This is a genomic window from Actinacidiphila epipremni (assembly GCF_012034175.1).
Classification (GTDB): Bacteria; Actinomycetota; Actinomycetes; order Streptomycetales; family Streptomycetaceae; genus Actinacidiphila; species Actinacidiphila epipremni.
On the sequence record NZ_JAATEJ010000029.1, the window covers coordinates 56,214 to 113,884 of the forward strand.

The window sequence follows — 57,671 nt, forward strand, 5'->3', positions numbered from 1 at the left end:
GCAACTTATGGCCTGACCCCCGGCCGGTCAACACTTCGGACACCATCGGATACCGGGACTTTCCGCGGCCCGCCCCGCCGTCCCGGCTACCGCCCCGCCCACCGGATCGCCCGCGAGGTCATCCCTCCAGGCCGCGGGCCTGCCGGAAGCGCGCCAGACCGTCGGACAGTTCGATCAGCCGGTCCGGGTACTTCTTCCGGTCGGCTTCCGGAAGCTTCCAGGGCTCATGCACCGCCGCCCCCTCCACCCCGGCGAGCTCCGGCACCCAGCGCCGCACATATGCGCCGTCCGGGTCGTGCCGGCGGCCCTGCGCCACCGGGTTGAGCACCCGGTTGGGCCGGGTGTCGGTCCCGGTGCCGGCCACCCACTGCCAGTTCAGCTGGTTGTTGGCGACATCGCCGTCCACCAGCAGCTCCAGGAAGTGCGCGGCCCCCACCCGCCAGTCGACGTACAGCGTCTTGGTGAGGAAGCTCGCCACCAGCAGCCGCGCGCGGTTGTGCATCCAGCCCTCCTCGCGCAGCTGCCGCATCCCGGCGTCGACCACCGGATACCCGGTCCGCCCCTCGCGCCACGCCGCCGCGTCGGCCTGCGCGGCCCTGCCGGTACGCCACCGGTCCTGCCGGGTGCGGTAGTCCGCGCCCGACACCCGCGGGCGCGCCGCGAGCAGCTGCCGGTTGAAGTCCCGCCAGCACAGCTGCCGTACGAACGCCTCCGCGCCCGCGCCGCCCACCGCCCGCGCCCGGTGCACCGTCTCCACCGGCGAGAGCGTCCCGAAGTGCAGATGCGCCGAGAGCCGCGAGGTGCGGTCGCCCGCCAGGTCGTCCTGCCCGCGGTCGTACGAGGCCAGGCCGCCGCGCAGCCACCCCGTCAGCCGGCGCCGCGCCTCGCTCTCACCGCCGGGGACCGGCCCCGGCGCGGCCTTGGGCAGCGGGGCCGAGCGCACGCCGTCCGGGACCCGTACCGTGCGCGGCGCCGGCAGGGTGTCCCGCAGCCGGTAGCCCGACCAGTGCCGGAAGTAGGGCGTGAAGACGGCGAAGTGGTCCGAGCCCTGCGGGGTCAGCGCGCCCGGCGGCACCGCGGTGACCACCGTGTCGTGCACGTGCAGCCGGCGCCCGGCCGCGGTCAGCTCCCGCCGCAGCCGGTCCTCGCGGGCCTGCGCGAAACCGCTGTCGGCCGCGGCCACATGCACCTCGTCCGCGTCCGCCTCGGCGGCCACCCCGCACACCTGCTCGGCCGGGTCGCCCTCGCGCAGCACCAGCCGCCCGCCCCGCTCCCGCAGCGACGCGTCGAGGTCGGCCAGGCAGTCGGCGAGGAAGGCCAGCCGGTTCGGCGCCGCGAACCCGGCCCGCGCCACCGCCGGGTCCCGTACGAACAGCGGCACCACCTCGTCGGCCGCCGCCAGCGCCGCCCGCAGCGGCGGATGGTCGTGCAGCCGCAGGTCGCCGGTGAAGAGCACCACCGCCCGCCGCACCCCGGCACCGCCCGCCCGGCTCATCCGCCCGCCTCCCGCGCCTTGCCCGCTTCCCGTGCCTCGCCCGCCTCCCGCCGCGCCGCACCCGCGGCGGCCGAACGCGCCGCCGCCCGCGCGATGTTGCGGGCCATGCCGCCGAAGACGAGCGCGTGGAACGGCACGATCGACCACCAGTAGGCGTGCCCCAGCAGCCCGCGCGGATGGAAGACCGCCCGCTGCCGGTAGCGGGTGCGGCCCTGCGCGTCGCGGTCCACGCACATCTCCAGCCAGGCCAGGCCCGGCAGCCGCATCTCCGCGCGCAGCCGCAGCAGCCGGCCGCGCTCGATCTCCTCCACCCGCCAGAAGTCCAGCGAGTCCCCGACCCGCAGCCGGTCGGCGTCCCGCCGCCCCCGGCGCAGCCCCACCCCGCCCCACAGCCGGTCCAGCAGCCCGCGCACCGCCCAGGCGATGCCCAGCGAATACCAGCCGTGCTCGCCGCCGATGCCCTCGATCACCCGCCACAGGTCCTGCGGACCGGCGTCCACCACGGTCTGCCGGCGGTCGGTGTAGAGGCTGCCGCCCGCCCAGTCCGGGTCGGTCGGCAGCGGGTCGCTGGGCGCGCCCGGCACCGCCGCCGACGACCAGCGCGTGCTGACCTGCGCCTCCCGCACCCGGCGCAGCGCCAGCTCCAGCGCCCGGTCCACGCCCAGCGGGCCGCCGGGCGGGTCGGGCAGGTAGCCGGCGATGTCGTGCTCGTGGCAGACCACCTCGTGCCGCAGCGACTGCGCGAGCGGCCGGGCGACCGCGGCCGGCACCGGGGTGACCAGGCCGATCCACAGGCTCGACAGCCGCGGGGTGAGCACCGGGACCGGCAGGATCACCCGCCGCGGCAGCCCGGCGACGGCCGCGTAACGCCGCATCAGGTCGCGGTAGGTCAGCACGTCAGGGCCGCCGATGTCGAAGCCGCGGCTGACGCCGGGCGGCAGCGCGGCGCAGCCGACCAGCAGCCGCAGCACGTCCCGTACCGCGATGGGCTGCAGCCGGGTGCGCACCCAGCTGGGGGTGACCATCAGCGGCAGGCGCTCGGTCAGGTAGCGCAGCATCTCGAAGGACGCCGAGCCGGAGCCGATGATGACCGCCGCCCGCAGCACGGCGGTGGGCACGCCCGAGGCCAGCAGGATCCGGCCGACGTCGGCGCGCGAGCGCAGGTGCGGCGACAGCTCGTCCTCGCGCACCCCGCGCGGGGTGAGCCCGCCGAGGTAGACGATCCGCCGCACGCCCGCCGCCCGGGCCTGCTCGCCGAAGAGCCGGGCCGCGTCGCGGTCGGTGCGCTCGAAGTCCTTGCCGCTGCCGAGCGAGTGCACCAGGTAGTACGCGACGTCCACGCCCGCCATCGCGGCCCGCAGCGACGCCTGGTCGGTCACGTCGCCCCGCGCCGCCTCGGCCCGGCCGGCCCACGGCTGGTCGCGCAGCTTGACGGGGGTGCGGGCCAGGCAGCGCACCCGGTAGCCGGCGTCCAGCAGCTCGGGCACCAGCCGCCCGCCGATGTAGCCGGTCGCTCCCGTCACCAGGCAGCGCGGCCCCGCCTGCTGCTCCGCCGGCGCGCTGCTCACCTCGGCACCTCTGCTGTCTCGGTCGGGGTCGGGCTGTCCCGGGCTGTTCCGGGCCGGGCGGGGCCGTCCCGGGCCGCCGTCGCGCGGGGCGCCGCGCCCGGCCCTGACGCACCGCCGGCTCCAGCACACCACGGCCGGCCCGCGCCCGGCGACCGCCCCGGCGGCACATCACCCGAAGTGCGCAATCCACCCGTGGCCGGGGGCGGGTGCGCCGGACCGGGGGCGTCCCCGGCCCCGCCCGCCCCCGGCCGCCGCTCAGACCTCCAGGCCGTTCTCGATCGCCTTGAGCTGGTGGCGGGCCATCGCCAGGTTCGCCCGGCCGCGGTCCAGCGCCAGATAGAGGAACAGGCCCGATGTGCCGCGCCCGCGCAGCAGCCGGATGAGGTGGTACTGGCCGCCCAGCGTGATGAGGATGTCCTCGATCTCGTCCTTGAGCCCCAGCATCTCCATCGTGCGGGCCTTCGCGCGCACCACGTCGGTGTTGCCCGCGGCGGCGACCGTGAGGTCCAGGTCCTTGCCCCCGCCGAGGGTGCCCAGCGCCATGCCGCTGGTGTAGTCGACGAGCGCCACGCCTATGGCGCCCTCGATCGAGGTCATCGCGTCCTTGAGGGCGGTCTCGGTGTCGGCCATGATCTTCCTGCTTTCGTCGGACGGTCCGCCGGACGGCCCTCTCGCCGCCCGGTCGCTCGTGTCATCGGTCGCCGGTACGGACCCGGGACCGGGTACGGATCCGGGTCCGGTTTCTGTCTTGGTCACGGCCGCCGGTCCGGACGGGGTACGGGCCCGGGCCCGGGCGCCGCGCGGCCGGGGCGGCTGCCGGGCGGTCATGGCGTGCCGCCGCCGCCCGCGCCGCCGCCGCCCGCGCCGCCCACGTCCGCGCCGCCACCCTCGCCGTCGATCAGCGCGGCGATCCGCGCGCAGCTGCGCCGCGACTCCAGGTGCAGCCGCCCCACGTTGGTGCGCGGCCCGGCCAGCACCGCGAGCATCGCCTCGCGCCCGGCCGGGTAGAGCGCGACGCAGCCGGTCTCGCTGCGGATCAGCAGCTCGCGGAAGGACTGCTGGCCGGCCGCCTCGGTCAGCCGCAGCCCCACCCCCAGCGCGGCGGCGGTCATCGCGGCGAAGCCCTCGGCGGGCAGCCCGGGCGCGTCGTCGGCAAGGACCAGCCCGTCGGGGGTGGCCGCGACGGCGCCGGTGACCTCCGGCAGCCGGGCCCGCAGGCCCTCCAGCTCGGTACGTATCGCGGCTTCGTGTGCCATCGACCTCCTCCTCCCGGCGCGTAGGGCGCGCCTTGCCGGCGACCGCTTCACCCCCGCACCCCCTCGTCCCCGCGCCGCCTCCCGCGGCCGGCGCCCCGCCCGGTCCGTACGCCGCTCACAGCCGCTCCAGCGCGACCAGCAGCCGCCGCAGCAGCGCCGCGTCCGGGGTGTCGCCGATGCTCTGCAGCCACGCCGGCGCCCGCGCCGGCTGCTCCTGGCCGGGGGTGTGCCGCGGGGTCTCGACGAGGCCCAGCGCGGCGAGCCGCCGTACGTGCACCAGGGCGTGGAAGGCGGGCCGCCCCAGCAGCGCGGCGATCGCGGACGGCGTCCGTGCCCCGTCCGCCAGCGCCAGCACCGCCGCCTGCCCGCGCGGCAGGTGCGCCGGCCCGGCGGACGCGGCGCCCGCCCGTAACGGCGTCACCGGCGCGGTGTCCAGCGCCGGGTGCGGCCACAGCGTCTCCAGCAGCCGGCGCCGCCGCAGCGCCTCGCCCTCCACCGCGGGCACCGCGACGGCGCCCAGCGAGCCGAACCAGTGGCGTACCCCGTGCCGGAACCGGGTCGGCCCGGCGGCCGGCGCCAGGACGAAGTAGGCGGCGTCGTGCAGCGCGCCGAGCCGGCTGATCTCCAGCTCGCCGGCGGCGATCCGGCGGTGCTCGACGAGCCAGCGCCCGGTCGCGCAGTCCGCGCCCGCCGCATCCACCGCCTCCCGCCACTGCCGCGGGGTGAGCCGGCCGCCGGCGGTGAGCAGCACCTCGATCCCGGGCGCCGCCGGGCTCTCGGCGTGCACCACCGCGCCGCCGTCGAGGTAGAGCGCGCCGGTGTCCCGTAACAGCACACCGGTGGCGCGCTGTTCGGCGAGCCGGGCGAGCATGGGGGAGTGCGCGGGCGGGGCGCTCATACCAGGACCAGCCCCTCGGCGAGCTCGCGCAGCCGGATCAGGGCCATGCCCAGGTTCGCCTGCGCCCGGTCCAGCCACAGGTAGAGGAACACCCCGCCCTCGTACGGGGCTTCGACGAACCGCAGCAGGTGGTAGCCGTCGCCGGTGACGACCACGGCCTCCTCGGCGGCCGGTCCCGGGCCGGTGTGCCCGGCGGTGAAGACCGGGTGCTCGGCGGTGGCGCGGGCGTAGGCGGCGGTCTCGGCGGCGACCGTCTCGTGGTCGCCGGCCGCGGCCTCGCCGATCACCCCGAGCGCGAGGCCGCTGACCCACTCCACCAGCGCCGCCCCGCGCGCCCCGGGTACCGTCATCGCCCGCAGCAGGCACTCGTCGATCCCGGACACACCGCTCCCCTCGGCTCCACGCGGCTGCGCGTCCGCCTGTCGGGCGGTGACGAAGAGGTTACGCACAGTGCCGCACATTCAGGGGAGTTCTGGCATTTTCCTGCGGTACATGCGGGAGCCTGGCCTAGGATGCCCGGCGTGCTGTGCCCGCGTCAGGGGCGCGAGCCGATGACCGCCACGCCCAGGTCGAACAGGCCGTCCAGGACGAGGTCCACGCCGACCGCCGCGAGCAGCAGCCCGATCAGCCGCGCCAGCAGCTCCACCACCGCGTGGTGGGCCCGGTGCAGCAGCGGCCCGAGCAGCAGCACGCACGCCAGGTCCACCGCGATGACGGAGACGAACGCGGCGACCACGGTGCCGCGCCAGCCCCAGTCGTTGCGCTCGGCGGCCTCGATCAGCACCGCCGTCATCGCCAGCGGGCTGACCACGTACGGCATCAGCAGCTCCCGCAGCCCGCTGTTCACGTCCGGCCCGTCCTGGCCGGGGGTGTCGGGGCCGGTGCGCACGCCCAGCACGAGACCGATCGCGTACAGGAAGAAGATGAGCCCGCCGGCCAGTTCCAGCGCGGGCGTGGAGATGTGGAAGAACTCCAGCAGCCACGGCGAGGAGAAGCCGGTCGCCACCCCGATGAGCACCGCGCCCGCCGACGACACCAGGGCGATGGTGCGCAGGTCGTGCCGCGGGTGGTGCTGCGCGAGGCCGGCGAAGGCCAGCAGCACCTTGGGCGGGCCGATCACGGAGAAGAACGTGATGAAGGCGGCGGAGTAGGTCAGGGTGATCATACCGGGCATCATGCGCAGGCCGGGGCGGCGGAGCGGGGATTGACGCCGGCCGGCCGCCGTGCCGCCACCGGCCGGCCGCCGCCCCGGGCCGGCCGGCCGCCGTCCTGCGACCGTCCTGCTTGGCCGCCGCGGGCCATCCGGCAGTATCGTTGCTCAGGGCAAGCATGGATCCCGAGAGAGAGTCCCTATGAGCGCCCAAGCAGACGCCGTCCAGACCGGCACCGCCGCACCCCCGACGGGCTACACGCACCGGCAGATCATGATCATCTTGTCGGGCCTGCTGCTGGGGATGTTCCTCGCCGCACTCGACCAGACCGTGGTCTCCACCGCCATCTACAAGATCGGCGAGAGCCTCAACGGCCTGACCGCGCAGGCCTGGGTGACCACCGCCTTCCTCATCACCTCGACGATCGCGACCCCGCTGTACGGCAAGCTGTCCGACCAGTACGGCCGCAAGCCGTTCTTCCTGTTCGCGATATCCGTCTTCGTCGTCGGCTCCGCCCTGTGCATGCTGGCGACGTCGATGTACATGCTCGCGGCCTTCCGCGCCTTCCAGGGCATCGGCGCCGGCGGCCTGTTCTCGCTCGCCTTCGCGATCATCGGCGACATCATCCCGCCGCGCGAACGCGCGAAGTACCAGGGCTACTTCATGGCGGTCTTCGGCACCTCCAGCGTGCTCGGCCCGGTCATCGGCGGCGCGCTCGCCGGCCAGGACTCGCTGCTCGGCATCGACGGCTGGCGCTGGATCTTCCTGGTCAACGTGCCGATCGGGATCGCCGCCCTGGTCGTCGTCGGCAAGGTGCTGCACGTCAAGCAGGACAAGCGCCCGCACCGCGTGGACTCCCTCGGCGCCGCCGCGCTGATCATGGCGCTCGTCCCGCTGCTGATCGTCGCCGAGCAGGGCCGCGAATGGGGCTGGGGCAGCGGGCGCGCCCTGGTCTGCTACGTCGTCGGCGCGGTCGGCATCGTCTGCTTCCTGCTCGCCGAGCGCCGGGCCGGCGACGAGGCACTGCTGCCGCTGCGGCTGTTCCGCAACAGCGTCTTCGCGGTCGGCTCCGCGCAGTCCGCGATCATCGGCATCGGGATGTTCGGCGGCATCACCCTCATCCCGCTCTACCTCCAGCTGGTCAAGGGCAACTCGCCCACCAAGGCGGGCCTGCTCACCCTGCCGCTGGTGCTGGGCATCATGGTGCTGTCGACCATCTCCGGCACCATCACCTCCAAGACCGGCCGCTACAAGATCTTCCCGGTCATCGGCTGCGTGCTGCTGGTCGGCGGCATGCTGATGCTGTGGCAGATGGACGCCGACAGCAGCCTGGTCTACGCCGACGTCGCGATGTTCGTCGTGGGCGCCGGGCTCGGCCTGAACTTCCAGACCATCGTGCTCGCGATGCAGAACGCCGTCCCGCCGCAGGACATCGGCGTGGCGACCTCCTCCACGACGTTCTTCCGGCAGATGGGCGGCACGCTCGGCGTCGCGGTGTTCCTGTCCATCGTCTACTCCGTCGTCGGCGACCGGATCAACTCCGCCTTCGCCGACGCCCGCGGCCAGGCCGCCTTCAAGCAGGCCGCCGCCGCGCACCCCGACCAGCTCAAGCAGCTCACCGGCGGCGGCTCCGCCAAGCTCAACGACACCTCCTTCCTCAACCACATCGACCCGGTGCTCGGCCACCCGTTCAAGGTCGGCTTCACCGAGGCCATCAACGTCGCCTTCCTGGTCGGCGCGGGCGTGCTGCTGGTCGCGCTGGTGCTGTCCTTCCTGATCAAGGAGGTCCCGCTGCGCACCACCGGGGCCGCCTTCGCCCCCAAGCAGGAGCCGGGGGAGGAGCAGCCGCAGGCGGGGGCCGGCCGCGCGGCGGGCCCCGGCCCGTCCGACGGCCCGGCCGCGTAGGCCCCCGCACGGCGCGAGGCCGTGGGATCGCAGCAGGCCGCCGCCCCCCGGGGCGGCGGCCGGGTCATCGTGGCCGGCGTGGCCGACTCCGACTCCTCCTGGCGGGCCGTCGCCTACGCGATCGGGCTGGCCCGCAGGCAGGAGGCGCTACTGGTGATGGTGCACGTGCTGCCGGTCCACCCGGCCGCGACGTTCGCCGGGCTCGGATGGATGCTCGCCGCCGACGACATGGCCGTCGCCGAGCAGCTCAGGAACCGGGTCGCCCTGGGCCTGGCGGCCACCCTCGGGCTGCCGGCGCCGCGCTGGGAGTTCCACATCCTGCGCGCCCCCGACGTCGCCGGGGGCCTGGCCGCCACCGCCGACGAACTGCGCGCGGACTCCGTCGTCGTCGGCACCTCCCGCGCCTGGCGGCACCGGCTGTGCGCGTCACCCGCCGTACGGCTGCTCAGGACCCGCCGGTGGCCGGTGATCGTGGTGCCGTGAGCGGCGGCGACGGGGCGGGCGCGAGGGACTGCTGTCATACCCGGTGACAGCAGGGGTCACGGTTGCTTGAATGCGGAGGGCACCTATCCGGTGCCCCCCGGGCGGCCGGCCGGGGGGCACCGCCGACCGTGCAGCGCCGACCACCCGTCGCCGACCCGCAGGAGCGTCCGCCGTGCAGCTGTCCCGCCGTGCCCTGCTCGCCACCCTCCCCGCCGGCGCGCTGCTCGCGCTGGCCGGGCGGATCCCCGGGGCCGCGGCGGACCCGGCGTCCGCCACCGGCGACCGGGCCGCGGTGCTCGGCAACGTCACCGCCGTCTTCTGCGGCACCGCCGCCTCCAACGCCCGCCCCGAGGTCGCCGGCAAGCTCGCCGCCCTGCAAACCGCCGCGACCTCCCACCTCGCCGCGATGGACACCGCCGGCAGCGGCGAGCTCTTCCACGGCGTGGGCCTGGGCACCAGCGACCCGCACCTGACGACCTCCTTCCAGTACCTGTACGAGATCGCGCTCGCCACCCGCGCCCCCGGCTCCGCGCTGCTGGACGACCAGGTCGTGCAGGCCCGCGTCCTCGACGGCCTGACCTGGCTCTACGACGGCTACTACGGCGACCAGTCGGCCGGCTACTACGGCAACTGGTTCAACTGGGAAATCGGCATGTCCACCTACATCAGCCGCACCCTGGTGCTGCTCGCCGACACCCTCGCCGCCACCGCACCCCAGCTCACCGCCGGCTATGTCGCCGCGATGGACGCGTACCTGCGCAACGGCAAGGACGGCGACGTCGACCTCGACTCGCGCTTCCACACCGGCGCCAACCTCGCCGACATCACCACCAACCGCATCCTGCAAGGCGCCGCCCTCGGCGACGCCGCCCGTATCACCAAGGCCGTCACCGACCAGCTCACCGTCTACGCCACCGTCGACCCCTACGCCCCGCAGCACGGCGTCACCGACGGCTTCTACGCCGACGGCTCCTTCCTCCAGCACGCCTCCGTCGCCTACACCGGCTCCTACGGCACCGGGCTGCTCAGCCGCGTCGTGCAGACCGTCAAGATCCTCGACGGCACGAGCTACGCGCCCGCCGCCGCCGACGGCGGTCTCGCCGACATCGCCGCCGGCTGGGTCGCCGAGAGCTTCGCCCCGCTCGTCGTCGAGGGCTGGATGGCCGAGGCCGTCAAGGGCCGGGCGGTCTCCCGTACCGGCACCGGATACGCCGACGTCGCCGTCGTCGTCGAGGCCGCGGTCGACCTGTCCCGCTACGCCACCGGGGAGCACGCGAGCGCCCTCGCGTCGTACGCCAAGCACCTCAGGGCCGTCACCAGGGCCGCGCCCGACCCGGCCGGCTTCGTCTCCCCGGTCAGCGTCGCCGCCTACGCCGACATCCTCGCCGACCCCGCCGTGCCCGCCCGCGACATCAACCCCGCCGCCCTGCACAGCGCCTACCCCGCCATGGACCGCAGCGTCCACCGCCGCCCCGGCCACACCTTCGTGCTGGCCCGCAGCTCCACCCGGATCAGCGGCTACGAGTACATGAGCGGCGAGAACCTGCTGCCCTGGCACCAGGGCGCGGGACACCACTACCTCTACCTGGCAGGGCAGGACCAGACGCAGAGCTTCGGCGTCGACTACTTCACCGCCGTCCCGCCCGACCGGCTCGCCGGCGTCACCGCCCCCGACGAGCCCCGGCTCAGCGTCCCCGAGCTGTACGGCACCCAGTGGTACGACAACCCCGCCGCCGGCTTCACCTCCTCCTCAGAATCCCAGAACACCTACGTCTACTTCCCGCTCGGCACCAACCCCCTGTCCGGCGGCGCCGTCCTCGACACCTACGGCAGCGCCGCCATGGTGCTCGCCCCGGACGCCGCCTGGGCGGCCGAGCAGGCCGGGCGGCTGCCCGCCGACTTCACCGCCTACCGCGCCGCCGACGCCACCAAGTCGTGGTTCATGCTGGACGACGAGATCGTGGTGCTCGCCGCCGGCGTCGGCGACAGCGCCGGACGCCCCGTCACCACCACCGTGGACGCCCGGATCGCCGGCGCCGCCGACACCGTCGCCCTCACCGGCCGCACCCGGCGCGGCGCCCCCGTCACCGGACCCGGCACCGCCCCGCTGGCCTGGCTGCGCTGGGCCAACACCACGCGGGGCACCGCCGTCGGCTACGCCCTGCTCGACGCGCGCCCCGACCCGCACCGGCCCGAGCCCACCGCCGCGCTCGACACCGTCACCCGCAGCCGCCGCACCGTCCGGCTCACCAACCCCGACACGGCCGTCACCAAGCAGGTCTTCACCCTCGCCTTCCACCAGACGGCCGGCGCCCGCCACACCGCGCTGGCGTACGCGATCGTCCCCGGCGCGACCGAGGAGCGGCTGCGCGGCTACGCCCGCGGCCCGCTCACCGTGCTCGCCAACAGCACCGCCGTCCAGGCCGTCCGGCACCACGGCCTCGGCCTGCTCGCCGCCAACACCTTCACGCCCGGCGCGCACCGCGTCGACCGGCTCACCGTCGAAGGACCCGCGTGCGTGCTGCTGCGCGAGGCCCGCGGCGGCGCGCTCAGCCTGGCCGTCGCCGACCCCACCACCGGCCGCGACACCGTCACCGTCCACCTCCACGGCCGCCGCTACCGCCCCGCGGCCCCCGCGCCCGGCGTGACCGTGCGGCCCGGCCCGCTCGGCACCGAGGTCGTCGTGACCACCCGCCACCTGTACGGCCGCACTGTGCGGGCCGAGCTGCGCTGAACCGCGCCGCCGGGCCGCGGAACCGGGTGCGGCGGGCGCCGCGTCACCCTCGGCAGGGGGTGGTCGGTCATGAGCGGTCCCGAATTCCTCGCCGTCTACGCGGCGGCCTTCGTCCTCGCCGGCATCGTCACCGCGGCGCTGCGGGCGCGCTACCGCAAGGCCGCGGACGGCCCGTCCGGCGCGGTCGCCGGCGTCGCGCCGGACGACGTCCTCACGCTCGCCGCGCTCGGCGGCGGCGCGAAACGGGTGGTGGACACCGCGGTGCAGGCCCTCATCGAGGAGGGGCAGTTGCGGGTCGGCCGCGACCACCGCATCACGCCGTGCGGGGTGCCGTTCACGCCCGAACCGGTACGGCGGGCGGTGCTGGCCGGCGTGGACCCGGCCAGGGGCTCGGACCTGTCCGCGGTCCGCGGGCGGGCCGGGGCGAGCCCTGCGGTGCTCCAGGTCGTCGAGGGCGCGCGGGCCCGCGGCCTGCTGCTCACCGCGGACCGGCGCCGTACGGTCGGTGTCGTCTCGCTGCTGCCGCTGCTGGTGGTGTTCGCCGCGGGGGTCGCCCGGCTGGTGCACGGCATCGCGGCCGGCCGGCCGGTGCTGCTGCTGGTGCTGGAGCTGGCGGTCTCCGCCGTCGTCATCGTGGCGGTCGCCTCGTCCACGCCGCGCCGCACCCCGGCGGGGGAGCGGGCGCTGGAGGCCGCGCGGGTCGGGGCCCGCGGGTCCGGCGGCGCCGCGCTCGTCCCGCCGGCGCCCGGTGGGTCCGCCGCCTTCGCCGGGTCCGCCGCGTCCATGGCCGTCCCGTCCGCCGTCGCCGCGGTCGCGGTGCTGGGCGCCGCCGGCATCGCGGACGCGACGCTGCGCGACGCGCTCTACGGCGGCATGACGTCGTCGGGCGGCGCAGGGGGCGACGGCGGCAGCGGCTGCGGCGGCGGGGGCGGCTGCGGAGGCGGCGGCTGCGGCGGGTGCGGCGGATGACCGCCGCGGGGGCGCCGCAGCTGGGCTACGGCATCGGCTGGCGGCGGCCCATCGACCTGACCGTCGAGCGGCTGCCCGGCGTCGACTTCGTCGAGGCCATCGCCGAGAACGTGGACCCGCGGCGGCTCTTCCCCTCGCTGCGGGCGCTGCGCGAGCGCGGCACACCCGTGGTGCCGCACGGCGTCTCGCTGTCCCTCGGCGGCGCCGACCGCCCCGACCCGGCGCGCCTGGCCCACCTCGCCGCGTGCGCGCAAGCGCTCGGCTCACCGCTGGTCAGCGAGCACATCGCCTTCACCCGCGCGGGCCGGTGGGACGCCGGGCACCTCATCCCGGTGCCCCGGACGTGGGACACCGTCGCCGTCGTCGCCGAGAACGTCAGGATCGCCCAGGACCAGCTGCCCGTCCCGCTCGCCCTGGAGAACATCGCCCCGCTGCTGGCCTGGCCCGGCGAGGAGCTGACCGAGGGGCAGTTCCTCGCCGAGATCGCCGCCCGCACCGGTGCGCTGCTGCTCGTCGACGTCGCCAATCTGCACACCGCGCACGTCAACCTCGGCATCGACCCGCACGACGTCCTGCGCGAACTGCCGCTGGAACGCCTCGGATACGTCCACGTCGCCGGCGGCGTCGCCCGCGACGGCATCTGGCACGACACCCACACCCACCCCGTCCCCCCGCCCGTCCTCGACCTCCTCACCACCCTGGCCACCCGCGCCCACCTCCCCGGCGTCCTGCTCGAACGCGACGGCGCGTATCCGCGTGACGCGGAACTCGCGGCGGAGCTCGCCGCGATCCGCGCGGCGGCGGCCAGAGGGCAGTCCCTGCGCGAGGCGCGGGACGCTGCCGCGGAGGGGCAGGGTCCGGCCGCCGCGGCGGCGGCCCCCGGGCCGGACGGGGGCGATGCCGGCGGGCCGGGCGGGCGCGGGTCCGGGGCCCATGGGGCGGCGGGCGTCGGTGCGTACAAGGCCGGCGGGCAAGGGGCGGCCAGAGGGCAGGCCATACGTGAGGACGCCGCCGCGGACGTGCCGGGCGGTGCGGGCGGGGCGGCGGCCCTGGGGCCGGGCGGGGGCGATGCCGGCGGGCCGGGAGGGCGCGGGTCCGGGGCCCATGGGGCGGCGGGCGTCGGTGCGTACAGAACCGGCAGGCAAGGGGCGGCCGATGCCGGGACCGGCGCGGGCGCCGGCGGATCGGCTGTTCACGCGCCGGCCGGGGATGGTGCGGGTGCGGGTGCGGGTGCGGACGCGCCAGGTGTCCACGGGACGGGCCCCCTCGGCCCGGGCGCTCGTGAGTGACGTCGCCCGGGCCGCGCTCGGTGTCGCGCAGGAGCGGTTGCTCGCCGCGCTTGTCGGTGGGGCCGAGGCGCCGGACGGGTTCGACGTCGAGCGGGTGCGGGTGCAGGCGGAGGCGTTGCGGGCCAAGCACGCGCACACCGCGGCCCACGCCCCGGACCCCGCCCCGACGCTGCGGCAGCGCCTGACGCGGCGCCGACCGCGGCGGTGAGTGCGGCTCAGGCGCGGAACGTCGCCCGCAGATGGCGGGTCAGGGCGTCGGGGTGCGGGGCGGGGAAGCGGGCGGAGAGGTAGCCGTCGGGGCGGATCACCAGCGCCTCCGGGGCCCGCGCACGGTAGCCGTGGCGGAAAGCGCCGTCGCGGTCGTGGACCCGCGGGACGCCCCAGCCCTCGCCGGGGGCGCCCGGCGCGAGGACGGCGAAGACGTTCAGCCGCCCGTGCGCGGCCTCCCGCGCGGCGGTCGCGCACGCCCGCAGCTCCGCCGCCGGCGAGCCCTCGTCCGCGTACAGCAGCAGCGTGTGGTGCGGGCTGCGCAGCAGGTCGAACAGCCGCACCGGATACGCGGCGATGTCGCCGGTGAGCCCCCGGCAGTCCGGTGCGCGCTCCCCGGGCCGCGGCTCGGGGCCGTCCGGGTCGGGGGTCACGAGCGGGCTGCCGGGGTAGGCCACCAGCAGCTGCGCCTCGCGCAGCACGTCCGCCTTCGTGCCGCCCTCCCGCGCGTGCAGCACCGTGCGGCCCACGACCTCCGCGCCGACCGGCCGCCGCTCGGCGTCGTAGCTGCCCGGCAGCCCGTCCGCGGCCACGCCGTGCAGCGCCAGCGCCAGCTTCCAGGCCAGGTCGTACGCGTCCTGGATGCCGGTGTTCATGCCCTGCGCGCCGGTCGGCGGGTGGATGTGCGCGGCGTCGCCCGCCAGGAACACGCGACCTGCGCCGTACCGCTCGGCGAGCCGGTGGCTGATCCGGAACACCGACGACCAGCGCAGCTCGCGCGCGGTGGTGCGGCGCGGCGAGAGCCGGTCCAGCACCGCCTGGATATGCGCCAGTTCCGGCGCGCGCCCCGACTCCAGCCCGTGCGCGACCTCCTCGCCCGCCGCCGCCGGCACGGCCAGCTCCTCGGGCACCCGCATCGACATCCGGTAGCGGCCCCGCCCCGGCAGCGGCACGCACACCAGCAGGTCGTCCACCGCGCCCGCCTCGTCCAGGTGCAGCGAGCGCACCGCGTAGCCCGGCGGCAGGTCCCAGTCCACCGCGACGTCGCCGAGCATGTACGCCTCGGGGAAGGCGTCGCCCTCGAAGCCGATGCCCAGCTCGCGCCGGGTGCGGCTGTGCGCGCCGTCGCAGCCCACCAGGTAGCCGGCCCGTACCGTCTCGGTGCCGCCGGCCGTGCCGAGCCGGGCGGTGACGCCGCGCTCGTCCTGCGTGAGGCCCAGCAGCTCCGTGCCGCGCTCCACCCGCCCGCCGTAGGCGTGCAGACGCTCCGTCAGCAGCCGCTCCGTCGCGTACTGCGGCAGCGCCGCGAAGCCGTACGGCACCTCCCGCGGCAGCTCCAGCTCCACCCGGGACGCGGGCAGCCCGTCGACGAAGACCAGCTGGCCGTACAGCGGCACGGCCGCGTCCAGGGCGTCGCGCACCAGCCCCATCGCGTCCCACACCTCCAGCGTGCGCGGCAGCACGCCGACGGCCTTGGCGTACGGCTGCGGCGCGGCGAGCCGGTCCACGACCCGGCACGCGACGCCCCGCCTGCGCAGCTCCAGCGCCGCCGTGAGCCCGACCGGACCCGCCCCCACCACCAGCACCTCGGTGTCGCCCATGATCACTCCCCGGCGTCGGTGTCGCGGGCGCGCGGCCGGCTCCCGCCGCCACCCCGCCCGCACCCCCACCCGTCCAGCCTGCGCCCGGGCCTGCGGGCCCGCATCTCCGCCCGGCCGGGGGGAACCGGCGGGCCCTTCCACGCATCCGATATAAATGGGCCTTCACGCGCACGGCGTCGACCGGTTCGCGCGTCTTTCCATGGGCGGGGTCCGACATCTCCGGGGGGTTTGCCATGAGCTGGAGCCAGCAGGGCGGAAGCGGCGACTACGCAGGGGGAGGGGGCGCTTACGGACCGCCGCCCCCGCCGCCTCCTCCGCCGTTCGGCCCGCCGCCCATGCCGCCGGTGCCGCCGCAGGCGCCGCGCGGGCCCGCCGACCCGCTGCGCGCGGTCGCCGTGGGCCTGCTCAACCTCAGCGGCCTGGGCCTGGGCTACCTGCTCACCCGCCGGTGGGCCGCCTTCGTCGTCGCGCTCGTCGGCACCGGCGTCTTCCTGGCCGTCGCGCTGCCCGCCGACCCCGACGGCGTCTCCGGCGGCGCCCTCGTGGCGTACCTGGTCTTCCTGGCGCTGACCGCCGCGCACGGCGCGCTGCGCGGCCTGCGCACCCGGCTGTCCTTCCCGCCGCAGACGCCCGTCGCGCTGCTGATGGGCCTGGTGCTGCTCGCGGTGCCGGCCGGCGCGGTCGTCTACTACCAGGGCGCCAAGGACGACGCGACGCAGGCGATGCTGCTGGACCGGCTCGACAAGGCCGACAAGCTCGTGCAGGCGGCGAAGTCCAAGCCGTTCACCGCTGCCAAGGCCGACTACAGCTCGGCGCTGGGCTCGTACGACGACCTGGACAGCAAGCACCACGACTCCAAGGCCGGCAAGAAGGTGCCCGACCGGCTGCACACCTTCTACACCGCCGTCGGCGCGCCCTTCGACGACAAGCAGTACTGCGACGCGATAGAGCCGCTGAAGTACCTGCGCACCGTCCCCGACCAGATCGACCACAAGGCCCTCGGCGACCTCACCACCTGGCCCGACGACAAGCTCGCGACCTCGCTCTACGAGTGCGGCATGACCGAGCTGACGTCGCCTTCCGCCGACTCCGGCTCCGACGCTGCCTCCGACGGCGGCAAGCTCGGCGAGCTGCTCACCGACTTCCCCACGTCGCCGCAGGCCGCCAAGGTCGAGCCGGCGATACGGGCGAACATCGACGCGACCGCCAAGGGCGTCACCGGCAGCGACCCGTGCGGCACCGTCGACAAGCTGCGCACCCTCGGCGCCGACGCCACCTCGCTGCCCGGCGACAAGGCCGGCATCAGCGACGCGCTCACCGCCGACGGCACCCGCGTCGACGGCTACGTCGAGACCGGCATGTACAACTGCGGCGTGTCGCAGTACAAGTCCGGCAGCTTCGACGACGCGCTGGAGACGATCAACGACTTCACCGCGAAATACCCGCACGACAAGAACCGCGCCTTCGCGCAGAAGCTCGCCATCGCCGCGGAGATCGCCACCAAGGTGCCCGCGGCCGGCAAGAAGCTGCCCACCAACGCCTCCGGCGGCTCCATCTCGGTGACCTTCACCAACGACAGCCCCGACGCGGTCGAGATCCTCTACACCGGCAAGACCACCGGCAGCTTCACCCTCAAGGGGTGCAGCGGCTGCACCCGCTACATGAGCGACTCGCTCGCCAAGAGCCTGGCGTGCAAGGACACCGGCAAGCACTACGCCAAGCACACCCTGCACCTGCCGGCCGGCACGTCCTACATCATGCAGAAGCCCATCGGCGACGACGACTCGACGACGCCGATCGCCAACGCCGACTCCTTCCGCAGCGGCTACATCTATACGGAATGCGCGTACGTACTGGAGTCGTACAGCTTCTGACGCCCCGCCTCCCCGGCCCCTCCGGCCTCCCGCCCACCACGGCCCCGCGGTCCCGCCGACCGCGGGGCCGCCGGCGTCCCCCGTACGGACCCGCGCGGCGGGCGGCGTCCGCCCGGCCGGCGCACCCTGGGCGGGAGGCGTTCACGCGACGGAAGGAGCGGCGGGTGCGGTTCCAGATCCGTCCGGCGGTGCTGACGGCCCGGCTGCTGGCCGCCGCGGGCCTCGCGGTCGACGCGTACGTCCACGCCGACCTCGCCCCGCAGTACGACGCGGTCAAGGCCACCTTCTCGCAGGGCGGCCTGTTCCGCGTCGAGGCGGCGCTCGCGGCGCTGGCCGCGCTGCTGGTCCTGGCGTGGCGCCGGCTGCCCGCCGACGTGTTCGCGTGGGCGGTCGCCGCGGGCGGCTTCGCGCTGATCATCATCTACCGGTACGTGGACGTCGGGGAGTTCGGCCCGGTGCCGGACATGTACGAGCCGGACTGGTTCACCGAGAAGTGGGTCGCGGCCGTCGCGCAGCTCGTGACGGTCGCCGCGGCGAGCTTCCTGATCGTCTCCGACCTCGTCGACATCCGCGCCCGGCGGCACCGCACCCCCGTACGCTGAGCGGCCCGCCCCCGCGGGCGCCCCAGCCCGCCGCCGCTCAGCCCCGGGTCAGCGAGCCGCCGTGCAGCACCAGCAGCGCGACGGCCGTCGCCGCCATCGCGAGCGTCGCCAGGAACGGCACCCGGCTGTGCGCCGGCCGGCCGGCCGCGGTGGTCGCCGCCGCCAGCCCCGCGGTGAGCGCCAGCGCCGACCAGCCCGCGGGTCCCACCGGCCCGGGCGGCCCCAGCACCAGCACCGCCGAGGCGGCCAGCAGCGGCAGCGGCGCCAGGACCCGGGTACGGCGGCGGCCCAGCCGCTGCGGCAGCCCGCGCACCCCCGCGGCGAGGTCGGCGTCGATGTCGGGCAGGACGTTGGTGAAATGCGCCCCCACCCCCAGCAGCGCCCCCGCCGCCACCGCCCAGGCCGGCGGCCACGGATGGCCCGCGAGCCCCAGCGTCACGAACGCCGGCAGCAGCCCGAAGCCCAGCGCGTACGGCAGCCACGAGGCCGCGGTGCGCTTGACCCCCAGGTTGTACGCCCAGGCCGCCGCGACGCCCAGCAGATGCGCCGACCCGGCGAGCCGGCCCGCGGCCAGCGACAGCGGTACGCACCCGGCGAGCGCGAGCCCCGCCGCCACCGCGACCGCGGTACGGGTCACCGTGCCGGCGGCGACGGGCTTGTCGGTCCGGCCCGCCGCGGTGTCCCGCACCGCGTCGACCGCGTCGTTGCACCACCCCACGGACAGCTGCCCGCACAGCACCGCCGCCCCGACCACCGCGCAGCCCGCCGGCCCCCGCCCGGACACCGCGGCGAGCACCGTGACCAGCGCCGTGACCGCGGCGGCCGGCTCCGGATGGCACGCCCTGAGCAGGCCGCTCCCTCGCGCCCCTCCCGAACATCCTCGCCCTCTTACGCTGCTTGTCCCTTGTGCTCCGCTCGGTCCTGCCACCCCCTCACCCTGCCCCGCCCGCCGGCCCGCCGGCCGCTCCCCACGCCGGTCCGTCCCCCGTCCGGGGCGCGCTCCTCCGTACCGGCGACACACCACCGCAAGCCGCCGAATCCGCCCATGCCGCCCCTATGCTGGCCGAATGACGCGAATCGGCGCCGTGCACGCGGTGCTTCCGCCGCATCGGTACGAGCAGTACGAGATCACGGAAGCGCTCGCAGGGATGGCGGCCGGGGCCGGCGGCGGCCGGGGCGTCGTGGAGCGGGTGCACGCCGCGGCGGGGGTCCGCAGCCGGCGGCTCGCGCTGCCGCTGGAGCAGTACGCGCGGCTCGGGGACTTCGGCGAGGCCAACGACCGCTTCATCGAGGCCGCCCAGGACCTCGGCGAGGAAGCGGTGCGCGGCGCGCTCGACGCGGCCGGTATCGCGCCGGACGAGGTGGACCTGGTCATCTCGACGTCCGTCACCGGGATCGCCGCCCCCTCGATCGAGGCCCGGCTGGCCGGGCGGCTCGGCCTGCGGCCCGACGTCCGGCGGCTGCCGGTCTTCGGCCTGGGCTGCGCCGGCGGGGCGGCGGGCCTGGCGCGGCTGCACGACTACCTGGAGCCGCGCCCGCAGGGCGTCGCCGTACTGCTCTCGGTCGAGCTGTGCTCGCTCACCCTCCAGCGCGCCGACCCCTCCACTGCCAACGCGGTCGCCGGCGCCCTGTTCGGGGACGGCGCCGCCGCGGTCGTCGCGGTGGGGCGGGACCGGGCGGCGGCCGGGCCCGAGGTCGTCGCGGCCCGCAGCCGGCTCTACCCGGGCACCGAGCGCCTGCTGGGCTGGGACATCGGCGCCGGCGGCTTCCGTATCGTGCTCGGCGGCGAGCTGCCCGACCTGGTGCGCGACCACCTCGGGCCCGAGGTCGAGGACTTCCTGGCCGGGCACGGCCTCAAGACCGGGGACGTGACCGGCTGGATCTGCCACCCGGGCGGCCCCAAGGTGCTGGAGGCGGTGCGCGAGGCGCTGGACCTGCCGGCCAGGGCCCTGGAGCCGGCCTGGCGCTCGCTCGCCGAGGTCGGCAACCTCTCCTCCGCCTCCGTGCTGCACATCCTGCGCGACGTCCTGGCCGGGGAGCGCCCGCTGCCCGGCAGCCCGGGCCTGCTGCTCGCGATGGGCCCCGGCTTCGCCTCCGAACTCGTCCTCCTGCGCTGGTAGGTGATGCCCGTTGCCCCCCTACACCCTGCTCGTGCTGCTCATCGCGTTCGAGCGGCTCATCGAGCTCAACACCGCACGCCGCAACACCGAATGGAGCCTCGCCCGGGGCGGCCGTGAGCACGGCGCCGGGCACTACCCGGCGATGGTGCTGCTGCACACCGGGCTGCTGGCCGGCTGCCTCGCCGAAGTGCACTACGGCGGGCGGCCGTTCGTCGCGGCCCTGGGCTGGCCGATGATCGGCCTGGTCGCCGCCGCGCAGCTGCTGCGCTGGTGGTGCGTGAGCGCGCTGGGGCCGCGCTGGAACACCCGGGTGATCGTCGTCCCGGGCCTGCCGCTGGTCGAGCGGGGCCCGTACCGGCTGCTGCGGCACCCCAACTACGCGGCTGTCGCCGTGGAGGGCGCGGCGCTGCCGCTGGTGCACGGGGCGTGGATCACCGCGCTGTGCTTCACCGTGCTGAACGCCCCCTGGCTCGCGGTCCGGCTGCGCTGCGAGAACGCCGCGCTCGGCGCGGCGGCGCCCGCGTGATCGACCTGCTGGTCGCCGGCGGCGGACCCGCGGGGCTGGCCACCGCGATCCACGCCGCCCGCGCCGGACTGGAGGTCGTCGTCGCCGAGCCGCGGCCCGGCCCGGTCGACAAGGCGTGCGGCGAGGGCCTGATGCCCTCGGCGGTCCGGCGGCTGTCGGCGCTGGGCGTCGGGGTGGCGGGCGCGCCGCTGCACGGCATCGCGTACCTGGACGGCCGGCTGCGCGCCGAGGCGCGGTTCCGCACCTCGCCGGGCCGCGGGGTGCGGCGCACCGAGCTGCACGCGGCGCTCGCCGCCCGCGCGGACCGGCTGGGCGTGCGGACGCTGCCGCTGCGGGTGGACGGGATCCGGCAGGACGCGCACGGCGTCACCGCCGCCGGCCTGACCGCGCGCTACCTCGCCGCCGCCGACGGCCTGCACTCGCCGATCCGCCGCGCCCTGGGGCTCGGCGCGCCGGCCGCCCCGGGACCGCCGGCGCGCTACGGGCTGCGCCGGCACTTCGCCGTCCGGCCGTGGAGCGACTGCGTCGAGGTGCACTGGACGGCCCGGGCGGAGGCGTATGTGACGCCGCTGGGGCCCGAGCTGGTCGGCGTCGCGGTGCTGACGCGGGACCGCGCGCCCTTCGCCGAGCAGCTCGCCGCCTTCCCCCGGCTGCTGGAGCGGCTGCCGCCGGCCGCCGCGACCCCCGCCCGGGGCGCGGGGCCGCTGCGGCAGCGGGTGCGCGGCCGGGTCGCCGGCCGGGTGCTGCTGGTCGGTGACGCGGCCGGCTATGTGGACGCGCTGACCGGCGAGGGCATCGCGGTCGCCCTGGCCGCGGCCGAGCAGCTGGTGCGGTGCGTCCTGGCCGGCCGGCCGCACGACTACGACGCCGCCTGGCGCCGGGTCTCCCGCGACTACCGGATGCTGACCGCCTCGCTGCTGTGGCTGCGCGACCGCCCCTGGTCCGCGCCGCGCATCGTGCCGGCCGCCGCCCGCTGGCCCGCGCTCTTCCGCGCCGGCGTCAACCGGCTGAGCTGACGCCGGCGCGGCGGGGAGCCCGGGGCGCCCCCCTCAAGGCGCCCCGGCCCACCCTGCCGTACGCCGGGGCCACGCAGCCCGGCGTACGGCCGCCCGCCCATGAGCTGCGGCGGGGGTCTCAACCGGCCGCGGGGCCGTAGCGGAACCAGTCGTAGTCGGCGTGGCCCGTGCCGCCCGCGGGCCCGGTCGCGTACGGGCCGAGGTAGACGCCGGTGAAGCCGCCGGCGACCTGGCTGCTCAGGAAGCGGCCGTCCACCGTGCCGACGTCGCGGCTGCCCTCGGGCGCCTGCGCGCACGAGAAGGTGTAGTCCTGCCCCCGGGCGCGCACCCCGAGCCGTACCGGCCCCGGCCGCAGCGGCAGTTCACCGCGTACGGTGTCGGTGCCCGCCCGGCGCTCGGTCAGCCGCACCACCGGGCCGCCGGCCGGGCCGGCCGTGACCAGCAGCGTGATGTGGTGCTCGGGGTTCTGCAGCACCGCGATGCCCGCGGCGTCGGCGGGGGAGCCGGGGGTGAAGTCCAGCGCGGTCTCGGCGGTGAAGTCGATGTGCTGCTGGCGGCGCCCGGCGAAGGCCGGCGTGCCGCGCTCGGCCAGGGTGCGCGGCAGCAGCCGCAGCCGCAGGTGGCCGGGTCGCTCGGTGAGGCTGTAGGTGTCGCTCGCCGGGCCGCGCAGCAGGTTCCACACCGCGGTGTCCAGCGTGCCGGCGTCGAAGTGGTCGACCGGCTCCGCGCCGGGCCACGGCTGCGCCGGCAGCGCCACCTCGACCCGCTCGGTGAGCCGCCCCTCGCCCGGGTTGAACACCGGCCAGCCCTCCTCCCACACCACCCGGGCCAGGAACGTCTCGCGGCCCAGGTTGGAGTGCGGCCCGCCGTACAGGCGCGAGGCCAGCATCAGCGCGTACCAGTCCCCGCCGGGCGTGCGCACCAGGTCCGCGTGCCCGGCGCCGGAGACCGGGTAGGAGCGCCCGAGGTGGCGGTGGGTCAGCACCGGGTTGCCCGGGTGGTTCTCGTACGGGCCGGTGACCTCGCGGCTGCGCGCGACGGTGACGGCGTGCTCGTGCGCGGTGCCGCCCTCGGCGAGCAGCAGCACGTACCAGCCGCCGACCTTGTACAGATGCGGGCCCTCCGCCCAGCGCGCGTCGACCAGCGCGCCGCGGAAGAGCACCCGGTCGGGGCCGGTGAGCTTGCCCGCGGCGAGGTCCAGGCCGCGCATCCACACCTCGGTGCGGCCACCGGTGCCGGGCAGCTCACGGGTGCCCAGCAGATAGGCCGAGCCGTCGTCGTCGAAGAAGAGCGAGGGGTCAAAACCGGGCGCCTCGGGCAGCCACACCGGGTCGGACCAGTCGCCGGCCGGGTCGTCCGCCGACATCAGGAAGTTGCCGGCCGCGCCGAGCCCGTCGACCAGCGTGCACACCAGGTGGAAGCGGCCCGCGGCGTGCCGCAGCGTCGGGGCGTAGATGCCGCCGCTCGCCCGCACCCCGCCGAGGTCCAGCTGCCCCGCGCGGTCCACGGCGTGGCCGACGGGCCGCCAGTGGACGAGGTCGCGGCTGTGGTGCAGCGGGATCGCGGGGAAGTAGGCGAAGGACGAGCTGGCGAGGTAGTAGTCCTGCCCGACGCGGACCACCGACGGGTCGGGGAAGCAGCCGGGCAGGACGGGATTGGTCGCCGTGACGGTCATCGGTGCTGGGTGTCCTTCGTCGGTGGGATGGTGCGGTCGTGACGCCCCGAAACATCGAAACTTGCGATAGGTTTTCGGAAGTTTCAGCGTGACGTTAGAAGCGACGCCCGGCGCCGTCAACCCTGTGGCCGCACGTACTGCCGCCCGCAGGCGTTGCCTATGCTGGGGAGCCCACTGCGACAGGAGGCACCGGTGGCGGAAGACAGCGCGGGCCGGGTCACGATCGCCGACATCGCCCGCGAGGCGGGGGTGTCCCTGCCCACCGTCTCCCGGGTGCTCAACGGGCGCAGCGACGTGGCCGCGGCCACCCGCCGCCGGGTGGAGGACCTGCTGGCCGAGCACGGCTACCGGCGCCGCGCCGCCGGCAACGCGCATCGCGCCAACCTCGTCGACCTGGTCTTCAACGACCTCGACAGCCCCTGGGCGGTGGAGATCCTGCGCGGCGTGGAGAAGGTCGTGCACGCCGCGGGCGTCGGCGCGGTGGTCTCCGCGGTCCACCACCACGCCGCCTCGATGCAGCAGTGGCTGGTCGGGGTGCGCTCCCGCAACTCCGACGGCGCGATCCTGGTGACCTCGCAGCCCGCCCCGCAGCTCGACGCCGAACTGCGCCGGATCGGCATGCCGCTGGTGGTGATCGACCCGGCGGGCGTGCCGACCTTCGACATCCCGACCATCGGCGCCACCAACTGGGCCGGCGGTCGCAGCGCGGTGCTGCACCTGCTGGGCCTCGGGCACCGCAGGATCGGCATGATCACCGGACCGCCGGACCTGCTGTGCAGCCGGGCCCGGCTGGACGGCTACCGCGCCGCGCTGGAGTCCGCGGGCGTCGAGGTGGACGACGCGCTGATCCGCGAGGGCGACTTCTCGCACGAGTCGGGCTTCGCGCTCGGCACCGAGCTGCTGACCACCGGCCGGCCGCCGACCGCGGTCTTCGCCTCCAGCGACCAGATGGCGCTGGGCGTCTACGAGGCCGCCCGGCAGTGCGGGCTGCGGGTGCCCGACGACCTCAGCGTGGTGGGCTTCGACGACCTGCCCCAGGCCCGCTGGTCACCGCCGCCGCTCACGACGGTGCGGCAGCCGCTCGCCGAGATGGGCGCGGCTGCCGCCGGCATGCTGCTCCAACTGGTCCAGGGCCGCACCCCGGACGTGCTGCGGGTGGAGCTGTCCACGAGCCTGGTGGTACGGGACAGCTCCACCGCGCCGCCTCAGGCCTCGTCGGGCCTCGGCTCGGACCGCGGTGCGCGGCCGGGCGGCTCGGGCTCGGCGGTGGGCAGGAACCGGCCCACGAACAGCGTGTAGATCAGGCCGCCCAGCAGGCCGCCGACCAGCGGCCCGACGATCGGCACCCACCAGTACAGATTGCCCCACTGATCTCGCCAGGCCGTTCCGTAACCGGTGATGTAGCTGGCCAGGCGCGGGCCGAAGTCACGGGCCGGGTTGATCGCGTAGCCGGCGTCGGCGCCGTAGGCCATGCCGATCGCGACCACGATCAGGCCGATGATGAAGGCGCCGAGGTTGGCGCCCGGCGGGGTGTTGAGCACATCGGTGACCGCGAAGATCAGCAGCAGCAGGATCGCGGTGCCGATCACCTGGTCGCGGAAGGCGCCCCACTCGTGGATGCCGGGGGCCGTCGCGCCGTTGCCGGGCAGCGTGGAGAAGACGAACTGCGTCTTCATCGTGTGGCCGGGGTCGGCGTGGCCGAGGATCTCGGTGTAGTTCCACCGCACGATCAGCGCGGCCACGAAGGCTCCCGCGGTCTGGGCGAGCGCGTAAGGCAGCACCTTCGCCCACGAGAAGCCCTTGAAGGCGGCCAGCGCGACGGTCACCGCCGGGTTGAGGTGGGCACCGCTGAGCCGGGCCGCGACGTAGACGCCGAAGGTCACGCCCAGCCCCCAGGCCCAGGCGATGGAGTCGTGGTCGCCCAGGCCGCCCTTGGGGTCGGTGAGGTCGCCGCCGGCGACCACCTGGGCGACCACGCCCACACCGATCAGGATCAGGATCATGGTGCCGGCGAACTCCGCGAAGAGCTCGCCGACCAGTCCGCCCCGTACACGTCTGGCCATACCTACCGCCTCCCGCCGGCCCCGGGGGCCGGCTATGGCTCGCTTGCGTGTGCGCACCGCTCCGGTACGTGACGGATCCACCGAACCACGGCCGGATGGCCGCGGCGCGCCCGGTTAGCCCGTTCGGTAGATCAGGTGGACCCGGTCGGCCCCCTCGTCGTCAACGCCACGGCAACGGGATATCTTGATATCAAGCAATATTCGCGATGCTGGATTCTGGAGCGGAGTAACCGGTGGCTGACTCGACCATCATCTATACGCACACCGACGAGGCGCCGGCGCTGGCGACGTATTCGTTCCTGCCGGTCGTCCAGGCGTACGCGTCGACGGCCGGCGTCACGGTGGAGACGCGTGACATCTCGCTGGCCGGCCGGATCATCGCCGCCTTCCCCGAGTTCCTCCAGGAGGGGCAGCGGATCGACGACGCGCTGGCCGAGCTCGGCCGGCTGGCCGGCACCCCGGGTGCCAACATCATCAAGCTGCCGAACGTCTCGGCGTCCATCCCGCAGCTCAAGGCCGCCGTCGCCGAGCTGCAGCAGCAGGGCTACGCGCTGCCCGACTACCCCGACGACCCGAAGTCGGACCAGGAGCGCGACGTACGCGCCCGCTACGACAAGATCAAGGGCAGCGCGGTCAACCCGGTGCTGCGCGAGGGCAACTCCGACCGCCGCGCCCCCGCCTCGGTCAAGAACTACGCCAAGGCCCACCCGCACCGGATGGGCGCCTGGAGCCCGCAGTCGAAGACCAACGTGGCCACCATGGACGCCGACGACTTCCGCAGCACCGAGAAGTCCGCGGTCGTCGCCGAGGACGGCAGCCTGCGGATCGAGCTGGTCGGTGACGACGGCAGCACCACCGTGCTGCGCGAGTCGGTGCCGGTGCTGGCCGGCGAGGTCGTCGACGCCTCCGTGATGCGGGTCGCGGCGCTGCGTGAGTTCCTCACCGCCCAGGTCGCCCGGGCCAAGGCCGAGGGCGTGCTGTTCTCGGTGCACCTGAAGGCCACCATGATGAAGGTCTCCGACCCGATCGTCTTCGGGCACGTCGTACGCGCCTTCTTCCCGCGCACCTTCGCCGAGCACGGCGCCGCCCTGGCCGCCGCGGGCCTGACCCCCAACGACGGCCTCGGCGCCATCCTCAAGGGACTTCAGGCGCTGCCCGGCGGCGACGCGATCAAGGCGTCCTTCGAGGCCGAGCTCGCCGAGGGCCCGGCGCTGGCGATGGTCGACTCCGACCGCGGCATCACCAACCTGCACGTGCCCAGCGACGTCATCGTCGACGCCTCCATGCCGGCCATGATCCGCACCTCGGGACACATGTGGGGCCCGGACGGCCAGGAGGCCGACACCCTCGCGGTGCTCCCGGACAGCAGCTACTCCGGCGTCTACCAGACCGTCATCGACGACTGCCGCGCCCACGGCGCCTTCGACCCGGCCACCATGGGCTCGGTGCCCAACGTCGGCCTGATGGCGCAGGCCGCCGAGGAGTACGGCAGCCACGACAAGACCTTCGAGATCCCCGTCACCGGCACCGTCCGGGTCGTCGACGGCAACGGCGAGGCCGTCCTGGAGCAGGTCGTCGGCGCCGGCGACATCTTCCGGATGTGCCAGACCAAGGACGTGCCGATCCGCGACTGGGTCAAGCTCGCCGTCACCCGGGCCCGCGCCACCGGCGTGCCGGCCGTCTTCTGGCTGGACGAGGACCGCGCGCACGACGCCAACCTGATCGCCAAGGTCCGGCAGTACCTGCCCGAGCACGACACCGACGGGCTGACCATCGAGATCAAGACGCCGGTGGACGCCACCGCGTACTCGCTGGAGCGGATCCGCCGCGGCGAGGACACCATCTCGGTGACCGGCAACGTGCTGCGCGACTACCTCACCGACCTCTTCCCGATCCTGGAGCTGGGCACCAGCGCCAAGATGCTGTCGGTCGTGCCGCTCATCAACGGCGGCGGCCTGTTCGAGACCGGCGCCGGCGGCTCCGCGCCCAAGCACGTGCAGCAGCTGGTCAAGGAGAACTACCTGCGCTGGGACAGCCTCGGCGAGTTCTTCGCGCTGGCCGCCAGCTTCGAGCACCTGGCCACCGTCGCCGGCAACCCGCGGGCCAAGATCCTCGCCGACACCCTGGACCGCGCGACGGGGACGTTCCTGAACAACGACAAGTCGCCGAGCCGTCGCCTCGGTGGCATCGACAACCGCGGCAGTCACTTCTACCTCGCCCTTTACTGGGCGCAGGAACTGGCCGGTCAGAGCGATGATCCGGCCCTCGCGGCGGCCTTCGAGGGGCTTGCGAAGACCCTCACCGAGCAGGAGGAGGCCATCGTTACCGAATTGATCGCTGTGCAGGGATCACCCGCCGACATCGGCGGCTACTACCAGCCGGACCCCGCCAAGGCGGCGGCCGTGATGCGCCCCTCCGCCACGTTCAACCAGGCCATCGCCACTTTGGGCTGATTCGCAAGGCGCGGACACCTGTCCGCAACACCTCCGTCACCCCGGCCGGTTTCGTCACCGAGCCGGGGTGACGTTGTCTCTTTGTGTCATCCCTCCGATGATTTACTTCTTGACGCGGGGCCCGCCTGACGCTTGACTCACCCGCACCAAGGCCGCGTCGTGGCGGCCTGTTCAGGGGAGGCACCGCCGCAATGAACGCGATATCGCGCCGTCTTGTCGTGGGAAGCGTAAGTGTCACGCTTGCGCTCACCGTGGCCGCCTGCGGCAAGGCAGGCGACGACAACAAGTCCGACTCGGGCAACGGCAGCAAGACCATCGGCCTGCTGCTTCCGGACACCGTGACGGCCCGGTACGAAGCCTTCGACCGTCCGCTGATCACCAAGAAGATCCAGGAGCTGTGCGCGGACTGCAAGGTCGAGTACGACAACGCGGCCGGCGACCCGGCCAAGCAGGCCCAGCAGGTCAGCAGCATGGTCGCCAAGGGCGTCAAGGTGCTCATCCTCGACGCCCAGGACGCGGTCGGCATCAAGTCCTCGGTCCAGGCGGCGGTGGACAAGGGCATCAAGGTCGTGGCCTACGACCGGCTCGCCCAGGGCCCGGTCTCGGCGTATGTCAGCTACGACAACACCAAGGTGGGCGTGCTCCAGGGCCAGGCGCTGCTCGACGCGATGGGCTCGGCCGCCACCCCCAGCTCCAAGATCGTCATGATCAACGGCGACGACGCCGACCCGAACGCGGCCGAGTTCAAGGCCGGCGCGCACAGCGTGCTGGACGGCAAGGTGACCATCGCCTACGAGCAGTCGGGCCTGTGGAAGGACTCGGTCGCCGCGCAGAAGGTCACCGCGGCCATCACCTCGGTCGGCAAGAACAACATCAAGGCCGTCTACTCCGCCAACGACACGATGGCCGGCGGCATCATCACCGCCCTCAAGGGCGCCGGCATCAGCGTGCCGGTGACCGGCCAGGACGCCGACCTCGCCGCGATCCAGCGGATCCTGCTGGGCAGCCAGACCTCCACGGTCTACAAGCCGGCCAAGCCCGAGGCGGAGACCACCGCGGAGATCGCCGTCGCGCTGCTCCAGGGCAAGGACATCAAGACCTTCGCGCCCACCACCAAGGTCAGCGGCTCGAAGGACAACGTGCCCTCCAAGCTGCTGGACGCGGTGTCGATCACCAAGGCCAACATCAAGTCCACCGTGATCGCCGACGGCACCTACACCGCCGCCCAGGTCTGCACGCCGGACGTCGCCGAGCAGTGCAAGGCCGCGGGCATCCAGTAAGGCCCCCGGCGCGCCCTGCGACCGGGGACTCGGCAGGGCGCACCACCTGAAGGACCGGAGCGGGATTCACGCGGTAACGCGTGAATCCCGCTCTTCTTCTTGACGGCCGGGCACGGCCCCCTGACACTGCCTTACGGATCCGGGGAATCTCCTATCCGCAGATTGAGAGCGTTTTCAATCGGCGAATCCAAGGGCTATGGTCCGTCCCCGGTCAGGAATTGTGTAGTGCCATGCGCGAACCAACCCCCACATCCGCGCTCACCTGGCGTTCACTTCACGAAGCCAGGGAAAGGACTCCACTGATGCGCGCCACCTTCCCCCCAGGCCGGACCAGGCCCCGGCCGCGCCGCACCTACCGGCGCCCGCTCGCCCTCGTCGCCACCCTCGCCCTCGCCCTCGCCGGGCTGCTGGGCCTGGTCGGCACCTCGGGCAGCGCCTCCGCGGCCTCCGACTACACCCAGAGTGTGTCGGAACCCACCGCCACGCAGGCGAAGTTCACCTTCACGCCGACCACGCCGGCGAGCTATGTGATCATCCACTACCAGGCGGGCACCGCCGGGCAGCAGAACGTCCAGATGGCCGCCTCGGGCAGCAGCTGGACGTACACCGTCTCCCCGGTGTCGGCCGGCACGGTGATCAGCTACTCGTTCACCTACACCAAGAACGGCCCGCAGTACGACACCCCGCAGTTCACGTACACCCAGGGCAGCGGCGGCACGACCAGCTCCGGTACCAGCTCCGGGACCTCGACGGGCACGTCCACCGGCACCAGCACCGGCACCTCGACCGGCACCTCGACGGGCACGAGCACGGGCACGTCGACCGGCACCAGCTCCGGGACGACCAGCGGCAGCACCGGCGGCACGACCCCGCCCGGCAACTGCCCGACGCAGTCGGACACGCCGAACTTCGGCCCCAACGTGCACATCTTCGACCCGTCCATGGGCAACGCCGCCATCCAGGCGCAGCTGGACGCGCAGTTCAACCAGATGAAGGACACCAACACCGCGCAGTTCAGCGAGAACCGCGTCGCCGACCTGTTCAAGCCCGGCACGTACAACGTCGAGGACAACGTCGGCTTCTACACCTCGGTCGCGGGCCTGGGCCAGAGCCCGGACCAGGTCACCATCAACGGTGACGTCACCGTCGACGCGTTCAACGCCTCCGACGCCGGCAACGCCACGCAGAACTTCTGGCGCAGCGCCGAGAACCTGGCGATCAACCCCTCCAGCGGCACCGACCGCTGGGCGGTCGCGCAGGCCGCGCCCTTCCGCCGGATCGACGTGCACGGCAACCTCGCGCTCTACCCGGCGAGCTACGGCTACGCCAGCGGCGGCTACATCGCCGACAGCAAGATCAGCGGGCAGACCGCGTCGATCTCCCAGCAGCAGTGGTACACCCGCGACAGCAACCTCGGCAGCTGGTCGGGCGGCGTGTGGAACATGGTCTTCTCCGGTGTGACCGGGGCCCCGGCCAACACCTTCCCCAACCCGCCGGAGACCACGCTGGGCACCACCCCGGTCTCCCGTGACGTGCCCTACCTCTACCTCGACGGCAGCGGCAAGTACCGCGTCTTCCTGCCGTCGCTGCGCACCAACGCCTCCGGCCCGAGCTGGGCCAACGGCAACACCCCCGGCAGCTCGCTGCCGATGAGCCAGTTCTACGTCGTCAAGGCCGGCGACACCGCCGCGACCATCAACAACGCCCTGGCCAGCGGCTGCAACCTGTTCGTCACCCCGGGCGTCTACCACCTCAGCCAGACGCTGAACGTGACCAAGCCCGACACCGTCGTCCTCGGCATCGGCTACCCGACGTTCGTGCCCGACAACGGCGTCAACGCCATGCAGGTCGCCGACGTCGACGGAGTGCGCCTGAAGGGCCTGCTGTTCGACGCGGGCACCGCCAACTCGCAGGCGCTGCTGACGATCGGCCCGGCCAACTCCAGCGCGGCCCACGCGAGCGACCCGACCAGCATCCAGGACGTCTTCTTCCGGATCGGCGGCGAGCGGGCCGGCAAGGCCACCAACTCCCTGGTCGTCAACAGCGACAACACGCTCATCGACCACATCTGGGCCTGGCGCGCCGACCACGGCAACGGCGGCACCGTCGGCTGGACCACCAACACCGCCGACACCGGCCTGACCGTCAACGGCGACAACGTGCTGGCCACCGGCCTGTTCGTCGAGCACTACCAGAAGTACGAAGTCGTCTGGAACGGCAACGGGGGCCGCACGATCTTCTTCCAGAACGAGAACCCGTACGACCCGCCGAACCAGGCCGCATGGAAGAACCCGGCCGGGCAGAACGGCTATGCCGCCTACAAGGTCGGCGACGCCGTCACCACCCACGAGGCGTGGGGGCTGGGCAGCTACTGCTACTTCAACGTCAACCCGGCGGTCAACAACTACCACGCCTTCGAGGTACCCAACCGCTCCGGCGTGAAGTTCCACTCGGCGCTGACCGTCTCGCTCGGCGGCGTCGGCACCATCACCCACGTCATCAACGACACCGGCGCGGTCACCGCGTCCAACACCACCCCGAGCAACGTCGTCAACTTCCCCTGACCGGCGGCTCACCCCTGCCGTGCCGGGCCCTCGCGACCGCGGGGGCCCGGCACGGCCCGCCCCTCGCCACCGGCCGGGCAACCGGCCCCGACCGCACCGGTGACGCGGCCGGCCGGCGGGCCGATAATGCCCACCATGAAATCCGTGATCACCGTGGTGTCCGTGACGCTGGTGATCGCGGGCGCCGCCGCCGCGCTGTTCTGGCTGGTACGCGGCCGGCGCGCGTTCGGCACCCCCGTCGAGCGCGCCGCCTTCGCCGCCCTGCACGAGGCCTCGCTCGCCGCCCCGCTGCTGCGCGACGGCCTCACCCCCGAATCCGCCCGCAAGGCCGCCCGCCACCTGCGGGCCCTGCTGGCCGCCCCCGCGCTCGCCCTGGTCGCCGGCGACGAGCTGCTGGCCTGGGACGGGGCGGGACGCCGGCACGCCGCGCAGGCCGTCGCCCACACCCGCGACGCCATGGAGGCCGGCCGCCCCTGGCTCGTACCGGCCGACGAGATCGGCTGCGCCGACCTGGACTGCCCGGTGCGCTCCGCCGTCGTCGTGCCCCTCGTCGTGGACGGCCTGGTCGTCGGCGCGCTCACCGTCTACGCCCGGCAGGTCTCCGCCGGGCTGGTACGGGCCGCGGGCGAGGTCGCGCACTGGGTCATCGCCCAGCTCGAACTCGCCGAGCTCGACCGCTCCCGCACCCGGATGGTGGAGGCCGAACTGCGCGCGCTGCGCGCCCAGATATCCCCGCACTTCGTCTACAACTCGCTCACCGCGATCGCCTCGTTCGTCCGCACCGACCCGGCCAGGGCCCGCGAGCTGCTGCTGGAGTTCGCCGAACTGACCCGCTACAGCCTGCGCAAGCACGGCGAGTTCAGTACCCTCGCCGAGGAGTTGCGGTCGGTGGACCGGTATCTGCGGCTGGAGCGCGCCCGGTTCGGCGCCCGGCTGCGGGTCGACCTGCTGATCGCCCCCGAGGTCCTGCCGGTCGCGGTGCCCTTCCTGTGCCTCCAGCCGATCGTGGAGAACGCCGTACGCCACGGCCTCGGCCCCAAGGCGGCCCCCGGCCTGATCACCATCAGGGCCGAGGACGCCGGCGCCGAGTGCCGGATCAGCGTCGAGGACGACGGCGTCGGCATGGACCCGGAGGAGGTGCGGCTGCAGCTCGCGGGCGAGGCGGAGGGGGACTCCCTCGGCCTCGGCAACGTCGACGAGCGGCTGCGCGCGGTCTACGGCGACGACTACGGGCTCGTCGTGGAGACCGCGCCGGGCGCCGGGACGAAGGTCAACGTCCGGGTGCCGAAGTACCGGAACGGAGTGCACGCCACATGAGACGCCTGCGGATCCTGGCCGTCGACGACGAGCCGCCCGCCCTGGACGACCTCGGCTACCTGCTGCGCGGCGACCACCGGGTCGGCCGGGTGCTGGCCGCCGACAGCAGCGCGGCGGCGCTGCGGCTGCTGGAGGCCGAGCCGGTCGACGCGGTCTTCTGCGACATCCGCATGCCGGGCCTGGACGGCCTGGACCTGGTCCGGGTGCTCGGCCGCTTCGCGCAGCCGCCCGCCGTCGTCTTCGTCACCGCCTACGAGGACTTCGCCGTGGACGCCTTCGCCCTCAAGGCGTGCGACTACCTGCTCAAGCCGGTCGGCGCCGAACGCCTCGCCGAGGCCGTGCGACGCGTCGCCGCCCTCCTCGACGCCGGCGGCGCCCAGGGGCCGGCCGCCGCTGCCCCCGACCCGGGACCCGAGCGCATCCCTGTGGACCTCGGCGGCGTCACGCGGTTCGTCTCCCGCGACGACGTCGCCTACGTCGAGGCCCAGGGCGACTACGTACGCCTGCACACTGCCGGCCGGGCGCCCCTGGTCCGGGTTCCGCTCGCGGTGCTCGCCGACCGCTGGGAGCAGCACGGCTTCCTGCGCATCCACCGCAGCTACCTGGTCTCCCTGCGGCACGTCGAGGAGCTGCGCTCCGACGCGGGCCACTGGACCGTCCGGGTCGCCGGCTCGGAACTGCCCGTCAGCCGCCGCCACATGCGCGACCTGCGCGATGTCCTGGTCCGCTGGACCCCGGCGCCCGGCACCGACCCGTCATGACCGGAACCACCGACGGCGCCGGCCGCCGGCCGCAACCGCGGGACGACGCGGGTCCGCCGCCGGTGCCGGGGGCGGGGCCCGTGCTGGGCGCGGGGCCCGTGCCGGGTCCGCGGCCGGTGCTGGGTGCGGGGTCCGAGCCGGGGCCGCGGCCGGTGCGGGGGGCGGGGTTGGAGCCGGGCCCGCCGTCGGCGCCCGGCCCATCCGGGCCGGGCGTGGGGCGCGAGCCCGGCCTGACGTCCGAGCTTGGCCCACCGCCCGTGCCGGGCCGGGGGCCCGAGCTTGGCCCGTCGTCCGCGCCGGGCCAGCCGCCGGTGCCCGGTGCGAGGTCCGAGCCGGGCCCGCGGGGGAAGCCCGGGGCCGTCTCGGCGCCCTCCGGGCCGGCCGGTGCCCACCGGCGGGTGGCCGTCACGGCGCCGCGCAGGCTGCGGGCGCGCGGCTACTCCGCCCGGGCCCGCGCGGCGGACCTGCACGCGCAGCCGCAGCTCGGGCAGGTCTATGTGCGCTCCCTGGTCCGCAACCAGCTGCGGCTCGCGCTCGGGGTGCTGGCCGTGCTCGCCGCGGTGCTCGGCGGGCTGCCCGCCGCCTTCGCGCTGCTGCCGGGCCTGCGCACCGCCGACGTGCTCGGCGTCCGGCTCGCCTGGCTGCTGCTCGGCGTCGTCGCCTACCCGCTGCTGGTCGGCGCCGCCTTCTTCCACGTACGGCACGCCGAGCGCGTCGAGCGGGACTTCACCGACCTGCTGGCCGGCCCCGACACCCCGCCGGCCGGCGGCGAGGCGGAGCGGCGGTGAACCCGGGCCTGGGGCTGGCCGCGCTCGCCGTGGTCGTCACCGCCACGATCGCCTTCGGCGTGTACGGGCTGCGGCTGTCGCGCGGCACGTCCGACTTCTACGTCGCCTCCCGCGAGGTCTCCCCGCTGTGGAACGCCGCCGCGATCGGCGGCGAGTACCTGTCGGCCGCGTCCTTCCTCGGCGTCGCGGGCCTGGTCATGGCGTACGGCGTGGACATGCTGGCCTACCCGGTCGGCTACACCGCCGGATACCTGGTGCTGCTCCTGCTGGTCGCCGCGCCGCTGCGCCGCTCGGGGGCGTACACACTGCCCGACTTCGCCGAGGAGCGGCTCGGCTCGCTCGCCGTGCGCCGGGTCGCGGCGGTGCTCGTCGCGGTGATCGCCTGGCTGTACCTGGTGCCGCAGCTCCAGGGCGCCGGGCTCACCCTGGAGACGGTGACCGGCGCGCCGCGCTGGGCCGGGGCGGTGGTCGTCGCGGTGGTGGTGGTCGGGGTCGCGGCGGCCGGCGGCATGCGCTCGGTCACCCTCGTGCAGGGCTTCCAGTTCTGGCTCAAGCTCACCGCCATCGCCGTGCCCGCGGTCTTCCTCGTACTGGCCTGGCGGTCGGCCGGCGCGCCCGCGCTCACCGGCCCCGACGTGCCGCGCTTCGGCCGCACCACCGTCGTGACGCTCCAGGACCCGGTCCGCTTCGACGTCACCGCGCCCGTCACCGTGACGGCCACCGGCACCGTCGACGGACGGCCGTACACCGGGCGGGAGCTGACGCTGGGCGACGGGAAGCACACCGCGGCCGGCGGCACCGCGCTGACCTTCCCGCCCGGCGCCGCCGTCCCGCACCGCGACGGCCTGCGGCCCGCGTCCGGCGCGAGCTGGTCCAGCCCGCTGTCCGGCGCCGGCGGCCGGGCCCACCCGCTCTACGCGCTCTACTCGATCCTGCTCGCGACACTGCTCGGCACGATGGGGCTGCCGCACGTGCTGGTGCGCTTCTACACCAACCCCGACGGGCGGGCCGCGCGCCGCACCACCGTGCTCGTGCTGGTCCTGCTCAGCGCGTTCTACCTGCTGCCCACGCTCTACGGGGCGCTCGGCCGGGTGCTCGCGCCGCAGCTGCTGCTCACCGGGCAGACCGACACCGCGGTGCTGGTGCTGCCGCAGCTCACCCAAGCCGGCGAGGGCGGGCGGCTGCTCGCCGCGCTCGCCACCGCCGGCGCCTTCGCCGCGTTCGTGTCCACCGCGTCGGGCCTGACGGTGTCGGTGGCCGGCGTCGTCTCGCAGGACCTGCTGCGCGGCTCGACCAAGGGCTTCCGCTGGGCGTCGCTCGCCGCGGGCGTACCGCCGCTGGTGATGGCGACCGCCACCCACGGGCTGCCGGTCGCCGACGCGATCGGGCTGGCCTTCGCCGTCGCCGCGTCGTCCTTCTGCCCGCTGCTGGTGCTCGGCATCTGGTGGCGCGGCCTGACCGACCTGGGCGCGCTGCTGGGCCTGGTGGCCGGCGGCGGCCTGGCCGCGGTCGCGGTGGTCCTCACCAGCGTCCGCGGCGCCGGCCGCGGCTGGAGCGCGGCCCTGCTGGAGCAGCCCGCGGCCTGGACGGTCCCGGTCGCCTTCGCGGTGATGGTCGCCGTCTCCCTGCTGACCCGCCACCGCCTGTCCCCGCCCGCGGTCGACCGCGTCATGCTCCGTATGCACCTCCCGGAGGAAGTGGTCACCGGCCCCCCGCCGCTGCCCACCCCCCGCCGCACCCCCACCCCGGGCGGCTGACGGGCGCGGGGCCGGCCGCCGCCCGCCGATGGCCGGCGACCGCTGGGCGCAGCGCGGCGACCGCCCGTCGTACCGGCGGTGCCGCTCGCCGACTGCTCCCCGTACGCGCCTCGTGGCGCACCGCGCGCGCCCCCTACGGTGTGCGCGACCGCGGCCGGCAGGCCGGCGCGCGGTCGTTCCCCACCGCCCTGCCGTTCCTCGACGAGGAGGGAAACCGCAGATGAGCAGTCCCGCCACCGAATCCGCGATCGCCGACCCCGGCCCGCTGGGCCTGGCCGGCTTCGCCGCCACCACGTTCGTCCTGAGCTCCTTCAACGCCCACCTGATCGACGCGAGCCTGGAAGCGGTCGTGCTGCCGCTCGCCCTCTTCTACGGCGGCCTGGTCCAACTGCTCGCCGGCATGTGGGAGTTCCGCAAGGGCAACACCTTCGGCGCGACCGCCTTCGGCTCGTACGGTGCCTTCTGGCTGTCCTACGCCGGCTACGCCAAGTTCGTCGCCGGCTCGCTGCCCGCCGACACCGCCCATCAGGCCACCGGCCTGTTCCTCCTCATATGGGCCGTCTTCACCGTCTACATGACGGTCGCCGCGCTGCGCACCAACGGCGCCCTGCTCGCGGTCTTCGTCGCCCTGTCGGCGACCTTCGTCGTGCTGACGATCGCCGAGTTCGCCGAGTCGACCGGCACCACCAAGGTGGGCGGCTGGCTCGGCCTGGTCACCGCGGTCCTCGCGTGGTACGCGTCCTTCGCCGTCGTCACCAACTCCACCTGGAAGCGCGGCCTCCTGCCGCTCTTCCCGGCCGGCGGCGGACGGGGCGGCCCGGTCGGCGGCGCCCACTGATGGCCGACCGGACCCTGTCGAACCTGCTCAGGGAGGACCGGCGGTTCCCGCCGCCGGCCGCCCTGGCGCAGCAGGCGAACGTCACCGCGGCGGCCTACGACGAGGCCGCCGCGGACCCCGAGGCCTTCTGGGCCGCACAGGCCGCCCGGCTGGACTGGGCCGAGCCCTGGACCGACGTCCTCGACTGGAGCCGCGCCCCCTTCGCCCGCTGGTTCACCGGCGGCCGGCTCAACGTCGCCGAGAACTGCCTGGACCGGCACGTACGGGCCGGGCTCGGCGACCGGGTCGCCTTCCACTGGGAGGGCGAGCCCGGCGACACCCGCACCCTGACCTACGCCGAACTCACGGACGAGGTGAGCCGCGCCGCCAACGCGCTGCTCGCCCTCGGCGTCCGGGCCGGCGACCGGGTCGCGATCTACATGCCGATGATCCCCGAGACCGTGGTGGCGATGCTGGCCTGCGCCCGGATCGGCGCCCCGCACACCGTGGTCTTCGGCGGCTTCTCCGCCGAGGCGCTGCGCGGCCGGATCCAGGACTGCGACGCCCGGGTCGTCGTCACCGCAGACGGCGGCTACCGCAAGGGCGCCGCCTCCGCCCTCAAGCCGGCCGTCGACGAGGCCCTGGAGCAGTGCCCGGACGTCCGCAGCGTCCTGGTGGTGCGCCGCACCGGGCAGGACGTCGGCTGGACCGAGGGCCGGGACGTGTGGTGGCACGACCTGGTCGCCGCGCAGTCCGCCGAGCACACCCCCGAGGCGTTCGACAGCGAGCATCCGCTCTACATCATGTACACCTCGGGGACCACCGCCCGCCCGAAGGGCATCCTGCACACCACCGGCGGCTATCTGACCCAGGTCGCCTGGTCGCACTGGGCGGTCTTCGACGTCAAGCCCGAGCACGACGTCTACTGGACCGCCGCCGACATCGGCTGGGTCACCGGCCACTCCTACATCGTCTACGGCCCGCTCGCCAACGGCGTGACCTCCGTGCTCTACGAGGGCACCCCGGACACCCCGCACCAGGGCCGCTGGTGGGAGATCGTCCAGAAGTACAAGGTGACGATCCTCTACTGCGCGCCCACCGCGATCCGCACCTTCATGAAGTGGGGCGACGCGATCCCGGCCGACTTCGACCTGTCGTCGCTGCGGCTGCTCGGCTCGGTGGGCGAGCCCATCAACCCCGAGGCGTGGGTCTGGTACCGGCGGGCCATCGGCGGCGACCGCACCCCGGTCGTCGACACCTGGTGGCAGACCGAGACCGGCGCCCACATGATCAGCCCGCTGCCGGGCGTGAGCACCTGCAAGCCCGGCTCGGCGCTGCGCGCGCTGCCGGGGGTCTCGGCGGAGGTCGTGGACGACCAGGGCGAGCCGGTGCCCAACGGCTCCGGCGGGTATCTGGTGCTCACCCGCCCCTGGCCGTCGATGCTGCGCACCATCTGGGGCGACGAGCAGCGCTACGTCGACACGTACTGGTCGCGCTTCCCCGGCCGCTACTTCGCCGGGGACGGCGCGAAGAAGGACGAGGACGGCGACATCTGGCTGCTGGGCCGGGTCGACGACGTCATGAACGTCTCCGGGCACCGCATCTCCACCACCGAGGTCGAGTCCGCCCTGGTCTCGCACCCGCTGGTCGCCGAGGCGGCGGTCGTCGGCGCGGCCGACCCGACCACCGGGCAGGGCATCGTCGCCTTCGTCATCCTGCGCGGCGACGCGGCGGCCGAGGGCGGCCAGGAGGACCCGGCGGCCGGGCTGCGCGCCCACGTCGGCCGGGAGATCGGCCCGATCGCCCGGCCGCGGCAGATCCTGGTGGTCGCCGAACTGCCCAAGACGCGCTCCGGCAAGATCATGCGCCGCCTGCTCCGGGACATCGCGGAGAACCGCGAACTCGGCGACGTGACGACGCTGACCGACTCCTCGGTGATGGACGCCATCAAGGAGCGCCTGCCGGACGCCCCCGACGGCTCCTGACCCCTTCCCCGCGAGATCCGGGAGCCGCAGAGCCCCCGGGCCGGTCCCCGCCCTGAGCGCGGGACCCGCCCGGGGGCGGTCCTTACTGCCGGGGTCAGCAGCCGATCGGGGACGTGCCCACGGCCACGTCGTCGAACCACAGCGTGTCGTCACCGGTGCCGTAGCTCTCCCAGCCCAGCCGCAGCGCGGTCGGCCGCGGCGCGGTGGTGCGCGACAGCCACTGCTGGTCGATGTCGGCGGTCGGTACGCCGTCCACCCGCAGGCCCGGCACGTCCTGGTCGTTCAGCCAGGTCTGCAGGTTGGGCGAGGTGGTGCCGACGGCGAACCGCAGGCACTGCCAGCTGCCCGTCGGCAGCGGGGTGCTGAGCGCCACGCCCGCCGGGCTCTGCGCCGGCAGCGTCGCGTCGTCGATCTCCCGGTTCCACTGCAGGGCGCCGTTCTGGCCGCCGATCCGCAGCGCCTTGCCGCCCTGCGAGGAGTCCGGCATCGACACGAAGGCGACATGCGCGGCCGGCAGCGCCGTGGTGTGCCGCACCCACATCCGTACGTACATCACCGGGCCCAGGGACGACAGGTCCCGGGTGCTGGCGACGAACATGTGGTTGCAGTAGCCCGCGTGGCCGTCCACCCGGATCGACCGGCTGCCGCTGTGCGCGACGGAGGTGTCGACCGACGCCGTGCCGCTGCCCGAGCAGTCCGGCGCGGCGGTCGTCCACTGGCCTGACGGCGCGGAACCGGTCTGGTCCTCGAAGTCCGAGCAGATCACCGCGCCCGAGCAGTTCGCCGGCGGCGCGGAGGTCGGCGGCGTCGTGGGCGGTGTGGTCGGGGGAGTGGTCGGCGGTGTGGTGGGCGGCGTCGTCGGGGGTGTGGTCGGCGGGGTCGTGGGCGGGTTGGTGGGAGGCGAGCCGTTCGCGGTGCAGCCCAGGCCGTTGAGGGTGATCACGGTCGGCGACGGGTCGGCCGAGCTCCAGGTGCCCTGCACCCCGAACTCGACGGAGCCGCCGGTGGGGACCGACGCGTTGTAGCCGGCGTCCTTGGCGGTGACGGCGGCGCCGGACTGGCTGACGGTGGCGTTCCAGCCGGAGGTGATGTGCTGGTCGCCCTGGTACGTCCAGGTCGCCGTCCAGCCGTTGATGGCGGCGCCGAGGTTGGTGAGCTTGACCTGGGCGGTGAAGCCGCCGGTCCACTCGTTGACGGTGTACGTCATCGAGCAGCCGGTCGCCGCGCCGTGGGCGGCGGGCAGTGCCACCAGGGCCGGCAGCAGCAGGGCGACCGCGGCCACCGGCCACAGCCACGGTCTGACGAGTAACCGACGCGGAGTTGCGCGCACGGGAGCCTCCTTGAGCATGTGGGGGGAGGTGCGGCTCCGCACAACGGATGTGGGAGCGCTCCCACACTATGGAAGCGGCCTCACACCCTGTCAATGCCCCCTGCACCCGCCCGCCCCGGCGTGCCCGCGTGCGGCGGGGCCGGCCGCGCCCCGCGCGCCGCCGGCCCCGCCCGCTCGTCGGCCGGTCCCGCTCAGCCCTTGCTGGAGCCCAGCGACAGACCGGCGATGAACTGCTTCTGGAGGCAGATGTAGACCACCAGCGTCGGCACGGCCGCGATCAGCGCCGCCGCCGCGATCATGTTCTGGTTGCTGACGAACTGCCCCTGGAGGTTGGCCAGCGCCGAGGTCACCGGCCGCTTGTCGCCCGACGACATCAGGGTGATCGCCCAGAAGAAGTCGTTGTAGATCCAGGTGGTCAGCAGCGTGGCGAGCGCCGCGAGCGCCGGGCGGCACAGCGGCAGCGTCAGCCGCCAGAACCGGGTCCACAGCGACGCGCCGTCCACCAGCGCGGCCTCGTACATCTCGTCGGGCACCGCGCGCATGTAGTTGCTCAGCACGAACACGCAGAAGCCCAGCTGGAAGGCCACGTTGATGGCGATCAGCCCGAAGATCGAGTTGTACATCAGCCCGCTGTCGCTCACGAAGTGCGGCAGCGAGATCTTCAGGTACATCCGGTACAGCGGGGTGATGATGACCTGCTGCGGCAGCAGGTTGCCCGCGGTGAACAGGATCAGCAGCGCGATGTTGAACTTCACGTCGATCTTGCTCAGCACGAACGCCACACCCGAGGCGAGTGCCAGCACGATGATCACCGCCGGGACGGTGATCAGCACCGAGTTCCAGAAGAAGTGCAGCATGTCCGACTGCGTCCACGCGTCACTGAAGTTCTTGAACGTCAGATGGTGCGGCATCGAGACATAGCCGTACTTGCGGGTGTCGGAGTACGGCCGGACCGCCACGTACAGCGCGAAGGCGATCGGCAGCAGCCACAGCACGCACGAGGCGATCAGGAAGATCTGCGAGGCCGCCTGGCCCCATGGGCGCCTGCGCCGCGGGCCGGCGGCCGGCGGGCGGGCCGCCTCGGCCGGCCTGGTGAGGGCTTCGGTCGTCATGGCGCTTCCTCCCGGCGGAACGTCTGGTAAAGGAACACCGAGATCGGCACGAGGGAGATGACCAGCAGCACCACGCCGAGCGCCGAGCCGAAGCCGACCCGCTGGGTCTCACCGACGATGTTCGAGGTGACCAGCACCGACAGCAGCTCCAGGCCGTTGATGCCCTTGTTGGTGATGTACACCAGGTCGAAGGCGCGCAGCGACTCGATGACGGTGACGACCATGACGACGATGTTGATCGGCTTCATCACCGGGAAGACCACCCGCCAGAACGTCTGCCAGGCGTTGGCGCCGTCCATGGTCGCGGCCTCGCGCAGCGTCGGGTCCACGGCCTTGAGGCCGGCGAGGTAGAGCACCATCACATAGCCGGCCTGCCGCCAGGTCGCCTCGACCAGCACCGCCCACAGGTTCAGATGCGGATTGCCGAGCCAGTCGATGGCGTTGTCGTTGCCGTTGCGCCCGATGACGGTGTTGATCAGCCCGAAGTTCTGCGAGTACATGAACTCCCAGATGATGCCGACCAGCGCGAGCGACAGCATGACCGGCAGGAACAGGATGCTCTGGTACATCCGGCTGCCCCGGATGCCGCGGTCGATGACGACCGCGAAGAGCATGCCCAGCGGGGTGGCGATCAGCACGAAGACCGCCAGCCAGATGAGGTTGTGGCGGACCGCCGGCCAGAACTCCGGGTAGATCGTGGCGGCCTGGTGGTAGTTCTGCACCCCGTACCAGCAGCCGTTGTTCAGGATCGAGGGGACGTTGGGCTTGCAGGTCTGGCTGTGCAGGCCGCCCACGCCGTTCCACTTGGTGAACGACAGCAGCACGGTCCCGATCGCCGGGAACCACACGAAGGCCAGATCCAGCAGCAGGGGGATGCCCAGCAGCAGGGCGACCACGACGCGGTCGCGGACGGTGAGCCTGCGCACGCCGCGGCGGCGGCGCGGGGCCGGGGCGGTGTCCGCCCCGGCCTGCGCCGCTGCCGTGGTGTCCGCAGCGGACGTGTCGGTCATGAGGTGTAGATGGCCTTCGCCTGCGCCTCGGCGCTCTTCTGGAGGGTCGCGATGTTGCCGGTGCTCGGGTCGTCGATGAACTTCTGGATGATGGAGATCATCGCGTTGGCCATGGCCGGGTCGGAGTCGCGGTCCATGAACTGGGCGACGTTCTTGCACTTGCCGATCTCGGTGACCGACTTCTTCTGGATCGCGTTGTACGTCGGCACCTGCAGGCCGTTGGCCAGGCCCACGTCCCACTGGTCGGTCTTGAGGTACGCCGCCTCGGCCGGGCCGGTGCCGATGTACTCCAGGATCGCCTTGGCGGCGTCGGGGTTCTTGGCCTTCTTGCTCAGCATGAACCCGTCGGTGGGGGCGTCCATGTAGTCCTGGCCCCACTTGGGGTTGATCGACGGGAAGGTGAAGAAGTCCAGGTCGTCCAGGTCCGCCTTGTCGGTGACGTACTGCGCGGCGACCTGGTTGGTGCCCTGGAACATCATGCCCGCCTGCTTCTGCTCCAGCGTCTTGGCGGCGTCCTGCCAGATACGGCCGTTGGCGCCGGTCTGGAGGTAGGGCATGAGCTCGGCCCAGTGCTGGAAGACGGTGGCGACCCCGGCGTCGGTCCACGGGATCTCGTGCTTCATCAGCTTGATGTGGTAGTCGTAGCCGTTGATGCGCATGTTGAGGATGTCGAAGGTCCCCAGCGCCGGCCAGCCGTCCTTGTCGCCGAAGGCGATCGGCACCAGCCCGTCGGTCTTCATCTTCTTCGCCAGCGCGATGTAGTCGTCCCACGTGGTGGGGACGGTGTAGTTGTGCTTGGCGAACTCGCTCTTGTTGTAGAAGACCACCCACGGGTAGTTGTAGAGCGGCACCAGGTACTTCTTGCCGTCCAGGCCGGTGGACAGCTGCTTGGCGGCGTCGCTGAAGTTGCCGCCGATCTTGTCCCAGACGTCGTCGAGCGGCTGCGCGAGGCCCTGGGCGGCGAAGTACTGCATGCGGTAGCCGGCGAACCAGGTGAACAGGTCGTCCGGGGTGCCCTGCAGGTAGCTGGTGATGTTCTGCTGGAAGGTGTTGTGGTCGACCGTGTTGATGGTGACCTTCACCTGGGAGGCGGCCGTGGCGCCGGCCGTGAGGGCGGCGAACGCGGTCTTGGCCGCCGGGTCGGAGTAGTTCGACCCGAAGGTCACGGTGCTGCCGGCCACCGACTTGCCGGAGCCGGAGCCGCCGCTCTTGTCGCTGTCAGAGGAGTCGGAGCTGCTGCTGCACGCCGTCAGCAGACCGCCGGACACGGCCGCGAGGCCCGCGGCGCCGGCCACGCCCCTGAGCAGATTCCTCCGCGTCGGCGACGGGCTCGTGCCCGCGACGGTTCCCGACGTCTCGACGTCCGACATGGTGCCTCCATGTGTGTGTGGGCGCTTATAGGGGACTTGTGGGAGAGCTGAAGGCGAAATGCTGACGGAGCGGAGGCTCTGACGGGTCCGGTAGGCCCGAGCCGTTTCCAACAGAAGTCACCAAGATGAAACGCCATCGCAACTGCAGGGTAGTTCTACGCCACATGCAGAAGCCCGTCAACGCCTAATTCCTGATGCGTTGCCGGACCGTGATGTCTCCAGGGTGTTGAAACATGTTCGCTTCGGTTCGCCTTGTCCGGCGCACAACGGCAAGGCCGCCGTACGCCCCGCAGCGGCCGTTGGGCGGCCGTTGTGCGCCGCGGGGGTCTCGCGGGCGGGCCGGCGGGCCGTACCGCCCTCAGTGAGGCGTCTGGGGCGATACGCCCGGCCCGCCGCCATCGCCGGGCCGAAGGGCCGGCGATGGCCCGTACGGCAGCCGGCACCACCCGGTAACGGGCTCCTCACCCCCGGAACATACGCGCGCCATAGAATGGGCGGCGGGCAGCGAAGGACCCGCCCCAGGCCTGAAAGGTGCCCATGAAAGCTCAGTTCGCCGTGCCCGCAGGTGCCCGGCACAGCCGGATCCTCGGGGTCGGCAGCTACCGCCCGCGCCGGATCGTCGACAACGCCGAGGTCTGCCGGCACATCGACTCCTCCGACGAGTGGATCCGCGCCAGGACCGGTATCGTCACCCGCCGCTGGGCCGGCCCCGACGAGACCCTGGGCGTCATGGCGGAGCACGCCGCGAGCAAGGCCGTCGCCGCGGCCGGCATCACCCCCGGCGACATCTCCCTGGTCATCGCCGCGACCTTCACCCACCTCAAGCAGACCCCGGCGATCGCCACCGAGATCGGCCACCGCCTCGGCGCCACCGGGGCACCCGGCTTCGACATCTCCGCGGGCTGCGCCGGCTTTGTCCACGCCCTCGCCCTCGCCTCGGACTCGGTGCGCGCCCGCGGCGGCCATGTCCTGGTCGTCGGCGTGGAGCGGATGTCGGACATCCTGGACCTCACCGACCGCTCCACCGCCTTCATCTTCGGCGACGGCGCCGGCGCGGTCGTCGTCGGCCCGTCCGACACCCCCGGCATCGGCCCGGTGGTGTGGGGCGCCGACGGCTCGCAGGCCGACGCGATCACCCAGAGCGTGCCGTGGGACGCGCTGCGGGACGACCCGTCCCAGCCCTTCCCGGCGCTGCGCCAGGAAGGGCAACGGGTCTTCCGCTGGGCGGTCTACGAGATGTCGAAGGTCGCCGTGCAGGCGCTCGACGCCGCCGGCCTGACCGCCGCCGACCTCGACGCGTTCGTCCCGCACCAGGCCAACGAGCGCATCATCGACGCCATGACCCGGTCCATGGGCCTGCCCGAGCGGGTCGCCGTCGCCAAGGACATCGTCACCGCGGGCAACACCTCCGGCGCCTCCGTCCCGCTCGCGATGGACGCCCTGCTGGCCTCCGGCCGGGCCGTCCCCGGCGACACCGCCCTGCTGCTCGGCTACGGCTCGGGCCTGTCGTACGCCGCCCTCGCCGCGACCCTGCCCTGACACCCGCGCCGGCCACGGGGGCCGCCGCCCGCGTCCCCCGGCCGGCGGCCGTCAGCTCCCGGCGGCGACCGCGTCCAGCGCGGCCGTCAGCCGCGGCCCGGTGAAGTCCCGCACCCACGCCAGGTGCTCGCCGGCGGTGCCGCGCGGCACCACCTCGATCAGCATGATCAGGTACAGGTAGCAGCGGTAGAGCGCGAGCCGCACCCGCGCCGCCGCGTCGAACCCGGTGGCCCCGCCCGCCGCCCCGTAGCCGGCCAGGAAGTCCGGGTCGTCCTCCAGCGGGGGGCACAGCAGCGACAGCGACGCGAAGTCCGCGAGCGGGTCGCCCCAGAACATCCGCTCACCGTCGATCAGCGCCCCGACCCCGCGCGCCCCCGGCTCGCCCGTCAGCAGCACATTGCCCGGCCACAGGTCGAAGTGCACCAGCGCCGGCTCGGTCACCTCCGCCAGCGCCCCCGCGCCGCCCGCGAGCACCGCCCCGATCTCCGCCACCGGCCGCGGCAGCCACGGCGCGTACGCCCGCGCGTCGGCCAGCAGCGCCTCCGCCATCACCGCGAAGGCCGCCGGCCAGCTCGCGCCCAGCGGCGCCAGAGTCCGCGCCGGATAGCCGAAGCCCGGCCCGCGCACCGCGTGCAGCCGCCCCACCATGCCGCCCATCTCCGCCAGCAGCCTGCGGCGCTCCCGCGGCCCGACCGACTCCGCGACCTCGGACCACGGCACCCCCGGGCAGTGCGTCATCAGCAGGAACGGCGGCCCGTCCGCATCCTCGGCCCACTCCGCGTGCAGCACCCGCGGCGCCGGCACCCCGGCCGCGGCGGCGGACTCGTAGAACAGCGCCTCGCCGCACAGCAGTTCCGCCTCATAGCGCATACGCGGCGTGCCGGCCGGCGGCGGCACCTTCAGCACCAGCCGGCCGCCGTCGGCCAGCCCGATGCCGTAGAGCGCGTTGTACGAGCCCCCCGCCAGCCGGTCCCGCGCGGCGACCCGCGCCGCCCCGACCCCGGCGCGGGCCAGCAGCCCGTCCACCGCCTCGTCCGTCACCGTGTGCGCCGCCGCCATGGCCCCTCCTCGCGTTGCCGAAGGGCACCCTACGACGTCAGCGCGCCCCACCCGAGGGCGCCCACCGCCCCGGCCGCGTACAGCCACACCGCCGCCCGCACCACCCGCCGCTGCCGCTCCTGCGGCCACCCGGTGCGCCCCAGCGCCCAGGCCAGCGCCGGCAGCACCAGCACCGCGTGCAGGCTCACCGCGTGCAGCGGCTTGAGCATCCCCGTCGAGTGGTACGCCGCCTCCTGGTGCCCGGTGCGGGTCAGCGCCACCCCGCGGGCGATCATCGCCGCGCCCGACGCCAGCCCCACGCCCAGCAGCGCGAACCCCGCCCGCAGCGCCGCAGGCATGCCCGGCGGGCCGGCCGGCGCCGACCGGAACGCCGCGACCGCGAACGTCCCCAGCACCACGACCAGCAGCGCGCCGCCCACCGCGAGCGCCATCGCCACGAACGTGTCGGCGGGCGTCTCCATGTCGAAGTGCGACGGCACACCGCGCCACGCCTGCACCGTGATCCCGGCGACCTCGGCCACGCAGTCCGCCGTGAACAGCCCGAGCAGCACCGCCCGGCGCCGCGCCGGCATCGTCACGTACGACGTCACCCACGCCACCGCCACCAGCGTCAGGCCGAAGGACACCCCGAAGGTGAAGGGCTTGCGCCAGGACACCGGGCCGTCCCACGGGCCGCCGTCGACGAGGAAGACGCCCAGGTGGAACAGCCCCGAGCACACGAGCGCGGCCCCGACCGCGTACGCCCGCCGCTCGTAGGGGCGTACGGTCCCGGCCGGCCCTGCGGCGGGGGCGGCTGCGGTGGTGGTGACGGCGGGCATGCGCTGCTCCCGGCGGTGGGGCGGCCCCGGAGCGACCCGGGCGGACCGCGCCCACGCTAGGAGCCGGGCCCGGCCGGCCGCGTCGTCGCGGGGGAGGCCGCGGGACTGCGCCCGGCGCAGTACGTACACCCGCGAGGGTGCTTCCGGCGGGCCGGGTGATTGGTCACCGTTTCGGCCGGAAAGTCAGATGAGTCAGAAGCGCCGGCGCGTGGCCGCGCGAGGCCGGGGCCACGCGCCGGGCACACGGAAGGAGCGGACCGGGATGAGTTCCCCGACCACCGAGCCGCGGCCGGACGACGAGGCCGCGCGATCCGCCGGCCCGCCGGGCCCGGCCGCCCGCCGCCGCAGGCGCCGGCTGCTGCCCTGGAAGCACCGCCGGGACCTGGCGCCCGAGCAGCTGCGCCGCCGCCGGCTGCTCACCCGCGGCCTGACCGGGGTGTGCGTGGTGTGCGTGGGCACCCTCGGCTGGTCCGTCGGCCAGGCCCTCACCTACCCCGGCAAGGACAGCACCTCCGCGCGGCTGGCCGAATGGGCCCGCGACCACGAACTCGGCTTCGTCGTCGACAAGCTGGAGGACGTGCAGTACGCGCTCGACCCGCCCAAGGTCGGCGGCAGCCTGCCCGCCGACGCGCTGGCCCGGATGAAGGCCACCCAGGGCGCCGTGCCCACCCCCGCGCACGTCCCCGCCCATCCGCTGGTCCCGCTGCGCGCGCCGCTGCGCGCGCCGGTGAGCCCCGCGCTCCCCGGCGAGGGCGTCTACCGCACGCTGGCCACCGCCCACGGCGAGCCCATCGTGCAGGGCACGTACGTACGCCCCGACGGCGAGCACACCTCGTACGAGGCCGCCGTCGCCTGGATCAGCGGGAAGTACGCCCGCTTCCAGCTGCACCCCGGCTTCCGCGAGCCCGGCGGCACCTTCGACGTGCCGCCCACCATCCCCGAAGGGCAGCGCACCGGCCTGGTCGCCACCTGGAACGGCGGCTTCCGGATCACCGACGGCGGCTCGCGCGGCGGCTTCTACCTCGACGGCCGCACCGCCGGCGAACTGCGCGACGGCGCCGCCTCCGAGGTCTTCTACCGCGACGGCTCGCTGCGGATCGGCGTCTGGGGCCGCGACGTGCGGATGACGCCGGACGTGGTGGGCGTGCGGCAGTGCCTGGAGCTGATGGTCGACGGCGGGCACGTGGTGCCCGACATCGGCGACACCGCCAAGTGGGGCGTCAGCGATCAGAGCAAGATGTACGTGCCCCGCTCGGGCGTCGGCGTCACCGCGCAGGGCGACATCGTGGTGGTCGTCGGCCAGGCCCTGACCGCGCAGACCCTCGCCGAGCTCATGCAGCGGGCCGGCGCGGTGCGCGCGATGCCGCTGGACATGAACCGGGCCTGGCCCTCCTTCATGTCCTACGACGGCACGCACGACCCGGCGAACCCCACGCCGACCAACATCCTCGACTTCGAGGACCCGCCGGACCGCTACTACACCCAGGCCACCCGCGACTTCGTGGCCGTCTACGGCCGCTGAGCCCGCACGGCAGAACAGTGGGCCCGGTCAGGCGCCCGGCGCGAGGAAGGCCGCCAGGCGGCGCCAGGCGTCCTCGGCGGCGGCCCGCCGGTAGGTGTCCCGCTCGTCGGCCAGGAAGCCGTGCGGGACGCCGGGGTAGACGACGACCTCGTGCGGCACACCCGCCGCCGTGAGGCGCGCGGCCACCCGCTCGGTCTGGGCCGGCGTCGCCACCCGGTCGTCCCCGCCCACCAGGTAGAGCACCCGGCAGCCGCCCTGCGCCGCGATGCCCGGCGTGAGGTCCAGCAGCGGCTCGGGGCGGCTCAGCGCGGTGCCGGCGGTGTCCAGCCAGCCCGGGTGGACCGCCGCGACCCGCTCCAGCGGCAGCCGCGTCGCCGCGAAGTACGCCAGGTGGCCGCCGAGGCTGAAGCCGGCCATCGACGGCCGCCCCACCGTGTTGCCGCGCTCCTCCAGCCGGGCGACCAGCGCCCGCAGGTCCGCCGCGACCTCCTCCCGGGTGAGCCGGTCCAGCAGCGCGAAGCCCCGGGCGCGCCCCTCGGCGTCGGCCGCCGCGGCGAAGCCGGGCTCGGCGCGGTGGTGGAAGTCGGGCACGACCGCGAGCAGGCCCAGCCCGGCCAGCCGGTCGGCGACCCGGCGGATGTACGGCGTCGTCCCGAACAGCTCGAAGCCGACGATCACCGCAGGCCACGGCCCGCGGCCGGCCGGCCTGCTGACGTACAGGCCCATGGGCGTCTCGGCCCCGGGCACCGCGATGCCGCTCGTCTCCCCGATGACGGCGGTGGACCGGTCGTTGTGCATGATGTGGGCGCTCCTCGGCGGACGGTTCCGGTGATTCGGCGCCGGCGGACGGTTCCGGCGGACGCCACCGAGTCTGCGGGCGGCCCCGCCGCCGGGTCCAAGACCGCTTGCGCACCGGGCGATACCCTCGGGGCATCGCCGCCGGCGCGGGCGCCGGCGGCACGCGACGTCGGGGGAGCGGCCGGTGGACCTGGACCTGCGCAAGGTGCGCTACTTCGTGGCCGTCGCCGAGCGGCTGCACTTCAGCCGGGCCGCCGAGGACCTGCTCATCGCGCAGCCCGCGCTCAGCCGGCAGATCCGCGCCCTTGAGCGGGAGCTGCACGCCGAGCTGTTCGTCCGCGACAGCCACCGGGTCGCGCTGACGGCCGCCGGCCGCCGCTTGCTGGCGGACGCCGGGCCGCTGCTGGCCGCCGCGGACGCCGCCCGCCGCCGGGCCGGCCGCGCGGCGGACGAGGGCGCCGGGACGCTGGTGGTGGGCTTCCGCAGCGGCATCCGGGTGACCGGGGCGGTACGGGACTTCGGCGCCGCGCACCCGGCGGTGACGGTCCAGGTGCGCCGGCTGGACTTCGACGACCAGGCCGCGGCCGTGCTGGAGGGCCGGGTCGACGTGGCGTACGTACGGCTGCCGGTCCTGGAGGGCGGCCTGGACCTCACCCCGCTCTACGGCGAGCCGCGCATGGCGGCGCTCCCGGCCGGCCACCCGCTGGCCGCCGAGGCGGAGCTGACGGTCGCGCGGTGCGCCGCGCACACCGAGATCCTGCACCTGTGCGGCAACCCGGCGGCCGGCGGCGGGCCCGGGCTCCCGGCGGTCCGCACGGTCGAGGAGAAGCTGGAGTACGTCGCCGCGGGCCGCGGCCTGACGTTCCTGCCGCGCTCCACCGCGCTGCTCCACCACCGCCCGGACGTCGTCTACCGCCCGGTCGCCGACGCACCCCGCGACGAGGTCGCCCTCGCCCGCCCGGCGGGCCCGCCGCCCGCCCTGGTCGCGGCCTTCACCGCGGCGGCGGTCCGCACGGCGCAGGCGGCGGATCCGGACGCGGACCCGGCGCCCGGCGCGGACCCGGCCCGTACCGGCGTCAGCCGCAGCTGAGCAGGCCCACCTTCTGCTTGGCCGCCAGCACCCGCTTGACGCTGTCGGACACCGCGTTGCGCAGCGCCGCGTCCTTCGGCATCTGCGTGAGCACCGCGCGGGTCATCGGGGAGATGTCGGCGGGCACGACGGTCAGCAGCAGGTTGCCGCCGGCCTTGAAGAAGTCCACCGCCCGCTCGGCCGGGGTGCGGTCGCTGACGGCGACGGCCGCCCCGAGGTCGTCGGAGATGACCGCGCCCTTGAAGCCGAGGTCGCCGCGCAGCATGCCGCGGATGATCGTGGAGGAGAAGGCGGCCTGGTTGTTCGGGTCGATCTTGGCGTAGATCGCCGAGGAGACCATCACGAAGGGCGTGCCCGCCGCGACCGCGCTGCGGAAGGGTTCGAGGAACGCGTCGTGCCGGGTCGTGACGTCATCGGTGACGCCGGCGCTGAAGTCGGTGTTGCCGGTCACCCGGCCCAGGCCCGGGAAGTGCTTGGCGCTGGTGAGGACGCCCGCCTGGAGCATGCCGCGCAGGAAGGCGGTGCTGTGGGTGGCGGCCGTCGTGGGGTTCGTGCCGTACTCGCGCTGGAGCTTGCCGATGGGCGCGTTGACGTTCACCAGGTTCGGCGGCACGGTGTCGGCGACCGGCGCGAGGTTCATCGTCACGCCCGCCGAGCGCAGCTGCCCGCCCCAGGTCCGCGCGTCGCTCTGCAGCGTGCCGGTGGCGAGCTTGCCCTGCTGGAGGGCCGCGGGGATGGCGCTGAAGCCGGGGCCGTTCAGCACCTGGACCTGGCCGCCCTCCTGGTCGGTGGAGACCAGCATCTTCACGGTGGCGCCCTTGACCTTGGGCGCGAGCCGCGCCACCTGGTCGGTGACGTGCTTGACGGTGGCCGCTCCGCTGTTGGTGTGGCCCTTGAGGAAGACCGAGCCGACCTGGCCACCGGTGATCGCGGCGGACTGGGCGGAGGTCACTCCGGTGCTGCCGACCGCGGTCATGAACAGCTGGCCGACCTGCTGGGCCTGGCTCATCCCGGCGACCGCCCGGTCGACGCAACTGGCCGGCTTGGCGGTGCCGGTGGTCGGCGGGGGCGGCGCGGTGGTGCCAGGCGAGGTCGGCGAGGGCGAGCCGGTGGGGGAGGCCGTGCCGGTGGGGGAGGCGGGGGTGGAGGTGGTGACGGTCGCCGAGGCGGTGCTCGTGGACGAGCCGCCGCCGCTGCCGCACGCCGCCAGGCCCGGGCCGGCGGTGGCCAGCAGGCCGAGCACGAGCCCGGCGCCGCGGACGCCGCCGAGGGCGCGGGGGCGCCGGCCGGAGCCCGCGCGGTACGGCCGCCGGGCGGCGGCGGGGGAACGGGTCGGCTGGCGCACGGTGGGACCTCACCTCGTCGGCCGTCCGGGCGGGTGCGGCCCGGCGGCGGTCGCGTCTGCTCTTCTCCTGGTCACCCGGGGCGTCCGTCGTCCGGTGTGACGAGAGGAAACCCCTGTGAGGTGATCATCATGCCCGGCCGCGCCGGGCCGCGCATCCCCGGGGACACCGCGGGGACGGCCCGCGCACGCTTCTTGACGGTGCGAGAGACCCGGGGCGAGCATGTGGGAGCGCTCCCATGGGGCGGGCGGCCCGCAACCGGCCACCCGCCCCCGGGTGCGTTCCCCCCACACCCGCCTGGAGGACGCGTGCCCAGAACCCGCAGACTCTGCCGAACCCCCGTGCGCGCCCTGCGGCGCGCCAGGACCGCCGCGGTCACCGCACTGGCCGCCCTGCTGCCGCTGGCGATGGCGGCCACCGCCGGCGCCCCCGCCGCGCACGCCGCCGCCCCGGCCGCCGCACCCGCCGCGGCCGGCGGCTACAACTACGCCGAGGCGCTGCAGGACTCGATGCTCTTCTACGAGTCGCAGCGCTCCGGCAAGCTGCCCGCCGACAATCGCGTCTCCTGGCGCGGCGACTCCGACCTCACCGACGGCTCCGACGCCGGGCTCGACCTCACCGGCGGCTACCACGACGCCGGCGACGAGGTGAAGTTCGCCTTCCCCATGGCCTTCTCCATGACCATGCTCGGCTGGGGCGGCATCGACGAGGCGTCCGGCTACGCCAAGAGCGGCCAGGACGGCTACCTGCTGCGCAACCTGCGCTGGGGCGACGACTGGCTGCTCAAGGCGCACCCGTCGGCCAATGTGCTGTACGGCCAGGTGGGCGACGGCAGCAGCGACCACGCCTTCTGGGGCCCGCCCGAGGTCAACCCCGAGCCCCGGCCCTCGTACAAGATCGACGCCTCCTGCCCCGGCTCCGACCTGGCCGGCGAGGCCGCCGCCGCGCTCGCCTCGTCCTCGATGCTCTTCAAGCAGAGCGACGCCACTTACGCCGCGACGCTGCTGGCCAACGCCAAGCAGCTCTACACCTTCGCCGACACCTACCGCGGCACGTACGACAAGTGCATCACCGCCGCCCAGGGCTACTACAACTCCTGGTCCGGCTACTGGGACGAGCTGGTGTGGGGCGCGCTGTGGCTCTACCGCGCCACCGGCGACAGCGCGTACCTGGCCAAGGCCGAGACCTACTACGCGCAGCTGCCCAAGATGAACCAGACCAGCACGCCCGAATACAACTGGACGATCGCCTGGGACGACAAGTCCTACGGCGACTACGTGCTGCTGGCCGAACTCACCGGCAAGCAGACCTACGTCGACGACGCCGAGCGCTGGCTCGACTGGTGGACCACGGGCGTGGGCAGCGCGAAGGTCGCCTACTCGCCCGGCGGCGAGGCGTTCCTCGACACGTGGGGCTCGCTGCGCTACTCCTCCAACACCGCCTATGTGGCGCTGCAGTTCTCCGACTGGCTGGCGGCGCAGGGCAAGGACGCCGCCAAGGTGCAGACCTACCACGACTTCGCGGTGCGGCAGATCGACTACGTCCTCGGCGACAACCCCGCCAAGGAGAGCTACGAGATCGGCTTCACCAACTCCGGCAAGAACACCAAGTGGCCGCAGAACCCGCACAACCGGGCCGCGCACGGCTCCTGGTCGCAGTCCATGACCGAGCCGGCGAGCACCCGGCACCTCGACATCGGCCTGCTGGTCGGCGGCCCCGGCTCGGCGGACGACGGCTTCTCCGACGAGCGCTCCAACTACGGCGAGACCGAGGGCGCGCTGGACTACAACGCGGGCTTCTCCGGGGCGCTCGCCGCGCTCACCGACGAGTACGGCGGCACACCGCTGGCGAACTTCCCGCCCAAGGAGACCCCGGACGGGCCCGAGGAGTTCCTGCAGGCCGCGGTCAACACCGCCGGCACGAACTTCTACGAGATCAAGGCGCAGGTGGTCAACAAGTCCGGCTGGCCGGCCCGCCACCTCACCCACGGCAGCTTCCGCTACTACTTCACCCTGGACGCCGGCACCACCGCCTCGCAGGTGACGGTGACCTCGCCGTACAACCAGTGCTCGGCGCCGACCGGCCCGACGCAGTTCTCCGGCAGCGTCTACTACGTCACGATCAGCTGCGAGGGCCAGGACATCGCGCCCGCCGGGCAGTCGGCCTTCCACCGCGAGGTGCAGTTCCGGCTCACCTTCCCCGGCGCGCACGACCCCACCAAGGACTGGTCCTACCAGGGCATTTCCACCACGCCCGGCTCCACCCCGGTCACCGTGAACGACATGGTCCTCTACGACGGCGCCACCGCGGTGTGGGGCACCGCCCCCAGCGGCGGCGGCACCACCCCGCCGCCGGCCGACACCCCGCCGGGCGCGCCCGGCACGCCGACCGCCTCCGCGGTCACCGGCTCGTCGGTCACCCTGACCTGGCCCGCGGCGACCCCCGGCAGCCTGCCGCTGGCCGGCTACCAGGTCTTCAACGGCCAGACGCTGCTGGCCACCACCACCGCCACGAGCTACACCGTCACCGGGCTCACCCCGGGCACGCCCTACACCTTCACCGTCAAGGCCGTGGACACCGCGGGCACCACCTCGGCCGCCTCACCGGCGGTGACCCTCACCACCACGACCACCAGCCCGCCGCCCGGCGGCGGCACGGGCGCGGCCTGCACGGCCGTCTACAAGGTCACCAACTCCTGGTCGGGCGGCTTCCAGGCGGACGTCCTGGTCACCAACACCGGGAGCAGCACGCTGAACGGCTGGACGCTGACCTTCACCTTCGGCGGCGACCAGAAGATCGGCAGCGGCTGGAACGGCACGTTCGCCCAGTCGGGCCAGAAGGTCACGGTGACCAACCCGTCGTGGTCCCCGAGCCTCGCGCCCGGCGGCACGGTCGATCCCGGCTTCACCGGGACGTACTCCGCCTCCAACGCCGCGCCCACGGGCTTCGCCCTGAACGGCGTGGCCTGCACGTGAGGGTGCCCACCGCGCCGGGCGGACGCCGGTAGGGGCGCGGGGGACTGCGCGATCGGCCGCCCACGGGCGGAAGGTCGCGCAGTCCCGCGTCCCGTGCGAGCCCGGGGCGTCCGCCGGGCGGGGTCAGCGCAGATCTGCCAACCGCCCGGCCAGAAAGCGGCGTTCGGCCTCCGTGGGGGCCAGCGCGAGGGCTTCGCGGTAGGCGGCGGCGGCCTCGGCGTCCCGGCCCAGCCTGCGCAGCAGGTCCGCCCGGGTCGCCGGGAGGAGGTGGTAGCCGGCCAGCTCGCCGGCGGCGGCCAGCGCGTCGGCGAGGGCCAGGCCGGCCGCCGGCCCGTCGGCCATCGCGACCGCCACCGCCCGGTTGAGCTCGACCACCGGGCCCGGCGCCATCCGGGCCAGCTCCGCGTAGAGCAGCGCGATCTGCGGCCAGTCGGTGGCCTCGGCCTTCTCCGCCTGCGCGTGGCACGCGGCGATCGCCGCCTGCACCTGGTACGGCCCCGGCCGCCGCCGGGCGAGCGCCGCGTCCAGCACGGCCGTGCCCTCGGCGATGCCGCGCCGGTCCCAGCGCGAGCGGTCCTGCTCCGCCAGCGGCACCAGGTCGCCGTCCGCGTCGGTCCTGGCCGCCGCCCGCGCGTCGTGCAGCAGCATCAGGGCCAGCAGCCCGGCCGCCTCCGGCTCGCCGGGCAGCAGCGCGGCCAGCAGCCGGGCCAGCCGGATCGCCTCCGCGGTGACCCGGCGCTGGTCGGGACCCGCGGCGCCGGGCGCGTAACCGGCGTTGAACAGCAGGTAGACGATGGCGAGCACCGCCTCCGTGCGGTCGGGCAGCAGATCGGGCGGCGGCACCCGGAAGGGGATACCGGCGTTCCTGATCTTGTTCTTGGCGCGGGTCAGCCGCTGCGCCATCGTGTTCTCCGGCACCAGGAACGCCCGGGCGATCTCCGCCGTGCCCAGCCCGGTCAGCGTGCGCAGCGTGAGCGCGACCTGGGCGGGCAGCGGCAGCGCCGGGTGGCAGCAGGTGTAGATCAGCCGCAGCCGGTCGTCGGGCAGCCCGTCGTCGTCGGGCCGGTCGCCCGGCTGGTCGGCGGGCGGCGGCCCGGGGTCCAGCCGGGCCGCCGTCCGCAGCTTGACGTTCTCGTTGGCGGCCCGGCGCAGCCGGTCCAGTGCCCGGTTGCGGGCCGTGGTGGTCAGCCAGGCGCCGGGGCTGCGCGGCACGCCGTCGCGCGGCCAGCGCTCCAGCGCCCGCTCGAAGGCGTCCTGCGCGCACTCCTCGGCCAGGTCCCAGTCGCCGGTCTGCCGGATCACCGCCGCCACGACCCGGCCCCACTCCCGGGACCAGGCCGCGGCGACGGCCTCCTTCACCGCGTCCCGCACACCGCCACCTCAGTCAGCTCAGCCACTTCAGCCACCTTCGTCACGCCGGCCGTGCCCGCCGGGCCCGAGCCGGCTCAGTCGGCCCAGAAGGGCCGGACCTCCACCATGCCGAACTTCGCCACCGGGTGCCGCGCCGCGACCTCGATCGCCTCGTCGAGGTCGGCGCACTCGATGATGTCGAAGCCGGCCATCTGCTCCTTGGTCTCGGCGTAGGGCCCGTCGGTCAGCAGCCGCGCGCCGTTCCTGACCCGTACGGTCGTGGCGTCCTCGGCGGGCCGGGTGCGGTTGCCGTCCAGCCGTACGCCCCTGCGGGTCATCTCCTGCACCCACGGCTCGGCGTCCAGCTCCTCGGGCGTGGCGCCGGGGAAGCCGTCGGCGGTCTCACTGCAGATCAGCAGCAGGTACTTCATGGCACATCTCCTTGCTCTGCGTGTGCGCGGCCGGGCAGGACGCCCGGTCACCCCTACGACGATCGGCAGCCGCCCGGATGTACACCCCGCGCGCGATTGATTCGTCCCGGTCCGCCTTTCGGCCCTCAGCCCGCCGCCCCGGCCGCGCGCAGGGCGGGCTCGGCCCGGCGCACACCCGGGGCGAGCGTGGCCAGCAGCGCGACGCCGAGCGTCAGCCCCAGCAGCGCGACGACCGCGCCGCGCGGGCCGGTCAGGCCCAGCAGGAAGCCGCCGAGCAGCTGGCCGAAGGGCATCGCGCCCCAGCTCACCAGCAGCACCACGCTCTTGATCCGGCCCAGCATATGGCCGGGCACCACCTGGTACTGGTAGCCGCTGACCACGACGTTCCACACCGGGCCGACGAACGCCAGCAGCGTCGCCACCGCCGCGAGCGCCCACGGCGCCGACACCGCGGCCATCGGGGCGAGCAGCAGCGCCCACAGCCACGTCGCGCCGACCGCCACCGTCCGGGGCGCCACCCGGCGCGCCAGCCAGGGCGCGCACAGGGCGCCGGCCAGGCCCCCCAGGCCGAAGCAGCCGAGCACCGCCCCGGTCGTCGCGGTGGACGCGCCGAGCCGGGCGGCCAGCACGATCAGCACCAGGTTGAGCGCCTGGAACATCAGGTTGACCAGCGCCACGCACACCATCGTCACCCGGATGAAGTGCTGCCCGCGCAGCCAGCGCAGCGCGTCGGCGATCTCGGTACGCAGCCGCGCCGCCGGCGCCGCCCG

The 57,671-nt window shown here is 74.5% G+C and carries 47 protein-coding genes (1 of these 47 only partly in view); 25 read left to right on the forward strand and 22 right to left on the reverse strand.

Annotated features, from left to right (window positions below):
• Positions 1-118: 118 nt before the first annotated feature.
• The 7 genes from HCN08_RS28775 to HCN08_RS28805 all read right to left on the reverse strand — a co-directional run bounded on the left by HCN08_RS28775 (position 119) and on the right by HCN08_RS28805 (position 6,382).
• Entirely contained in the window at positions 119-1,471 is a 1,353-nt protein-coding gene (locus HCN08_RS28775) for a cryptochrome/photolyase family protein (protein ID WP_167986258.1), read from the reverse strand.
• A 20-nt stretch (positions 1,472-1,491) separates the two neighbouring features.
• The gene (locus HCN08_RS28780) at positions 1,492-3,063 is read right to left on the reverse strand and encodes an SDR family oxidoreductase (RefSeq protein ID WP_167986210.1); all 1,572 of its coding nucleotides are present in this window, start codon (positions 3,061-3,063) and stop codon (positions 1,492-1,494) included.
• A 255-nt stretch (positions 3,064-3,318) separates the two neighbouring features.
• Positions 3,319-3,693: a hypothetical protein gene (locus HCN08_RS28785; RefSeq protein WP_167986211.1), complete on the reverse strand. Its 375-nt coding sequence runs from the start codon at positions 3,691-3,693 to the stop codon at positions 3,319-3,321.
• Between the two features lie 194 nt (positions 3,694-3,887).
• Complete coding sequence (locus HCN08_RS28790; protein WP_167986212.1) at positions 3,888-4,319, reverse strand: roadblock/LC7 domain-containing protein; 432 nt, start codon at positions 4,317-4,319, stop codon at positions 3,888-3,890.
• Positions 4,320-4,434: 115 nt separating this feature from the next.
• Positions 4,435-5,217 (reverse strand): helix-turn-helix domain-containing protein, encoded by a 783-nt coding sequence (locus tag HCN08_RS28795; RefSeq protein ID WP_167986213.1) that lies wholly within the window; start codon positions 5,215-5,217, stop codon positions 4,435-4,437.
• A complete protein-coding gene (locus HCN08_RS28800; protein ID WP_206319370.1) occupies positions 5,214-5,567 on the reverse strand; it encodes a hypothetical protein in 354 nt (117 codons plus the stop codon). Before HCN08_RS28800 ends, HCN08_RS28795 begins: the two co-directional genes overlap by 4 nt.
• A gap of 185 nt (positions 5,568-5,752) precedes the next feature.
• On the reverse strand, positions 5,753-6,382 hold the full coding sequence (locus HCN08_RS28805; protein ID WP_167986215.1) for a MarC family protein: 630 nt from the start codon (positions 6,380-6,382) through the stop codon (positions 5,753-5,755).
• 187 nt (positions 6,383-6,569) lie between these two features.
• On the opposite strand from HCN08_RS28805, the gene HCN08_RS28810 reads away from it, so the two are divergent.
• The 6 genes from HCN08_RS28810 to HCN08_RS28835 all read left to right on the forward strand — a co-directional run bounded on the left by HCN08_RS28810 (position 6,570) and on the right by HCN08_RS28835 (position 13,956).
• Positions 6,570-8,273: an MDR family MFS transporter gene (locus tag HCN08_RS28810; RefSeq protein ID WP_167986216.1), complete on the forward strand. Its 1,704-nt coding sequence runs from the start codon at positions 6,570-6,572 to the stop codon at positions 8,271-8,273.
• Between the two features lie 21 nt (positions 8,274-8,294).
• Positions 8,295-8,756 carry a universal stress protein gene (locus HCN08_RS28815; RefSeq protein WP_167986217.1) on the forward strand — a complete coding sequence of 154 codons (462 nt, stop codon included), beginning with the start codon at positions 8,295-8,297 and terminating at the stop codon, positions 8,754-8,756.
• Between the two features lie 172 nt (positions 8,757-8,928).
• On the forward strand, positions 8,929-11,490 hold the full coding sequence (locus HCN08_RS28820; protein ID WP_167986218.1) for a polysaccharide lyase family 8 super-sandwich domain-containing protein: 2,562 nt from the start codon (positions 8,929-8,931) through the stop codon (positions 11,488-11,490).
• 69 nt (positions 11,491-11,559) lie between these two features.
• Positions 11,560-12,459, forward strand: coding sequence for a TIGR04222 domain-containing membrane protein (locus HCN08_RS28825; RefSeq protein WP_167986219.1), 900 nt, complete (start codon positions 11,560-11,562; stop codon positions 12,457-12,459).
• Complete coding sequence (locus HCN08_RS35810) at positions 12,456-13,748, forward strand: DUF692 domain-containing protein (RefSeq protein ID WP_167986220.1); 1,293 nt, start codon at positions 12,456-12,458, stop codon at positions 13,746-13,748. Before HCN08_RS28825 ends, HCN08_RS35810 begins: the two co-directional genes overlap by 4 nt.
• Positions 13,741-13,956 carry a hypothetical protein gene (locus tag HCN08_RS28835; RefSeq protein ID WP_167986221.1) on the forward strand — a complete coding sequence of 72 codons (216 nt, stop codon included), beginning with the start codon at positions 13,741-13,743 and terminating at the stop codon, positions 13,954-13,956. The genes HCN08_RS35810 and HCN08_RS28835 overlap by 8 nt, the downstream gene beginning before the upstream one ends.
• Before the next feature lie 7 nt (positions 13,957-13,963).
• Here HCN08_RS28835 and HCN08_RS28840 read toward each other — a convergent pair whose 3' ends face one another.
• Positions 13,964-15,556, reverse strand: a complete 1,593-nt coding sequence (locus HCN08_RS28840; RefSeq protein ID WP_167986222.1) for an FAD-dependent monooxygenase — start codon at positions 15,554-15,556, stop codon at positions 13,964-13,966.
• 233 nt (positions 15,557-15,789) lie between these two features.
• On the opposite strand from HCN08_RS28840, the gene HCN08_RS28845 reads away from it, so the two are divergent.
• Both HCN08_RS28845 and HCN08_RS28850 read left to right on the forward strand, forming a co-directional pair.
• Complete coding sequence (locus tag HCN08_RS28845) at positions 15,790-17,430, forward strand: hypothetical protein (RefSeq protein ID WP_240970524.1); 1,641 nt, start codon at positions 15,790-15,792, stop codon at positions 17,428-17,430.
• Between the two features lie 164 nt (positions 17,431-17,594).
• Positions 17,595-18,032, forward strand: coding sequence for a hypothetical protein (locus tag HCN08_RS28850; RefSeq protein ID WP_167986224.1), 438 nt, complete (start codon positions 17,595-17,597; stop codon positions 18,030-18,032).
• Between the two features lie 37 nt (positions 18,033-18,069).
• Here the strand turns inward: HCN08_RS28850 and HCN08_RS28855 are convergent, their stop codons facing one another.
• On the reverse strand, positions 18,070-18,960 hold the full coding sequence (locus HCN08_RS28855) for a UbiA family prenyltransferase (RefSeq protein WP_407648907.1): 891 nt from the start codon (positions 18,958-18,960) through the stop codon (positions 18,070-18,072).
• A 139-nt stretch (positions 18,961-19,099) separates the two neighbouring features.
• On the opposite strand from HCN08_RS28855, the gene HCN08_RS28860 reads away from it, so the two are divergent.
• The 3 genes from HCN08_RS28860 to HCN08_RS28870 are packed head-to-tail and all read left to right on the forward strand — an operon-like array spanning position 19,100 to position 21,694.
• Positions 19,100-20,152: a type III polyketide synthase gene (locus HCN08_RS28860; RefSeq protein WP_167986225.1), complete on the forward strand. Its 1,053-nt coding sequence runs from the start codon at positions 19,100-19,102 to the stop codon at positions 20,150-20,152.
• A 10-nt stretch (positions 20,153-20,162) separates the two neighbouring features.
• The gene (locus HCN08_RS28865) at positions 20,163-20,678 is read left to right on the forward strand and encodes an isoprenylcysteine carboxyl methyltransferase family protein (protein WP_167986226.1); all 516 of its coding nucleotides are present in this window, start codon (positions 20,163-20,165) and stop codon (positions 20,676-20,678) included.
• Positions 20,675-21,694, forward strand: coding sequence for an NAD(P)/FAD-dependent oxidoreductase (locus HCN08_RS28870; RefSeq protein ID WP_167986227.1), 1,020 nt, complete (start codon positions 20,675-20,677; stop codon positions 21,692-21,694). Before HCN08_RS28865 ends, HCN08_RS28870 begins: the two co-directional genes overlap by 4 nt.
• A 118-nt stretch (positions 21,695-21,812) precedes the next feature.
• On the opposite strand, the gene HCN08_RS28875 is transcribed toward HCN08_RS28870, so the two are convergent.
• Positions 21,813-23,369: a glycoside hydrolase family 43 protein gene (locus HCN08_RS28875; RefSeq protein ID WP_167986228.1), complete on the reverse strand. Its 1,557-nt coding sequence runs from the start codon at positions 23,367-23,369 to the stop codon at positions 21,813-21,815.
• Between the two features lie 159 nt (positions 23,370-23,528).
• On the opposite strand from HCN08_RS28875, the gene HCN08_RS28880 reads away from it, so the two are divergent.
• Complete coding sequence (locus HCN08_RS28880) at positions 23,529-24,668, forward strand: LacI family DNA-binding transcriptional regulator (protein WP_167986229.1); 1,140 nt, start codon at positions 23,529-23,531, stop codon at positions 24,666-24,668.
• Here HCN08_RS28880 and HCN08_RS28885 read toward each other — a convergent pair.
• Positions 24,575-25,432, reverse strand: coding sequence for an MIP/aquaporin family protein (locus HCN08_RS28885; RefSeq protein ID WP_167986230.1), 858 nt, complete (start codon positions 25,430-25,432; stop codon positions 24,575-24,577). The two genes, HCN08_RS28880 and HCN08_RS28885, sit on opposite strands and share 94 nt — an antisense overlap.
• Positions 25,433-25,665: 233 nt before the next feature.
• On the opposite strand from HCN08_RS28885, the gene HCN08_RS28890 reads away from it, so the two are divergent.
• The 9 genes from HCN08_RS28890 (at position 25,666) to acs (ending at position 39,154) form a co-directional block, all read left to right on the forward strand.
• Positions 25,666-27,885, forward strand: coding sequence for an NADP-dependent isocitrate dehydrogenase (locus HCN08_RS28890; RefSeq protein WP_167986231.1), 2,220 nt, complete (start codon positions 25,666-25,668; stop codon positions 27,883-27,885).
• Between the two features lie 191 nt (positions 27,886-28,076).
• Positions 28,077-29,165, forward strand: coding sequence for a sugar ABC transporter substrate-binding protein (locus HCN08_RS28895; RefSeq protein ID WP_167986232.1), 1,089 nt, complete (start codon positions 28,077-28,079; stop codon positions 29,163-29,165).
• Positions 29,166-29,467: 302 nt separating this feature from the next.
• Positions 29,468-31,729: a hypothetical protein gene (locus tag HCN08_RS28900; RefSeq protein ID WP_167986233.1), complete on the forward strand. Its 2,262-nt coding sequence runs from the start codon at positions 29,468-29,470 to the stop codon at positions 31,727-31,729.
• 126 nt (positions 31,730-31,855) lie between these two features.
• Positions 31,856-33,046, forward strand: a complete 1,191-nt coding sequence (locus HCN08_RS28905; protein WP_206319367.1) for a sensor histidine kinase — start codon at positions 31,856-31,858, stop codon at positions 33,044-33,046.
• Entirely contained in the window at positions 33,043-33,807 is a 765-nt protein-coding gene (locus tag HCN08_RS28910; RefSeq protein ID WP_167986235.1) for a LytR/AlgR family response regulator transcription factor, read from the forward strand. Before HCN08_RS28905 ends, HCN08_RS28910 begins: the two co-directional genes overlap by 4 nt.
• A gap of 398 nt (positions 33,808-34,205) precedes the next feature.
• Positions 34,206-34,595 (forward strand): hypothetical protein, encoded by a 390-nt coding sequence (locus HCN08_RS28915; protein ID WP_322974743.1) that lies wholly within the window; start codon positions 34,206-34,208, stop codon positions 34,593-34,595.
• Complete coding sequence (locus HCN08_RS28920; protein ID WP_167986236.1) at positions 34,592-36,352, forward strand: sodium/solute symporter; 1,761 nt, start codon at positions 34,592-34,594, stop codon at positions 36,350-36,352. The genes HCN08_RS28915 and HCN08_RS28920 overlap by 4 nt, the downstream gene beginning before the upstream one ends.
• Positions 36,353-36,572: 220 nt before the next feature.
• On the forward strand, positions 36,573-37,190 hold the full coding sequence (locus HCN08_RS28925) for an acetate uptake transporter (RefSeq protein ID WP_167986237.1): 618 nt from the start codon (positions 36,573-36,575) through the stop codon (positions 37,188-37,190).
• Positions 37,190-39,154, forward strand: coding sequence for an acetate--CoA ligase (acs, locus tag HCN08_RS28930; protein ID WP_167986238.1), 1,965 nt, complete (start codon positions 37,190-37,192; stop codon positions 39,152-39,154). Before HCN08_RS28925 ends, acs begins: the two co-directional genes overlap by 1 nt.
• 94 nt (positions 39,155-39,248) lie before the next feature.
• On the opposite strand, the gene HCN08_RS28935 is transcribed toward acs, so the two are convergent.
• The 4 genes from HCN08_RS28935 to HCN08_RS28950 form a co-directional block, all read right to left on the reverse strand.
• Positions 39,249-40,484, reverse strand: coding sequence for a cellulose-binding domain-containing protein (locus HCN08_RS28935; protein ID WP_322974744.1), 1,236 nt, complete (start codon positions 40,482-40,484; stop codon positions 39,249-39,251).
• A 191-nt stretch (positions 40,485-40,675) separates the two neighbouring features.
• Positions 40,676-41,596 carry a carbohydrate ABC transporter permease gene (locus tag HCN08_RS28940; protein ID WP_167986240.1) on the reverse strand — a complete coding sequence of 307 codons (921 nt, stop codon included), beginning with the start codon at positions 41,594-41,596 and terminating at the stop codon, positions 40,676-40,678.
• On the reverse strand, positions 41,593-42,606 hold the full coding sequence (locus HCN08_RS28945) for a carbohydrate ABC transporter permease (RefSeq protein WP_167986241.1): 1,014 nt from the start codon (positions 42,604-42,606) through the stop codon (positions 41,593-41,595). Before HCN08_RS28945 ends, HCN08_RS28940 begins: the two co-directional genes overlap by 4 nt.
• A complete protein-coding gene (locus HCN08_RS28950) occupies positions 42,603-43,976 on the reverse strand; it encodes an ABC transporter substrate-binding protein (RefSeq protein WP_167986242.1) in 1,374 nt (457 codons plus the stop codon). Before HCN08_RS28950 ends, HCN08_RS28945 begins: the two co-directional genes overlap by 4 nt.
• Before the next feature lie 537 nt (positions 43,977-44,513).
• Between HCN08_RS28950 and HCN08_RS28955 the strand changes: the two genes are divergently transcribed.
• A complete protein-coding gene (locus HCN08_RS28955) occupies positions 44,514-45,515 on the forward strand; it encodes a beta-ketoacyl-ACP synthase III (protein ID WP_167986243.1) in 1,002 nt (333 codons plus the stop codon).
• A 51-nt stretch (positions 45,516-45,566) separates the two neighbouring features.
• Here the strand turns inward: HCN08_RS28955 and HCN08_RS28960 are convergent, their stop codons facing one another.
• Both HCN08_RS28960 and HCN08_RS28965 read right to left on the reverse strand, forming a co-directional pair.
• Entirely contained in the window at positions 45,567-46,574 is a 1,008-nt protein-coding gene (locus HCN08_RS28960; protein WP_167986244.1) for a phosphotransferase family protein, read from the reverse strand.
• Between the two features lie 29 nt (positions 46,575-46,603).
• On the reverse strand, positions 46,604-47,392 hold the full coding sequence (locus HCN08_RS28965) for a hypothetical protein (RefSeq protein ID WP_167986245.1): 789 nt from the start codon (positions 47,390-47,392) through the stop codon (positions 46,604-46,606).
• Between the two features lie 262 nt (positions 47,393-47,654).
• On the opposite strand from HCN08_RS28965, the gene HCN08_RS28970 reads away from it, so the two are divergent.
• Positions 47,655-48,914, forward strand: coding sequence for a phosphodiester glycosidase family protein (locus tag HCN08_RS28970; RefSeq protein WP_167986246.1), 1,260 nt, complete (start codon positions 47,655-47,657; stop codon positions 48,912-48,914).
• A gap of 27 nt (positions 48,915-48,941) precedes the next feature.
• Here HCN08_RS28970 and HCN08_RS28975 read toward each other — a convergent pair whose 3' ends face one another.
• Entirely contained in the window at positions 48,942-49,712 is a 771-nt protein-coding gene (locus HCN08_RS28975) for a dienelactone hydrolase family protein (protein ID WP_167986247.1), read from the reverse strand.
• 184 nt (positions 49,713-49,896) lie between these two features.
• On the opposite strand from HCN08_RS28975, the gene HCN08_RS28980 reads away from it, so the two are divergent.
• On the forward strand, positions 49,897-50,802 hold the full coding sequence (locus HCN08_RS28980; RefSeq protein WP_167986248.1) for a LysR family transcriptional regulator: 906 nt from the start codon (positions 49,897-49,899) through the stop codon (positions 50,800-50,802).
• Here the strand turns inward: HCN08_RS28980 and HCN08_RS28985 are convergent.
• Positions 50,789-52,147, reverse strand: a complete 1,359-nt coding sequence (locus HCN08_RS28985) for a glycoside hydrolase family 3 N-terminal domain-containing protein (protein ID WP_322974745.1) — start codon at positions 52,145-52,147, stop codon at positions 50,789-50,791. The genes HCN08_RS28980 and HCN08_RS28985 overlap by 14 nt on opposite strands.
• A gap of 339 nt (positions 52,148-52,486) precedes the next feature.
• On the opposite strand from HCN08_RS28985, the gene HCN08_RS28990 reads away from it, so the two are divergent.
• The gene (locus tag HCN08_RS28990) at positions 52,487-55,120 is read left to right on the forward strand and encodes a glycoside hydrolase family 9 protein (RefSeq protein ID WP_322974746.1); all 2,634 of its coding nucleotides are present in this window, start codon (positions 52,487-52,489) and stop codon (positions 55,118-55,120) included.
• 123 nt (positions 55,121-55,243) lie between these two features.
• Here the strand turns inward: HCN08_RS28990 and HCN08_RS28995 are convergent, their stop codons facing one another.
• The 3 genes from HCN08_RS28995 to HCN08_RS29005 all read right to left on the reverse strand — a co-directional run.
• A complete protein-coding gene (locus HCN08_RS28995; protein WP_167986249.1) occupies positions 55,244-56,491 on the reverse strand; it encodes an RNA polymerase sigma factor in 1,248 nt (415 codons plus the stop codon).
• Positions 56,492-56,565: 74 nt separating this feature from the next.
• Positions 56,566-56,901 (reverse strand): YciI family protein, encoded by a 336-nt coding sequence (locus HCN08_RS29000; RefSeq protein WP_167986250.1) that lies wholly within the window; start codon positions 56,899-56,901, stop codon positions 56,566-56,568.
• 125 nt (positions 56,902-57,026) lie between these two features.
• Positions 57,027-57,671 carry the 3' end of an MFS transporter gene (locus HCN08_RS29005; RefSeq protein ID WP_167986251.1) on the reverse strand. The gene runs 678 nt beyond the window's last position, so only the last 645 of its 1,323 coding nucleotides appear in the window; the start codon falls outside the window, past its right edge — the gene reads right to left on this strand; it ends in the stop codon at positions 57,027-57,029.

Coding starts and splice junctions, on each gene's coding strand:
- HCN08_RS28785 (WP_167986211.1), bottom strand. CDS start 3,693: ATGGCCGACACCGAGACCGCCCTCAAGGACGCGATGACCTCGATCGAG.
- HCN08_RS28790 (WP_167986212.1), bottom strand. CDS start 4,319: ATGGCACACGAAGCCGCGATACGTACCGAGCTGGAGGGCCTGCGGGCC.
- HCN08_RS28795 (WP_167986213.1), bottom strand. CDS start 5,217: ATGAGCGCCCCGCCCGCGCACTCCCCCATGCTCGCCCGGCTCGCCGAA.
- HCN08_RS28800 (WP_206319370.1), bottom strand. CDS start 5,567: ATGACGGTACCCGGGGCGCGCGGGGCGGCGCTGGTGGAGTGGGTCAGC.
- HCN08_RS28805 (WP_167986215.1), bottom strand. CDS start 6,382: ATGATCACCCTGACCTACTCCGCCGCCTTCATCACGTTCTTCTCCGTG.
- HCN08_RS28810 (WP_167986216.1), top strand. CDS start 6,570: ATGAGCGCCCAAGCAGACGCCGTCCAGACCGGCACCGCCGCACCCCCG.
- HCN08_RS28825 (WP_167986219.1), top strand. CDS start 11,560: ATGAGCGGTCCCGAATTCCTCGCCGTCTACGCGGCGGCCTTCGTCCTC.
- HCN08_RS35810 (WP_167986220.1), top strand. CDS start 12,456: ATGACCGCCGCGGGGGCGCCGCAGCTGGGCTACGGCATCGGCTGGCGG.
- HCN08_RS28840 (WP_167986222.1), bottom strand. CDS start 15,556: ATGGGCGACACCGAGGTGCTGGTGGTGGGGGCGGGTCCGGTCGGGCTC.
- HCN08_RS28845 (WP_240970524.1), top strand. CDS start 15,790: ATGAGCTGGAGCCAGCAGGGCGGAAGCGGCGACTACGCAGGGGGAGGG.
- HCN08_RS28860 (WP_167986225.1), top strand. CDS start 19,100: ATGACGCGAATCGGCGCCGTGCACGCGGTGCTTCCGCCGCATCGGTAC.
- HCN08_RS28875 (WP_167986228.1), bottom strand. CDS start 23,369: ATGACCGTCACGGCGACCAATCCCGTCCTGCCCGGCTGCTTCCCCGAC.
- HCN08_RS28880 (WP_167986229.1), top strand. CDS start 23,529: ATGCTGGGGAGCCCACTGCGACAGGAGGCACCGGTGGCGGAAGACAGC.
- HCN08_RS28885 (WP_167986230.1), bottom strand. CDS start 25,432: ATGGCCAGACGTGTACGGGGCGGACTGGTCGGCGAGCTCTTCGCGGAG.
- HCN08_RS28895 (WP_167986232.1), top strand. CDS start 28,077: ATGAACGCGATATCGCGCCGTCTTGTCGTGGGAAGCGTAAGTGTCACG.
- HCN08_RS28900 (WP_167986233.1), top strand. CDS start 29,468: ATGCGCGCCACCTTCCCCCCAGGCCGGACCAGGCCCCGGCCGCGCCGC.
- HCN08_RS28905 (WP_206319367.1), top strand. CDS start 31,856: ATGCCCACCATGAAATCCGTGATCACCGTGGTGTCCGTGACGCTGGTG.
- HCN08_RS28910 (WP_167986235.1), top strand. CDS start 33,043: ATGAGACGCCTGCGGATCCTGGCCGTCGACGACGAGCCGCCCGCCCTG.
- HCN08_RS28925 (WP_167986237.1), top strand. CDS start 36,573: ATGAGCAGTCCCGCCACCGAATCCGCGATCGCCGACCCCGGCCCGCTG.
- acs (WP_167986238.1), top strand. CDS start 37,190: ATGGCCGACCGGACCCTGTCGAACCTGCTCAGGGAGGACCGGCGGTTC.
- HCN08_RS28940 (WP_167986240.1), bottom strand. CDS start 41,596: ATGACGACCGAAGCCCTCACCAGGCCGGCCGAGGCGGCCCGCCCGCCG.
- HCN08_RS28945 (WP_167986241.1), bottom strand. CDS start 42,606: ATGACCGACACGTCCGCTGCGGACACCACGGCAGCGGCGCAGGCCGGG.
- HCN08_RS28950 (WP_167986242.1), bottom strand. CDS start 43,976: ATGTCGGACGTCGAGACGTCGGGAACCGTCGCGGGCACGAGCCCGTCG.
- HCN08_RS28955 (WP_167986243.1), top strand. CDS start 44,514: ATGAAAGCTCAGTTCGCCGTGCCCGCAGGTGCCCGGCACAGCCGGATC.
- HCN08_RS28960 (WP_167986244.1), bottom strand. CDS start 46,574: ATGGCGGCGGCGCACACGGTGACGGACGAGGCGGTGGACGGGCTGCTG.
- HCN08_RS28965 (WP_167986245.1), bottom strand. CDS start 47,392: ATGCCCGCCGTCACCACCACCGCAGCCGCCCCCGCCGCAGGGCCGGCC.
- HCN08_RS28970 (WP_167986246.1), top strand. CDS start 47,655: ATGAGTTCCCCGACCACCGAGCCGCGGCCGGACGACGAGGCCGCGCGA.
- HCN08_RS28975 (WP_167986247.1), bottom strand. CDS start 49,712: ATGCACAACGACCGGTCCACCGCCGTCATCGGGGAGACGAGCGGCATC.
- HCN08_RS29000 (WP_167986250.1), bottom strand. CDS start 56,901: ATGAAGTACCTGCTGCTGATCTGCAGTGAGACCGCCGACGGCTTCCCC.